This window comes from Microbacterium halophytorum (assembly GCF_002970975.1).
Taxonomy (GTDB): Bacteria; Actinomycetota; Actinomycetes; order Actinomycetales; family Microbacteriaceae; genus Microbacterium; species Microbacterium halophytorum.
The window spans coordinates 170,271-226,296 of record NZ_PNFA01000005.1; the positions used below are offsets into that span (position 1 = coordinate 170,271).

General features: G+C 71.0%; 51 protein-coding genes, 4 tRNA genes and 1 pseudogene (2 of these 56 only partly in view). 15 read left to right on the plus strand and 41 right to left on the minus strand.

What is annotated here, in order from left to right; all coding sequences use genetic code 11:
- From nusG to C0010_RS06350, 3 genes are all read right to left on the minus strand, one after another.
- Positions 1-676: the 5' portion of a transcription termination/antitermination protein NusG gene (nusG, locus tag C0010_RS06340; RefSeq protein WP_105566228.1), read on the minus strand. 290 nt of this gene lie to the left of the window's left edge; only the first 676 of its 966 coding nucleotides appear in the window; its start codon is at positions 674-676; its stop codon lies off the left edge, out of view.
- 35 nt (positions 677-711) lie between these two features.
- The gene (secE, locus tag C0010_RS06345) at positions 712-972 is read right to left on the minus strand and encodes a preprotein translocase subunit SecE (RefSeq protein ID WP_105566229.1); all 261 of its coding nucleotides are present in this window, start codon (positions 970-972) and stop codon (positions 712-714) included.
- Positions 973-1,007: 35 nt separating this feature from the next.
- Positions 1,008-1,080, minus strand: a tRNA-Trp gene (locus C0010_RS06350).
- Positions 1,081-1,274: 194 nt separating this feature from the next.
- Between C0010_RS06350 and C0010_RS06355 the strand changes: the two genes are divergently transcribed.
- A complete protein-coding gene (locus tag C0010_RS06355; protein WP_105566230.1) occupies positions 1,275-2,474 on the plus strand; it encodes a pyridoxal phosphate-dependent aminotransferase in 1,200 nt (399 codons plus the stop codon).
- Between the two features lie 79 nt (positions 2,475-2,553).
- Here the strand turns inward: C0010_RS06355 and C0010_RS06360 are convergent, their stop codons facing one another.
- The 13 genes from C0010_RS06360 to C0010_RS06420 all read right to left on the minus strand — a co-directional run bounded on the left by C0010_RS06360 (position 2,554) and on the right by C0010_RS06420 (position 15,132).
- Positions 2,554-3,684 (minus strand): UDP-N-acetylmuramate dehydrogenase, encoded by a 1,131-nt coding sequence (locus C0010_RS06360; protein WP_105566231.1) that lies wholly within the window; start codon positions 3,682-3,684, stop codon positions 2,554-2,556.
- Positions 3,681-4,091: a MaoC/PaaZ C-terminal domain-containing protein gene (locus tag C0010_RS06365; RefSeq protein WP_105566232.1), complete on the minus strand. Its 411-nt coding sequence runs from the start codon at positions 4,089-4,091 to the stop codon at positions 3,681-3,683. The genes C0010_RS06360 and C0010_RS06365 overlap by 4 nt, the downstream gene beginning before the upstream one ends.
- Positions 4,088-4,534, minus strand: a complete 447-nt coding sequence (locus C0010_RS06370; protein WP_105566233.1) for an FAS1-like dehydratase domain-containing protein — start codon at positions 4,532-4,534, stop codon at positions 4,088-4,090. Before C0010_RS06370 ends, C0010_RS06365 begins: the two co-directional genes overlap by 4 nt.
- A gap of 97 nt (positions 4,535-4,631) precedes the next feature.
- Positions 4,632-5,417, minus strand: a complete 786-nt coding sequence (locus tag C0010_RS06375) for a sulfite exporter TauE/SafE family protein (RefSeq protein WP_232531771.1) — start codon at positions 5,415-5,417, stop codon at positions 4,632-4,634.
- Between the two features lie 72 nt (positions 5,418-5,489).
- Positions 5,490-6,491: a sugar phosphate isomerase/epimerase family protein gene (locus C0010_RS06380; protein ID WP_105566235.1), complete on the minus strand. Its 1,002-nt coding sequence runs from the start codon at positions 6,489-6,491 to the stop codon at positions 5,490-5,492.
- Positions 6,492-6,511: 20 nt separating this feature from the next.
- Complete coding sequence (locus C0010_RS06385) at positions 6,512-7,666, minus strand: Gfo/Idh/MocA family protein (RefSeq protein ID WP_105566236.1); 1,155 nt, start codon at positions 7,664-7,666, stop codon at positions 6,512-6,514.
- The gene (gene idi, locus C0010_RS06390; RefSeq protein ID WP_105566237.1) at positions 7,663-8,211 is read right to left on the minus strand and encodes an isopentenyl-diphosphate Delta-isomerase; all 549 of its coding nucleotides are present in this window, start codon (positions 8,209-8,211) and stop codon (positions 7,663-7,665) included. The genes C0010_RS06385 and idi overlap by 4 nt, the downstream gene beginning before the upstream one ends.
- A complete protein-coding gene (locus C0010_RS06395) occupies positions 8,208-9,617 on the minus strand; it encodes an alkaline phosphatase family protein (RefSeq protein WP_105566238.1) in 1,410 nt (469 codons plus the stop codon). Before C0010_RS06395 ends, idi begins: the two co-directional genes overlap by 4 nt.
- The gene (gene eboE / locus C0010_RS06400; RefSeq protein ID WP_105566239.1) at positions 9,614-10,762 is read right to left on the minus strand and encodes a metabolite traffic protein EboE; all 1,149 of its coding nucleotides are present in this window, start codon (positions 10,760-10,762) and stop codon (positions 9,614-9,616) included. Before eboE ends, C0010_RS06395 begins: the two co-directional genes overlap by 4 nt.
- A 1-nt stretch (position 10,763) precedes the next feature.
- On the minus strand, positions 10,764-11,648 hold the full coding sequence (locus C0010_RS06405) for a TatD family hydrolase (protein ID WP_105566391.1): 885 nt from the start codon (positions 11,646-11,648) through the stop codon (positions 10,764-10,766).
- A 5-nt stretch (positions 11,649-11,653) separates the two neighbouring features.
- Positions 11,654-13,063 carry a TIM barrel protein gene (locus C0010_RS06410; protein ID WP_105566240.1) on the minus strand — a complete coding sequence of 470 codons (1,410 nt, stop codon included), beginning with the start codon at positions 13,061-13,063 and terminating at the stop codon, positions 11,654-11,656.
- Positions 13,060-13,932, minus strand: a complete 873-nt coding sequence (locus C0010_RS06415) for an SCO3242 family prenyltransferase (protein ID WP_105566241.1) — start codon at positions 13,930-13,932, stop codon at positions 13,060-13,062. The genes C0010_RS06410 and C0010_RS06415 overlap by 4 nt, the downstream gene beginning before the upstream one ends.
- Before the next feature lie 147 nt (positions 13,933-14,079).
- A complete protein-coding gene (locus C0010_RS06420; protein ID WP_105566242.1) occupies positions 14,080-15,132 on the minus strand; it encodes a substrate-binding domain-containing protein in 1,053 nt (350 codons plus the stop codon).
- Between the two features lie 254 nt (positions 15,133-15,386).
- Between C0010_RS06420 and C0010_RS06425 the strand changes: the two genes are divergently transcribed.
- From C0010_RS06425 to C0010_RS06435, 3 genes are all read left to right on the plus strand, one after another.
- On the plus strand, positions 15,387-16,907 hold the full coding sequence (locus C0010_RS06425) for a sugar ABC transporter ATP-binding protein (RefSeq protein WP_408631070.1): 1,521 nt from the start codon (positions 15,387-15,389) through the stop codon (positions 16,905-16,907).
- Positions 16,904-17,923: an ABC transporter permease gene (locus C0010_RS06430; protein WP_408631071.1), complete on the plus strand. Its 1,020-nt coding sequence runs from the start codon at positions 16,904-16,906 to the stop codon at positions 17,921-17,923. Before C0010_RS06425 ends, C0010_RS06430 begins: the two co-directional genes overlap by 4 nt.
- A 114-nt stretch (positions 17,924-18,037) precedes the next feature.
- On the plus strand, positions 18,038-19,225 hold the full coding sequence (locus tag C0010_RS06435) for an ROK family transcriptional regulator (protein ID WP_105566243.1): 1,188 nt from the start codon (positions 18,038-18,040) through the stop codon (positions 19,223-19,225).
- 140 nt (positions 19,226-19,365) lie between these two features.
- On the opposite strand, the gene C0010_RS06440 is transcribed toward C0010_RS06435, so the two are convergent.
- The 10 genes from C0010_RS06440 to C0010_RS06485 all read right to left on the minus strand — a co-directional run bounded on the left by C0010_RS06440 (position 19,366) and on the right by C0010_RS06485 (position 29,737).
- Positions 19,366-20,397, minus strand: coding sequence for a sugar phosphate isomerase/epimerase family protein (locus C0010_RS06440; protein ID WP_198410812.1), 1,032 nt, complete (start codon positions 20,395-20,397; stop codon positions 19,366-19,368).
- A 95-nt stretch (positions 20,398-20,492) separates the two neighbouring features.
- Positions 20,493-23,585: a PQQ-dependent sugar dehydrogenase gene (locus C0010_RS06445; RefSeq protein ID WP_232531774.1), complete on the minus strand. Its 3,093-nt coding sequence runs from the start codon at positions 23,583-23,585 to the stop codon at positions 20,493-20,495.
- A gap of 500 nt (positions 23,586-24,085) precedes the next feature.
- Complete coding sequence (locus C0010_RS06450; RefSeq protein ID WP_232531775.1) at positions 24,086-25,231, minus strand: glycoside hydrolase family 3 N-terminal domain-containing protein; 1,146 nt, start codon at positions 25,229-25,231, stop codon at positions 24,086-24,088.
- 140 nt (positions 25,232-25,371) lie between these two features.
- Positions 25,372-25,445, minus strand: a tRNA-Met gene (locus C0010_RS06455).
- 25 nt (positions 25,446-25,470) lie between these two features.
- Positions 25,471-25,542, minus strand: a tRNA-Thr gene (locus tag C0010_RS06460).
- A gap of 103 nt (positions 25,543-25,645) precedes the next feature.
- On the minus strand, positions 25,646-26,842 hold the full coding sequence (locus C0010_RS06465) for a M23 family metallopeptidase (RefSeq protein ID WP_105566244.1): 1,197 nt from the start codon (positions 26,840-26,842) through the stop codon (positions 25,646-25,648).
- Between the two features lie 210 nt (positions 26,843-27,052).
- Entirely contained in the window at positions 27,053-27,856 is an 804-nt protein-coding gene (locus tag C0010_RS06470; protein WP_105566245.1) for an inositol monophosphatase family protein, read from the minus strand.
- 38 nt (positions 27,857-27,894) lie between these two features.
- A complete protein-coding gene (locus C0010_RS06475; RefSeq protein ID WP_105566246.1) occupies positions 27,895-28,914 on the minus strand; it encodes a hypothetical protein in 1,020 nt (339 codons plus the stop codon).
- A 134-nt stretch (positions 28,915-29,048) separates the two neighbouring features.
- A tRNA-Tyr gene (locus tag C0010_RS06480) sits at positions 29,049-29,130 on the minus strand.
- 130 nt (positions 29,131-29,260) lie between these two features.
- A complete protein-coding gene (locus C0010_RS06485; protein ID WP_324998375.1) occupies positions 29,261-29,737 on the minus strand; it encodes an FBP domain-containing protein in 477 nt (158 codons plus the stop codon).
- A gap of 136 nt (positions 29,738-29,873) precedes the next feature.
- On the opposite strand from C0010_RS06485, the gene C0010_RS06490 reads away from it, so the two are divergent.
- Positions 29,874-30,362, plus strand: a complete 489-nt coding sequence (locus C0010_RS06490) for a YajQ family cyclic di-GMP-binding protein (protein ID WP_105566247.1) — start codon at positions 29,874-29,876, stop codon at positions 30,360-30,362.
- A gap of 23 nt (positions 30,363-30,385) precedes the next feature.
- Here the strand turns inward: C0010_RS06490 and C0010_RS06495 are convergent, their stop codons facing one another.
- Positions 30,386-31,216: a tyrosine-type recombinase/integrase gene (locus C0010_RS06495; RefSeq protein WP_232531777.1), complete on the minus strand. Its 831-nt coding sequence runs from the start codon at positions 31,214-31,216 to the stop codon at positions 30,386-30,388.
- Positions 31,217-31,524: 308 nt separating this feature from the next.
- On the opposite strand from C0010_RS06495, the pseudogene C0010_RS06500 reads away from it, so the two are divergent.
- A pseudogene (locus tag C0010_RS06500) lies at positions 31,525-32,768 on the plus strand (IS3 family transposase); the annotation flags it as partial.
- Between the two features lie 343 nt (positions 32,769-33,111).
- Here the strand turns inward: C0010_RS06500 and C0010_RS14925 are convergent.
- From C0010_RS14925 to C0010_RS06510, 3 genes are all read right to left on the minus strand, one after another.
- Positions 33,112-33,369: a hypothetical protein gene (locus tag C0010_RS14925; protein WP_158685346.1), complete on the minus strand. Its 258-nt coding sequence runs from the start codon at positions 33,367-33,369 to the stop codon at positions 33,112-33,114.
- A 238-nt stretch (positions 33,370-33,607) separates the two neighbouring features.
- Entirely contained in the window at positions 33,608-34,024 is a 417-nt protein-coding gene (locus tag C0010_RS06505) for a hypothetical protein (RefSeq protein WP_158685348.1), read from the minus strand.
- Positions 34,025-34,480: 456 nt separating this feature from the next.
- The gene (locus C0010_RS06510) at positions 34,481-35,461 is read right to left on the minus strand and encodes an alpha/beta hydrolase (RefSeq protein WP_105566249.1); all 981 of its coding nucleotides are present in this window, start codon (positions 35,459-35,461) and stop codon (positions 34,481-34,483) included.
- 283 nt (positions 35,462-35,744) lie between these two features.
- On the opposite strand from C0010_RS06510, the gene C0010_RS06515 reads away from it, so the two are divergent.
- The gene (locus tag C0010_RS06515) at positions 35,745-37,310 is read left to right on the plus strand and encodes a DEAD/DEAH box helicase (protein ID WP_105566250.1); all 1,566 of its coding nucleotides are present in this window, start codon (positions 35,745-35,747) and stop codon (positions 37,308-37,310) included.
- A 373-nt stretch (positions 37,311-37,683) separates the two neighbouring features.
- Here C0010_RS06515 and C0010_RS06520 read toward each other — a convergent pair whose 3' ends face one another.
- From C0010_RS06520 to C0010_RS06540, 5 genes are all read right to left on the minus strand, one after another.
- The gene (locus tag C0010_RS06520; protein WP_105566251.1) at positions 37,684-38,820 is read right to left on the minus strand and encodes a calcium:cation antiporter; all 1,137 of its coding nucleotides are present in this window, start codon (positions 38,818-38,820) and stop codon (positions 37,684-37,686) included.
- 156 nt (positions 38,821-38,976) lie between these two features.
- Positions 38,977-40,350, minus strand: coding sequence for an FAD-dependent oxidoreductase (locus tag C0010_RS06525; protein WP_105566252.1), 1,374 nt, complete (start codon positions 40,348-40,350; stop codon positions 38,977-38,979).
- A 41-nt stretch (positions 40,351-40,391) separates the two neighbouring features.
- Positions 40,392-41,441 carry a polyprenyl synthetase family protein gene (locus tag C0010_RS06530; protein ID WP_232531778.1) on the minus strand — a complete coding sequence of 350 codons (1,050 nt, stop codon included), beginning with the start codon at positions 41,439-41,441 and terminating at the stop codon, positions 40,392-40,394.
- A gap of 52 nt (positions 41,442-41,493) precedes the next feature.
- Positions 41,494-42,210, minus strand: a complete 717-nt coding sequence (gene ubiE / locus C0010_RS06535) for a bifunctional demethylmenaquinone methyltransferase/2-methoxy-6-polyprenyl-1,4-benzoquinol methylase UbiE (RefSeq protein WP_105566397.1) — start codon at positions 42,208-42,210, stop codon at positions 41,494-41,496.
- 55 nt (positions 42,211-42,265) lie between these two features.
- Entirely contained in the window at positions 42,266-42,820 is a 555-nt protein-coding gene (locus tag C0010_RS06540; RefSeq protein ID WP_105566254.1) for a DUF402 domain-containing protein, read from the minus strand.
- 240 nt (positions 42,821-43,060) lie between these two features.
- Between C0010_RS06540 and C0010_RS06545 the strand changes: the two genes are divergently transcribed.
- The gene (locus C0010_RS06545) at positions 43,061-44,407 is read left to right on the plus strand and encodes an isochorismate synthase (protein WP_232531780.1); all 1,347 of its coding nucleotides are present in this window, start codon (positions 43,061-43,063) and stop codon (positions 44,405-44,407) included.
- A gap of 241 nt (positions 44,408-44,648) precedes the next feature.
- Here C0010_RS06545 and C0010_RS06550 read toward each other — a convergent pair whose 3' ends face one another.
- Positions 44,649-45,779, minus strand: coding sequence for a glycerate kinase (locus tag C0010_RS06550; protein ID WP_105566255.1), 1,131 nt, complete (start codon positions 45,777-45,779; stop codon positions 44,649-44,651).
- Positions 45,780-45,976: 197 nt separating this feature from the next.
- On the opposite strand from C0010_RS06550, the gene C0010_RS06555 reads away from it, so the two are divergent.
- Together C0010_RS06555 and C0010_RS06560 are read left to right on the plus strand one after the other, a co-directional pair.
- A complete protein-coding gene (locus C0010_RS06555; RefSeq protein ID WP_105566256.1) occupies positions 45,977-46,933 on the plus strand; it encodes an acetylxylan esterase in 957 nt (318 codons plus the stop codon).
- Complete coding sequence (locus tag C0010_RS06560; RefSeq protein WP_232531782.1) at positions 46,930-47,592, plus strand: ThuA domain-containing protein; 663 nt, start codon at positions 46,930-46,932, stop codon at positions 47,590-47,592. The genes C0010_RS06555 and C0010_RS06560 overlap by 4 nt, the downstream gene beginning before the upstream one ends.
- Before the next feature lie 156 nt (positions 47,593-47,748).
- Here the strand turns inward: C0010_RS06560 and C0010_RS06565 are convergent, their stop codons facing one another.
- From C0010_RS06565 to C0010_RS06580, 4 genes are all read right to left on the minus strand, one after another.
- Positions 47,749-48,615: a polyphosphate kinase 2 family protein gene (locus C0010_RS06565; RefSeq protein ID WP_105566399.1), complete on the minus strand. Its 867-nt coding sequence runs from the start codon at positions 48,613-48,615 to the stop codon at positions 47,749-47,751.
- A gap of 117 nt (positions 48,616-48,732) precedes the next feature.
- Entirely contained in the window at positions 48,733-50,691 is a 1,959-nt protein-coding gene (locus C0010_RS06570) for a thiamine pyrophosphate-binding protein (protein WP_174150270.1), read from the minus strand.
- Positions 50,692-50,857: 166 nt separating this feature from the next.
- Positions 50,858-51,319 (minus strand): PLD nuclease N-terminal domain-containing protein, encoded by a 462-nt coding sequence (locus C0010_RS06575; RefSeq protein ID WP_105566259.1) that lies wholly within the window; start codon positions 51,317-51,319, stop codon positions 50,858-50,860.
- A 72-nt stretch (positions 51,320-51,391) separates the two neighbouring features.
- Positions 51,392-52,180 (minus strand): GntR family transcriptional regulator, encoded by a 789-nt coding sequence (locus tag C0010_RS06580; RefSeq protein ID WP_105566260.1) that lies wholly within the window; start codon positions 52,178-52,180, stop codon positions 51,392-51,394.
- A 150-nt stretch (positions 52,181-52,330) separates the two neighbouring features.
- On the opposite strand from C0010_RS06580, the gene C0010_RS06585 reads away from it, so the two are divergent.
- The 5 genes from C0010_RS06585 (at position 52,331) to C0010_RS06605 (ending at position 55,843) form a co-directional block, all read left to right on the plus strand.
- Positions 52,331-53,236 (plus strand): transporter substrate-binding domain-containing protein, encoded by a 906-nt coding sequence (locus tag C0010_RS06585; protein ID WP_105566261.1) that lies wholly within the window; start codon positions 52,331-52,333, stop codon positions 53,234-53,236.
- A 21-nt stretch (positions 53,237-53,257) separates the two neighbouring features.
- Positions 53,258-53,977 (plus strand): ectoine/hydroxyectoine ABC transporter permease subunit EhuC, encoded by a 720-nt coding sequence (gene ehuC / locus C0010_RS06590; protein WP_105566262.1) that lies wholly within the window; start codon positions 53,258-53,260, stop codon positions 53,975-53,977.
- Positions 53,974-54,630: an ectoine/hydroxyectoine ABC transporter permease subunit EhuD gene (ehuD, locus tag C0010_RS06595; RefSeq protein WP_105566263.1), complete on the plus strand. Its 657-nt coding sequence runs from the start codon at positions 53,974-53,976 to the stop codon at positions 54,628-54,630. Before ehuC ends, ehuD begins: the two co-directional genes overlap by 4 nt.
- A 40-nt stretch (positions 54,631-54,670) precedes the next feature.
- A complete protein-coding gene (gene ehuA, locus C0010_RS06600; protein WP_105566400.1) occupies positions 54,671-55,453 on the plus strand; it encodes an ectoine/hydroxyectoine ABC transporter ATP-binding protein EhuA in 783 nt (260 codons plus the stop codon).
- 99 nt (positions 55,454-55,552) lie between these two features.
- Positions 55,553-55,843, plus strand: coding sequence for a DUF4229 domain-containing protein (locus C0010_RS06605; protein ID WP_232531784.1), 291 nt, complete (start codon positions 55,553-55,555; stop codon positions 55,841-55,843).
- A 9-nt stretch (positions 55,844-55,852) separates the two neighbouring features.
- Here the strand turns inward: C0010_RS06605 and C0010_RS06610 are convergent, their stop codons facing one another.
- A protein-coding gene (locus tag C0010_RS06610) for a 1,4-dihydroxy-2-naphthoate polyprenyltransferase (RefSeq protein ID WP_232531785.1) crosses the window boundary here: on the minus strand, positions 55,853-56,026 show its 3' portion. The gene runs 786 nt beyond the window's last position; 174 of the gene's 960 nt are visible here — the last part of the coding sequence; the start codon falls outside the window, past its right edge; the stop codon is at positions 55,853-55,855.

A 56,026-nucleotide genomic window follows, 5' to 3' on the forward strand; every position in this document is an offset into this window, starting at 1 on the left:
CTTCGAAGCGCAGCGGCGTCGGGTTGTGAGCGTTGCCCACGAAGCCGGTAACGCCTGGCGTGTGGCGGACGACCGACCAGGTGTCTTCGTTCAGCTCCATGCGCACGAGCACGTAGCTCGGCACCCGAACGCGGGTGACCATCTTGCGCTGGCCGTTCTTGATCTCGACGACGTCCTCCATCGGGACCTCGACCTGGTAGATGTCGTCCTCGACCTCGAGCGTCGCCTTGCGCTGCTCGATGTTGGCCTTCACCTTGCGCTCGAAGCCGGCGTAGGAGTGGATCACGTACCACTTGCCCTCGAGGGCGCGCAGCTCCGCCTTGAACTCGGCGTACGGGTCCTCGTCGGGCTCGGGCGCTCCGCCCTCCGCCTCGTTCTCCGCCGCGGCGCCGTTCTCGGCCTCGTCGTCGCTCAGGACGTCGGCAGCGGCCTCGACTTCGGCGGTCTCGTCGATGTTCAGGGCGTCGTTCACGATCGCGTCTGCCTCCGGGTCGGTGATGTCGATGTCTTCGTCAGCGGGCTCGCCGCCCTCGATGTGGATCGCACCGGTCTCGGGGGGCTGCGCCGCCAGCTCCTGCTCGGCCAGGACGTTGCCGTCCTGCGCCTCGTCGTCCTCGCTGGACTGCTCCGCGGCCGTCGACAGGTCGACGTCGTCGCGGTGGTTATGGGTCGTCACGTCAGCTCACTTTCGCTCTCGGGGCGTCAGGCAGATCAGCCCGGGATGCCGAACACCCACGTGGTGACCCAGGTGAACAGGCTGTCCAGTCCGAAGACGATCGCCATCATCACGACCACGAAGCCCAGCACGACGGCGGTGAACTTGAAGAGCTCGGAACGGGTCGGGGTGACGACCTTGCGGAGCTCGTCGATGACCTGACGGAAGAAGAGGATCATCCTCTGGAAGAAGTTGGGCTTCTTCTCCGCCTTGCCGTTCGCCGCGACGACATCGCCGCCGGAAGCGTCCCTGACCATTCGTAACCTTTCGTGAGTCAGCTGGCGCTGACGCGCAGGGCGGACAGGAATCGAACCTGCAACCTGCGGTTTTGGAGACCGCTGCTCTGCCAATTGAGCTACCGCCCTAGAGGGCCTAGCGACCCTCGGGGTGCCCCACCATTCTCACACACACCCTCTGACGGGTGCCCCGGAGCGCAGTGGCGCACTGCTCAGCAAGTGTACGTCATGCCCGACGGGCGGCGCGAACCGGGCGCGCCCCGCGCGCGGCGGAACGGCCGCGGCCGATGGCCCGCGAACGGCGCGCGCAGTAGTGTGTGAGCATGACAGAACGCGCCCCGCTCTCCCGCAAGCTGTCCGCGATCGCCGAGTCTGCGACCCTCAAGGTCGACTCCAAGGCGAAGGCACTGAAGGCGGAGGGTCGCCCCGTGATCTCGTACGCCGCGGGCGAGCCCGACTTCGCGACGCCGCAGTTCGTCGTCGACGCCGCCGCTGAGGCCCTGCGCGACCCCGCCAACTTCCGCTACTCCCCCGCGGCGGGCCTGCCCGCGCTGCGCGAGGCGATCGCCGAGAAGACGCGGCGCGACTCGGGGCTCGAGGTCGCACCGAGCCAGGTCATCGTCACGAACGGCGGCAAGCAGGCCGTCTACCAGGCGTTCCAGGCCGTCGTGAACCCGGGCGACGAGGTGCTCCTGCCCGCGCCGTACTGGACGACGTACCCCGAGGCGATCGCCCTCGCCGACGGCACGCCCGTCGAGGTGTTCGCCGGCTCCGACCAGGGCTACAAGGTCACGGTCGAGCAGCTCGAGGCCGCCCGCACCGAGAAGACGGCCGTACTGGTCTTCGTGTCGCCGTCGAACCCGACGGGCGCCGTCTACTCGGAGGAGGAGACCCGCGCGATCGGCGAGTGGGCCCTCGAGCACGGCATCTGGGTCATCACCGACGAGATCTACCAGAACCTCACCTACGAGGGCGTCCGCGCCGTCTCGATCGTCGAGGCCGTTCCGGATGTCGCCGGCCAGACCATCCTCGTCAACGGCGTCGCGAAGACCTACGCGATGACCGGATGGCGCGTGGGCTGGCTGGTCGCTCCCGCCGACGCCGCGAAGGTCGTCGCCAACCTCCAGTCGCACCTGACGAGCAACGTGAACAACATCGCCCAACGCGCGGCGATCGCGGCGATCAGCGGGCCTCAGGACGAAGCGGAGCAGATGCGCCTCGCCTTCGACCGCCGCCGCCGGCTGATGGTCGCCGAGCTGTCGAAGATCGACGGCGTCAGCGTTCCGACGCCGCACGGCGCCTTCTACGTGTATCCCGACGTCACGGGCCTGCTGGGCCGCGAGTGGGGCGGCCGCCGCATCGACACGACGCTCCAGCTGGCCGACTACATCCTCGACGAGGCCGAGGTCGCGGTCGTCCCCGGCGAGGCGTTCGGCCCGAGCGGCTACCTGCGCCTGAGTTACGCGCTCGGCGACGACCAGCTGCTCGAGGGCATCCAGCGCCTCCAGAAGCTCTTCGGCTGACGGCGGGCGGCCCCGCACCCGCACAAGGGCACACCTGAGCGGGCTGCGCGCACGGATGTGGGGGCAGGCTCCGTGCGCCCTACAGGTCGACGCCGACGAAGACTGGTTCTGGCTGCAGTTCGATGCCGAATTCGGCGTGCACGCGGGTCCGCACGAAGCGGGCGAGCTGGGCGACCTCCCACGCGTCCGCTCCCCCGCGGTTCGTGAGGGCGAGCGTGTGCTTGGTCGACAGCGACGCGCGCGAGCGGCCGAGCCGGAAGCCCTTGTGGAGCCCCGCGTTCTCGATTAACCAGGCCGCGCTCACCTTGACGCGGGCATCCGTCACGGGCGCCGGCGGCACGTAGCCGTCGAAGGCCTCGAGCGGGATCACGCGCACGGGTTCGATCTCCGGCTCCATCGGCCAGCGCGGGCAGCCGGCGGGCAGCGCGCGCGCCGCGCTCTCCGACAGGATCGGGTTGTTGAAGAACGAACCTGCGCTGCGGGTGTCGTCGTCGGCCGGGTCCAGCACCATGCCCTTCGAGGCCCGGATGGCGAGCACCGACTCGCGCACACCGGCGAGCGTGACCTCCGCCCCGGCCTGGACGCCGATCGCCTTGGCGATGCGGGCGTCGGTGAGCGGGAAGCCGCCGACGCCGACGCGAGCGAGCTCGAGCGTGATCGAGAGGATCACGGCGCTGCGACGCGGCTCGGAGCCGTAGTGGCGCTTCAGGTCGCTCGTGCGGGGCCCGAGGCCCAGCTCGCCCGCCGAGACGGTGGCGACCTCGCCGGTCGCCTCGTCGATCAGCTCGACCTCGACGAGCGTCTGGTCGATCTCCTGGCCGTATGCGCCGACGTTCTGGATCGGGGCGGCACCCGCCGTGCCGGGGATCCCGCTCATGGCCTCCACCCCGGCGAGACCGTCGCGCACGGCCCACGCGACGAACTCGTCCCAGTTCTGGCCGGCCTCGATCCGCACGCGCTGGTGCCCCTGGGCCGCGCCGTCGACGAGTTCGAAGCCGGTCATGAGCATCCGGATGACGGTGCCGTCGAACGGCTCGTCCCCCGCGAGCAGGTTCGAACCGCCGCCGAGCACGAACCACTCGTCGCCCGTGGCCCAGACGTCCAGGAGCGCCGCGACGGCCTCGTCTCGCGTGCGCGCGCCCACCATACGGGCGGGCGCCGCGCCGACCTGCAGGGTCGTCAGCCGCGCGAGCGGGATCGGCTCGGTCACGCCTGTGCGACCTCCGCGACGGTCGCCTGCGCCTTGGCGAGCACCTTCACGTCGTTGAAGATCACCGTGAGGTCGATGCGCGCGACGCCGTCTTCGACCTTGCCGACCTTCGCCTCGTAGCGCACCTCGGCACCGGCATCCGGGTCGACGACGACGGGCTTCGTGAAGCGCACGCCGTAGTCGAGGATGCGGGCGGGGTCGCCGACGGCGTCCGCGATCACCGACGCGCCGATGCCCATCGTGAGCATGCCGTGGGCGAGGACCCCCGGGAGCCCCACGCGCTCGGCGACGTCGTCGCGGTAGTGGATGGGATTGAAGTCCCCGGATGCCCCCGCGTACCGCACGAGCGACTCGCGCGTGAGGCGCACGGTGCGCTCGGCGACGACCTGACCGACCTCGAAGCTCATCCTGCTGCCCCCACGAGAAGAACGGATGTGGCGGTGACGACGTGCTCCCCCGCGGCGTCGACGATCTCGGCGTCGCTCGTCACCATCGCGTTGCCGCCGACCGAGCGGACGCCGGTGACGCTGAGGGTTGCGGTGAGCTCGTCGCCGGCGACGATGGGGCGCGAGCTGCGGAACTTCTGCTCGGCGTGCACCGTCCGTTCGAGCACGATCCCGGCGCTCTCGTCGCCCAGCAGCTGCTGGAGCGTGAGGTCCTGGATCACCATGGCGAAGGTCGGCGGGGCGACGACATCGGCGTAGCCGGCGGCGCGCGCGGCCTCGACGTCGTGGTGCACAGCGGCCTCCGCGTGCACGGCGCGAGCGAACTCGCGCACCTTCTCCCGCCCCACCAGGTAGGGCGCCGTCGGCGCGAAGACGCGCTCCGTCAGATCGGGGTTCACAGCCACGACCCGAGTCTATCGGCCCGCCCTGATCGCTCTCACATCGCGCGGACGAGGGCTCCGCTCCGCGGGAACGGCGGTGCGGGTGAGCCGGGCCGGCGCCTCAGCGCCGCCCCCGGACGGCGATGACGACCATCTGCACCGTGATGACGGCGAGGAACGCGATGAAGAACCAGTTCGCGACGGCGGGATCGAGCGCCGCGGCGACCAGGGCTCCGAGGGGCGTCGTCACGACCGTCGCCAGCGCGAGGCACATCGCGGCGAGGAGGTCGACGTTCCCGTTGCGGAGGTTGCGGGCTGCGGCCACGATCGTGGTCGGGATCATCATCATGAGCGACGTGCCCTTGGCCACGAGGTCGCTCGTCCCGTAGACGACGATGAGCACAGGGACCACGATCACGCCGCCTCCGACGCCGATCAGGCCGGCGAGCACGCCCGTGACGAGGCCGAGGCCGACGAGCGACGCGCCGACCCAGAAGCCCATGTCGATGCCAACGCCGCGCTCGGGCACGACGAAGACCAGGCTGACCATCACGGCGACGAGGAAGCCGATGAAGATCCAGCGAACGATCCGTTCGCGCAGGACGCGCAGGAAGTGCGCACCGAACGGTGCTCCGACGATGCCGCCGGCGGCGAGCAGGAGGGCGGCGAGCCAGTCGACGTCGCCCTCGATCGCGTACGCGATGACACCGACGGAGGCGGTCACGATGATCGACGCGCCGGACGTCCCGCTCGCCAGCTTCTGGCCGAACGCCGCCAGCATCACCAGCAGCGGAACGATCATGATGCCGCCGCCCACGCCGAACAGCCCGGACATGAAGCCCGAGACGAGCCCGATGCCGATGAACGCGGCGAACATTCCGGGGGAACGTCTCACAGTCTCTGGCACCGGACAACCCTACCCGCACCGCGCGGCGCCGCCCTCCCGAGCACCCGGTGCTCGGGAGGGCGGCGGGGCGGGTCAGCGGTTGCTGAAGGCGGAGTCGAACGCCGCCTGGGGCGGCGTGATCGCGTTCAGCTTCCGGACGAAGCCGATCGCCTCGGCCGCGCCCTGGAGGCGGTCCATGCCCGCATCCTCCCATTCGACGCTCGTGGGGCCGTCGTAGCCGATCGCGTTCAGCGCGCGGAACAGCGGCTCCCACGGAACCTCGCCGTGGCCCGTCGACACGAACGTCCATCCGCGGCGCGGGTCCGCCCACGGCAGGTGCGACCCGAGCACGCCGTTGCGCCCGTCGAGGGCCGTCACCGACTCCTTCACGTGCACGTGGTAGATCTTCTCGGCGAAGTCGAGCACGAAGGGAACCGGGTTCAGCTGCTGCCACATGAAGTGCGACGGGTCGAAGTTGAGCCCGAATCCGGGGCGGTCGCCGATCGCCTCCAGGGTGCGCTTCGCGGTCCAGTAGTCGTACGCGATCTCCGACGGATGCACCTCGAGCGCGAAGCGGACGCCGTTCTCCTCGAACACGTCGATGATCGGGCTCCACCGGTCGGCGAAGTCCTGATACCCCGCCTCGATGACGTCCTCGCCGACGGGCGGGAACATCGCGACGTACTTCCAGATCGACGACCCCGTGAACCCGGTGACGGTCTTCACGCCGAGCTTCGCCGCGAGGCGGGCCGTGTTCTTCAGCTCCTCTGCCGCGCGGCCCCGCACGCCTTCGGGGTCGCCGTCGCCCCACACCTCGGCGGTGAGGATGTCGCGGTGCCGGAAGTCGATGGGGTCGTCGCAGACGGCCTGGCCGGTGAGGTGGTTCGAGATCGCCCAGACCTTCAGGCCGTTCTCCTCGAGGATCGCCTTCCGGTCGGCGATGTACGCGTCGTCGTCCCAGCGGGAGGGGTCGAGGTGGTCGCCGCCGCAGGCGATCTCGAGGCCGTCGTAGCCCCACTCGCCCGCGCGGCGACAGACCTCCTCGAAGGGCATGTCGCCCCACTGGCCGGTGAACAGAGTGACAGGTCGTGCCATGATGTGCTCCTTTGCGATGGTCAGACGGCGACCCAGCGCGAGTCGTCCGCGGAACTGGTCTCGACGGCGTCGAGCACGCGCTGCACCTGCGCGCCCTCGTCGAAGGTCGGGGTGGGCTGGTCGCCGGAGGCGATCGCCTCGACGAGGTCCTTCACCTGGTGACTGAAGCCGTGCTCGTAGCCGAGCATGTGCCCGGCCGGCCACCATCCCGACAGATAGGGGTGGCCGGGCTCCGTCACGACGACCCGGGTGAAGCCCTGGTCGAGGTCGTCGGCGGTGCGGTCGTAGACGTGCAGCTCGTTGAGCGACTCGAGGTCGAAGGCGATCGCGCCCTCCGAGCCCGACACCTCGACCGACAGCTGGTTCTTGCGGCCGGTCGCGAAGCGCGTCGCCTCGAACGAGGCCAGAGCGCCGCCGGAGAGGCGCCCCGTGAAGATCGCCAGGTCGTCGACCGTCACGTCGCCGTACTCGTCGCCGCCGCGGCCCGCGATGCCGACGCGCTCCGTCTCGATGGGCCGACGCTTCGTGATCGTCTCGATCGTTCCCGCGACCTTCTCGACCGTCTGCCCCGTGAGGAACTGGACGAGGTCGACGGCGTGGCCGCCGATGTCGCCGAGCGCCCCCGCACCCGCTTCGTCCTTCTTCAAGCGCCACGACAAGGGCGCGGCCGGGTCGACCAGCCAGTCCTGCCGGTACGCGGCACGCACCTGCCGCACCTCACCGATGCGGCCGGCGGCGATGAGGTCGCGGGCGCGGGTCAGCGCAGGAACGCGCCGGTAGGTGAACCCCAGCATGGCGATGGCGCTCGAGGCCCTGGCCGCCTCCGCCATCCGGTCGGCATCGGCGACCGAGTTCGCCAGCGGCTTCTCGCAGAGCACGTGCTTCCCCGCGGCGAGCGCGGCGATCGCGATCTCGTCGTGCGAATGGCCGGGCGTCACGATGTCGACGACGTCGATGTCGTCCCTGGCGACGACGTCGCGCCAGTCGGTCGCCGCCTCCTGCCAGCCCCACTTCTCGGCGGCGGCAGCGACTGCCTCCTCATTGCGGCCGACGATCACGGCCATCTCGATGTCCTTCGGCAGGTCGAACACGCGCGGCGCCGTGCGCCACGCCTGCGAATGCGCCGCCCCCATGAATCCGTATCCGATGAGTGCGACGCGGAGCTTGTCCGTCATTTTCCTATCCTTTCGCGTGCGCTGAAGATCTGGGGGGACGCGGCCGCCTGCGCGACGAGCCACGGGCTGACGAGCCGCGGTGCGGCCCTGACCGCCGCCGCGAGGTCGGCCGGGTCCATCCACGCGAACTCCGACACCTCCGCGGGGTTCGGGGCGATCGCCGATGCGGCGACGGCGCGGTACACGGGGCAGACCTCGTTCTCGACGATTCCGGATGCATCCGTCGCGCGGTAGCGGAAGTCGGGGTCGACGACCTCGACGTCGCGCACCTCGAAGCCCAGCTCGGCCTGCGCACGCCGCGCGATGGCCTCGGCGTCCGCCTCGCCCGGCGCCGGATGCCCGCAGAACGCGTTGGTCCACACGCCCGGCCACGCGCGCTTCGACAGCGACCGCCGCGTCACGAGGACGCGGCCGACGTCGTCGAACACGTGGCAGGAGAACGCCCGGTGCAGGGGCGTCGTGCCGGTGTGGACGCTCGCCTTCTCCGCCGTGCCGATCTCGCGGCCCGCTTCGTCGAGCAGGACGACGAGCTCCTCCGCGGTCATCGTGCGCCCGCCCGTCCCACGACCGCGCCGTGTGCCTGCCGGAGGAGGTCGTGCACCGCCGTCGCGTCGATGCTGTCGGCCCCGTCGGCGATCAGCGAGGGATCGGAGCAGATGATCAGCGGCGACTCCGCCGCACTGTCGGGCAGGCGGCCGTGAGTCCCCCGCACGTACGACCCGTCGAGCGGGACGGTGCTCATCGCGTAGCGCAGGCCCAGCTTCTTCTTCACCAGGTTCATCCCCGCCTTGGCCTTCGCCCACGGGTCGGCGGGGTTCATGAACAGTTCGGCCGGGTCGTAGCCGGGCTTCTTGTGGATGTCGACCGCCCGCGCGTACTCGGGCGCCCTGGCGTCGTCGAGCCAGAAGTAATAGGTGAACCAGGCGCCGGGCTCGGCCACGGCGACGAGCTCGCCTGCGCGTTCGTGATCGATGCCGTACGCGGCCTGCTGCTCCCTGTCGAGCACCATGTCGACGCCGGGGAGCGACCGGATGACGTCGGCCGTGCGTGCGATGTCGGACGGATCCGAGACGTACACGTGCGCGACCTGGTGGTCGGAGACGGCGAAGGCCCTGGACGCCCACGGGTCGAGCTGCTCCCTGCCCTGCTGCACGTACACCTCGAGCAGGCCCTCCCGCCGCAGCGCGCGATTGATCTGGACCGGGCGATCGGCGCCGGTGATGCCGTACTCGGAGAGCGCGACGACGGTCATGCCCATCCCCTCGGCGTCATCGAGGAGCGGCGCGAGCGCCGCGTCGAGCTCGGCGGCCGCCGCGGCCGACTCCGGCGCGTCCGGCCCGAACTTCTGGTGCGCGTAGTCCAGGTGCGGGAGATAGACCATCGTGAGGTCGTTCTCGTCGTCGCTCCAGCGGTGCGAGAGGAGCCCGCGAGCGCTGGCGATGAGCCATTCGCTCGAGGCGATCGATGCCGTCGGCCCCCAATACTGGAACAGGGGGAACTCGCCGAACGCGCCGACGAGCTGGTCGTGCAGCCACGCGGGCCGCACGTACGCATCCGGGCTCTTGCGGCCGTCGGCGTGGTAGATCGGCCGAGGGGTGACGACGACGTCGGTCGCGGCCCCCATCGCGTACCACCAGCCGACGTTCGCGACGCGGTAATCGCCGTCGCGGCGCATCGTGTCCCAGATCTTGTCCGCCGTCACCAGAGCGTTGTGCTGGCGCCAGAGCAGCGCGTCGCCGAGGCCGCGGAAGTACCACCCGTTGCCCACGATCCCGTGGTCGCGCGGCATGCGCCCCGTCAGGATCGTCGACTGCACGCTGCACGTCACGGCGGGCAGGATCGTGTTCATCCGCGCCTGCCGCCCCCGCTCCGCGACCGCGCGCAGCCGCGGCATCTGCGCGAGCGCGCCCTGCGTGAGCCCGACGACGTCGAGCAGGAGCACCTTCTTCATCGCGCCCCCTCTCCGCTGGCGACGGGCATGTCGACGGGGAGCTCGCGCGCCGCCCAGCGCACCTCGCCCGCGATGCCGTCTGCGAGCGTCGCCGGCTGCATCTCGGCGGGCAGCACCGTCCACGTGTACGTCTCGATGTCGAGGTGCGCTTCCGCGCCGTGCTCGGTCTCGAGCACCGCGGCGACGGCCTCGCGCAGGACATGCTGCGTCGAGGCGAGCGGCGCCGCCGGCGTGAGGTGCAGCGGGATGTGCACGTGCACGCGCCACGGCCGATCGTGCGGCCACTCGTGGTCGGCGAGGACGTCGACGAGGTCGTCGGCGCGCAGCGCCTCCCCCGCGGCCGGATCGGTGCGGACCTGGTGCAGGTAGCGCGCTTCGGCGAACGGGGCGAGCGCCTCGGCCGCGGCGCTAGGGTCGGGGACCTCGAGCGCGGCGGAGGCCTGCACCTTCACGACCCGCACCCCGGCTTCCTCGATCCGCCGCACGGCGGCGGCGGGGTCGGCGTACGACACGGCGAGGTGGCAGGTGTCGAGGCACACGCCGATGCGGCCGTCGGCCGTGAGCTCCGGATGCGCCGCGAGCCAGTCGACGACGTCGTCCACGTCGTCGAGGATGCACCCCGGCTCGGGCTCGACGGCGATCCGCACGCTCCGGCCCGTCTCGCGCTCGATCGCGGCCAGGTGGTCGTGAAGGGACCGCAGGCGGGACGCGGCCGCCGCGTCCCGCTCGGGCGTCCAGCCGTCCCGCCAGCCCAGCGGCAGCGTGGAGATGCTCCCCGACTCCCCTTCGGGCAGGAGGAGGGCGAGCGCGGTCGCGCAGTCCTTCGTGAACTCCAGGCGCTCGTCGCTCGTCCAGTCCGGCGAGTAGACGCCGAGCTTGACGACGTCGTCGTGGAAGCCGCGGTACGGGAAGGCGTTCACGGTGAACAGCTCGAGACCCTCCGCATCGAGCGCCGCCGCGAGCCTCGCCCGCGCGTCGGCGTCCTCGGCGAGCTGAGCGGCCGCGTCGACCGGCAGCCACAGCCCGACGCCGAGGCGCCCCAGGCCGGATGCGCGGCGGGCGGGCCCGGCGTGCTCGTGGAGCTGGGCGATGATCCCGTCGACGTCCTCCGCAGGGTGCGCATTCGTGCAGTACGACAGCCGCATCTCACGCCCCCTTCGCCGCGGGAGCGCCCCGCAGGATCGAGTTCCCGGAGAAGGTCTCGCTCGGCGGCGCCGCCGCGTCGAAACCGGGCACCGGTTCGAGGTTCAGGCGCCCGCTCTGCCCGTAGAAGGCCACGGGGTTGCGCCAGAGCACGCGATCGACGTCGTCCTCCGAGAACCCGGCCGCGAGCATCGCCCTGCCGGTCTTCAGCGTCTTGAGCGGGTCCGAGCGGCCCCAGTCGGCCGCCGAGTTGACGAGCACCCTGTCGAGGCCGATGCGGCCGATGATGTCGACCATGCGCCGTTCGTCCATCTTCGTGTCCGGGTAGATCGAGAAGCCCATCCATGCGCCCGTCTCGCGGACCATGTCGACGGTCATCTCGTTCAGGTGGTCGACGAGCACCGCCTCGGCCGGTACGCCGGACTCGCGCACGACGTCGAGGGTTCGCCGCGTCCCGCTCTCCTTGTCGCGGTGCGGCGTGTGCACCATCACGGGCAGTTGGAACTCGAGCGAGAGCGCGAGGTGCTGCGCGAGGACCTCGTCCTCATCCGGCGTCATCGAGTCGTATCCCGTCTCGCCGATCGCGACCACGCCATCCTTGCGGAGGTAGCGCGGCAGCTCCGTCATCACCTCGCGGCAGCGCGGGTCGTTCGCCTCCTTCGGATTCAGAGCGATGGTGCAGTGGTGCCGGATGCCGAACTGGCTGGCGCGGAACCTCTCCCACCCGATGAGGGCGTCGAAGTAGTCGACGAAGCTCGCCACCGATGTCCGCGGCTGGCCGAGCCAGAACGCGGGCTCGACGAGGGCGCGCACGCCCGCGTCGTACATGGCCTCGTAGTCGTCGGTCGTGCGGGACTGCATGTGGATGTGGGGGTCGAAGATGCGCATGCCGGTCACTTCGCCCCCTCGGCCGCGCCGATCAGGGCGAGGTCGTCGGGGATCGCTCGGCCCGCCGCCCGGCGCTCGGCGGCGAAGCGCTCCGCCATCGCGGCGAGCTCGGCGTCGCGGCGCTCGGCGAGCCCGGCGACCTGCGCGAGCGGTGCCTCCATGAACACGAGCTTCAGCACGCCCTGGCGCCACGCGGCGTCCCCCAGGTGCCGGAGCGCGAACGCGCCCATCGCCGCGCCGACGAGGCGCGGGTCGTTCGTCCGCAGCGCATCGGTGACGATCTCCAACCCCGCGCCGCGCCACGCAACTCCGCCGGCGTCGGCCGCGTCGGACAGCCCCTGCAGCACCGCCAGCCGCTCGTCGGCGTCGCCATGGCGATAGAGCTCGAGGGCCGCCGCGGGGCCGCCCGGATGCTCGGCGAGCTCCCGCACGAGCGCCGCGCGTGCGCGCCGCGCCGGCTCGCCGCGCCCGACGGCGCGGACCGCGTCGGCGAACCGGTCGGCGGCGACAGACGGGTCCGCGGCCACCTCGATGCGCGCCGCCGCCGTCCACGGCTCCTGGTCGGTTTCGCCGAGCCGGCGCATGGCCGCGAGGCTCTCGCGGGCGCGCTGGGGGGCCTCGCCCGTGTGCCGCGGCAGCTCGACGGCGGCGATGCCGGAGAACCCCGTCTCGTCGATCGCGGCGAACGTCGCCGCGAGGTCGAGGTCGCCCTCCCCCAGCGGGAGGTGCTCGTGCCGCCCCTGGGGCATGTCGTCGACGTGCACGTTGAAGAGCAGCTCGCCGGCCGCCCGGATGGCGCCGACGGCGCCTCCCGGTTCGTCGACGGCGATCGCGTGCCCGATGTCGATCGTGACGCCCAGGTTCGCCGGGTCGCCGACCAGCTCGCGCCAGCGCAGCACCTGCGCGACGGTCTCGACGATCATCCCCGGTTCGGGCTCGATCGCGATGCGGACGCCGGCTTCGCGGGCCTTCTCCACGAGCGGGCGCATCCGCTCGGCGAGGCGGCGCCAGCCCTCCTCCTCGCTGACGCCGTCGGGCAGCGCACCGCTCCACGTCGACACGCAGTCGGCGCCGACGATCTCGGCGATCTCGATCGCGCGCTCGACGAGCGCCGTGCGCGGCGTCGCGTCGTCCGACGCGAACGACGGCGAGAAGGGCACGAACGGGTCGAGCAGATACGGCGCGCCCGTCTCGATGGCGATGCGGAAGCCCCGCCGGGAGAGGTCGTCGGCGAGCGCCAGCGCGTCTTCGCGCCAGCTCTCGGCGAAGGGATCGAAGTGCGCGGGGCCGAGCGTGAGGCCGACGGCGCCGTAGCCGGCGGCCTGCATCACGTCGAGCGCGTCCGACAGCGTGTGCTCCGTGAAACCGTTCGTTCCGTATGCGGGCACCCACGCCGATGCGGGGTTGGGGCTCATGTCACATCTCCTTGCTTCTTCCGGGCCGCGACGATGCGGCCGAGAGCGGCGAGCCCTGCGAGCAGCAGGGCACCGCGGGTCGAACCGTGGCCCGCCGCGAACGCCGCCTGCAGCGGGACCATTCCGCGGATGCCGCGCCGCGTCGCGTCGCGGGCGTTGCCCGCCGTCGGCTCCCTCGCCGCGCGCAGGAAGCCGGGGAGCACCGAGCACACGAACGCGCCGGCGCCGATCACCGCACCGGCCGCACCGCGCGGGCGGCCCAGCCGTACGGCGCGGACGACGGCCGTTGCGGCCGCGGCCGTGCTCACGACCGCCGCGAGCACGGCCACGGGGCGCGAGGTGCCGTGCACCTCCCCGCGCGACACCTGCGTCACGGCGAAGGTGTGGCCCGCGATCGCGGCCGCCGGTGCCGCGGCGCCGCGCCAACCGTCGGCCGCCGCTCCCATCGCGACGTCGAGGCCGCGGCAGGCGGCCATCGCGGCCGGCCCCAGCGCCGTCTTCTTCGCGACGAGGTCGTAGAACCACACGCAGGCGACGAGCGGCCGCGCGACGCGCAGGGCGCCCGGCCCGGCCGCGGCGGCCGAGGCGAGCCCGCCCGCGCTGAGCCCAGCCGCCGTCGTGAGCGCCGCCCCCGGCGACACGCGACCGGACGGGATCGGCCGCTCCGGGCGCTCGATCGCGTCGAGCTCCGCGTCGGCGAAGTCGTTCAGCGCCATGCCCGCCGCGTAGAACCCGGCCGACGCGGCGGATGCGGCAGCTCCCTCCGCCCCGATGCGGCCGTCGGCGGCCGTCGCCCCGACGACGCCGTCGCCGAAGACCGTGAGCACGGCGGGCGCCCTGACGAGCTCGAGCAGGTCTCTGACGCGCATCTGAAGTCCTTCCTCCGCGCCGGTGCGGATGCGACGGAGCACCGGCCCCGGCGCGCGGCGCGGCGGGATCGGCTCCGGTCGCGCCCCTGCCACGGGCGCTCGGTAGTGCGGTGGCCCCGCCGATGCCGACGGGGCCACCTGGAGCGATCAGGACTGGAAGGCCTGGTCGTAGTACTCGTCGACGTTGTCGGCGGTCACGACCGGTGCGTCCAGCACGATCCGCCTGGGCACGCCCGCCGAGCTGAGGTCGCTCATCGACTTGCCCTGCGCCAGCAGGCGCGCGAGCTCGATGCCGTCGGCAGCCTGCGTGTACGGGTAGATGATCGTCGCCTCGACGACGCTCTCCGGGTCCCGGATCTCGTCCATCATGTTCTGGCTGCCTGCGCCGCCGACCAGGATGAACTCGTCGCGGCCCGCGTTGTCGATGGCCGCCAGGACGCCGATGCCCTGGTCGTCGTCGTGGTTCCAGATGGCGTCGAAGTGGTCGTTCGCCGCGAGCAGCTTCGTCGTCTCCTCCTCGCCGCCGGCGACGGTGAAGTCCGTCGCGACGCGCGCGTCGACGTCGAGGTCGCATTCGGCGAGCGCTTCCTCGAAGCCCTGCGAGCGGTCCTGCGTCAGCGGCAGCGAGTCGATACCGGCGATCTCACCGATCACGGCGTCCTCGACGCCCTCCATCTGCTCGCAGATGTGCTGGCCGGCCGCCACGCCCATCCCGTAGTTGTCGCCGAGGATCGTGACGCGCGAGGCATCGGGGTCCGAGAACTCGCGGTCGACGTTGACGACGGGGATGCCCGCCGCCATGGCCTCGAGCGCAACGGGCGTGAGCGCCGCGCCGTCGGTCGGCAGCATGACGATGACGTCGACGCCCTCGTTGATGAACTGCTCGACGGCCGCGATCTGCTGGTTGGCGTCGTTCGTCCCCTCCGCCTGGCGGAGTTCGACGTCGTCGAAGCCCTCGGCCGTTTCGATGGCCGCCGAGCTGATGGAACCGAGCCAGCCGTGGTTGACCTCGGGGCCCGACCAGCCGATGACGACCGTGTCGCCCGCTTCCTGGTTCTCCTCGCTGGTGGATCCCTGGCCTGCGGTCGGCTCTTCGCCCTCCGAACCGTCGCTCGTACATCCGGCGAGAAGCCCGATCGCTGCGAGCGACGCGATGCCCGCAAAGACCGCGCTGCGCCTGACCCTGCGTCGTGCCTGCATGATTCCTCCTTGAATGGGTGCAGATAGGCGTCGGGCGTCCTCGCATACAGCGCGTCGCGCCGACAGGGCCGAGGCTAACAGAAGTAACAGCACCGTGTACACCTTTTGCATGACCTATGTAAGAAGTTCGCCGCTCCCCCGATCGCGCGCGGGATTCTGCGGCCGCTTGACCACCGCCGTCCGGGCAGCGCCGAGACCGGACCGTGATCGAGAACCCCCTGGCGCGAAGTTCGGCACCGTGTTATGTTCACTCCGTGATCAAAGCTGACCACCAATCGACATTACTTTCCGTCCGCGGCGTCAAGAAGCGCTTCGGCCCGGTCAAAGCGCTGCGCGGGGTCGACCTCGACGTCGCACCGGGCGAGGTGCACTGCCTTCTGGGCCAGAACGGCGCGGGCAAGTCGACGCTCATCAAGGTGCTCGCGGGCGTTCATGAGCCGGATGCCGGCGAGCTGCTCTGGCACGGCACGCGCGCCGCGGTCGACGGGCCGCAGTCCGCCATCGATCTCGGCATCGCGACGATGTACCAGGAGCTCGACGTCGTGGACGGCCTGACCATCGCGGAGAACATCTTCCTCGGGCACGAGCTCGAGCGCGGCGGCGTGACGAAGCGCAAGGAGCAGACGCAGAAGACGCGCGAGATCCTCGCGCGCCTCGGGCACTCGTCGCTCTCGCCCCATGCGGAGGTCGGCTCCCTGAGCTCGGCCGAGAAGCAGATCGTGAGCATGGCGCGCGCCCTCTCGCACGACATCGAGCTGATCGTGATGGACGAACCATCGGCCGTTCTCGACAAGGAGGAGGTCGACAACCTCTTCCGCGTGGTGCACGAACTCACCTCTCAGGGCATCGCCGTCATCTACATCACGCACCGGCTCGAGGAGATCCGCCGCATCGGCGACCGCATCACGGTCCTGAAGGACGGCGCGTCGATGGCGAGCAACCTGCCCGTCGCCGACACCCCGACGCCCGAGCTCATCAAGCACATGACGGGCCGCGAGGTGAAGAACGTGTTCCCCGACCGGCCCGGCGTTCCCGAGGACGCGCCCGTGCTGCTCGAGGTCGACTCGCTCAGCGCGCCCGGCGACTTCGACGATGTGTCCTTCCGCGTCCGCGCCGGCGAGATCGTCGGCCTCGCCGGCCTCGTCGGGTCAGGGCGCTCCGAGATCGTCGAAGCCGTCTACGGCGCGCGCAAGCCGTCGTCCGGCAGCGTTTCGGTGCGCGGGAAGAGGCTCGCGGCGGGCTCGGTCCCCGCCGCCGTCGCGGCCGGCCTCGGCCTCAGCCCCGAGGAGCGGAAGTCGCAGGGCCTGATCCTCGACCAGCCGATCTACCGGAACGTGACCCTCTCGTCGTTCGCATCGATCGCGAGCTCCGGCCTGCTGAACGAGCGCGAGGAGCGCCGCCTGGCGGACGAGCAGATCGGCGCGCTCGAGCTGCGCCCCGCCGACTCGACGCGCGCCGCCGGCACGCTCTCGGGCGGCAACCAGCAGAAGATCCTGCTGGCGCGCTGGCTCGTCCACGGCAGCAGCATCCTGCTGCTCGACGAGCCGACGCGCGGCGTCGACGTCGGCGCCAGGGCCGAGATCTACGCGCTCATCCGCCGCCTCGCCGACGCGGGCAATGCCATCGTCGTGATCTCCAGCGAGATCGAAGAGGTGCTCGGCCTCGCCGACACCGTGCTCGTCATCGGAGACGGGCGCCTTCTGACCACAGTCGACTCTTCCGAGATCGATGAGCACGGCGTGCTCGATCTCGTCATGAAAGGAACCGCAGCGTGAGCTCGCAGACCCCGGAAACCACGACGACCGTGCAGGCACCGCCGTCTGCGCTGCGCCGGCTGATGTCCGGCGCATTCGGCCGCAACCTCGGCCTGATCGTCGCGCTGCTCCTGATCGTCGTCGTCGGCATCGTCACCGCGCCCGACACGTTCGCGAACGTGAACAATGCGCTGACGATCCTGCGCCAGGCGTCGATCATCGGCGTGATCAGCATCGGTATGACGTTCGTCATCCTCTCGGCGGGGATCGACCTCTCGGTCGGCGCGATCATGGGCCTCGCCTCCGTGACGGCGACGATCGCATCGGTGCAGGATCTCGCCGAATCGACGCACTGGATCGTGATGCTGCTGATCGCCCTCGCCACGGGCGTCGCCGCCGGCCTCATCAACGGGATCGTGATCGCGTACGGCAAGGTGGCGGCTTTCATGGCGACGCTCGCCATGATGGTCGGCGCCCGCGGCCTCGCCGAGATCGTGTCGGACAACCAGACGCTGGTGATCTCGAACCGAGGCTTCACGCAGACGCTGAACGTCGACATCCTGGGCGTCGACATCCTGATCTGGATCTTCGCCCTCGTCGCGTTCGCCGGCTGGTTCATCCTGAACCGCACGACTTTCGGCCGGCGCACCGTCGCGATCGGCGGCAACCCGGAGGCCTCCCGCCTCAGCGGCATCAAGGTGAAGCGGCACACCATGTGGCTGTACGGCATCTCGGGCCTGTGCGCCGGCATCGCCGCCGTCATGATGCTCGCCCGCACGACGGCCGGCACGTCGACGCACGGCACGCTCTACGAGCTCGATGCGATCGCGGCCGTCGTCGTCGGCGGCACGCTGCTCGCGGGTGGCCGCGGCACCATGACCGGCACGATCTTCGGTGTCCTGATCTTCGCGACGCTCTCGAACGTGTTCGTGCAGAACAACCTGTCGTCGTCCGTCCAGGCCGTCGCCAAGGGCATCATCATCGTGGTCGCCGTGCTCATCCAGCAGCGCTTCGCGGCCAGGCCCGGCGGGAAATGACGGGGAGGGACTTCTACCGGGCCGCGGAGGAAGCGGCCAGACCACGAGCGTAAACTCTCACACATTCGGCGGAAGGCCCCGGCCTTCCGCCGAAGCGCTTACCTGGGAGACGAAATGAACGACACGACACCCGGCAGGGGGAACGTCGGCGAGCTGTTCCAGCTGCTGCGCGACGGCGCCCCGAGGACGCGCGCGGAGCTCGCGAAGTCGACGGGGCTCGCCCGTTCCACGATCGCGGCGCGCGTCGACATGCTGATGTCCATGGGGCTCGTCACGCCCGTCGCGGACGGGGTTTCGACGGGCGGCCGGCCTCCGTCGCAGTTCGCCCTGAACCCCGCCGCCCGCCTCGTCGTGGCGGCCGACCTCGGCGCGTCCCACGCGACCGTGGCCATCACCGACCTGACGGGCGCGATCCTCGCGGAGCACCGCGAGAGCATCCCGATCGCCGAGGGGCCCGAACGCGTGCTCACCTGGCTGGTCGACGGTGCGGCGCGCCTGCTCGACGACGTCGGGCGCGGACGGGGCGACGTCGTCGCCGTCGGCATCGGTCTGCCGGGGCCCGTCGAGTTCTCGACCGGCCAGCCCGTGAACCCGCCGATCATGCCGGGATGGGATCGCTTCGACGTCCCCGGCTGGGTGCGCTCGCACTTCGACGCCCCCGTGCTGGTCGACAACGACGTGAACATCTCGGCGCTCGGCGAGCGCGCCGTGGCCTGGCCGGTCAAGGAGCACCTGCTGTTCATCAAGGTCGCCACCGGCATCGGCGCCGGCATCGTATCGGAGGGCGAACTGCAGCGGGGCGCGCAGGGGATCGCCGGTGACATCGGCCACGTCCGGATCGCCCGCGGCGCCGACGTGCCCTGCGCCTGCGGCAACAGCGGCTGCCTCGAAGCCCTCGCATCCGGCCCGGCGCTCGCCAGGGCGCTCCGCGAGCAGGGCATCGAAGCCCGCGACGGGAATGACGTCGTCGACCTCGTCAAGGCGGGCAACCTCGCCGCGATCCAGGCCGTGCGGCAGGCCGGCCGCGACATCGGGGAGATGCTCACGGTCGCCGTCAGTCTGCTCAACCCTTCCGTGATCGTGATCGGGGGCTCGATGGCGCGCGTCGGCGAGCACCTGATCGCCGGGGTCAGGGAGGTCGTCTACACGCGCTCGACGCCGCTCGCGACCGAGCACCTGTCGATCGCCCAGTCGTCCGTCGCTTCGCGCGCCGCGGTCGTCGGCGCGAGCCTCCTCGCCGTGCAGCACGCGCTCTCCCCCGAGGGCGTCGCGGCGTTCATGCGCCAGCCGGCCACCGCGTAGGGCGCGACGGAAGGGCGGCCCCACGGCGGGGCCGCCCTTCCGTCGTCTCGGGCCGCACGCGGCATCCGGCAACCACTCGCGACGAGGCGCCGCCCCCATCGGGAGCGGCGCCTCGCCGGTGCCGTCGGTTCCGGATCCGCTCAGCGCTCGTTGCCGCGCTTGCCGCGCAGGGTCGAGATCGCCTCGTAGCTGCGAGCGGCGTTGCCGAGCGAGTTCAGCTCGTAGCCCGGTTCGGCGACGCTGGCCGCGTTGTCCTGCTCGTACATGCCGTAGCGACGGCCGCGCATCGGCTTGATCGCGCTCAGGAAGCGCTGGTAGGGCAGGTCGCCCGCGCCGAACTCGATGATGTCGTAACCGTTGTCGCTCTCCTCGTTGATCTTGCCGTCCTTGAGGTGCAGCAGGCGGAACCGGCTCGGGTCGGCCAGCACGTAGTCCTCGGGCTCGAAGCCCGGGTATCGGTACTGCCCGACATAGGCCCAGTACACGTCCAGCTCGAACGTCACGTTCGTGCCGGCGAGCTCGTCCCAGAGCAGGTCGTACACGCGCGTGCTCGGGTCGTCGGACGTGAACGCGAACTCGCCGGAGTGGTTGTGGATGTAGAGGCCGAGGCCGGCGGCGCGCGCCTTCTCACCCATCGCGCCCCAGGTCTGAGCCGCCTGCTGCCATTCGGCCTTGGTCGTGCCGCGCGTGATCGGGCCGCCCTGGCCCAGGTACGGCATGCCGAGCGCGAGCGCCTTCTCGATCTCGGCGTCGATGTTGTCGGGCGTGAGGTTCACGTGCGAGCCGACCGCACCCAGGCCGTTGTCGTCGAGCAGGGCCCGGATCTCCGCGATCGAGATGTCGCCGGTGCCCTGGTTGTAGCCCGCGAACTCGATCTCCGAGTAGCCGATGCTGCCGAGCTCCTCGAAAACGGCGCGGAAGCCCTCGGACGCGACCTTGTCGCGCACCGTGAACATCTGGATGCCGATGCGATTCGTCGGCACGAGCCGCTGGCCGCCATGGCCGGCGGCAGAGCCCGGAACACCCGACGGCGGTGCGGCGGATGCCGCCGTGCCGCCGAGGAGCGCGGAACCCGCTCCGACGGCGACGGAGCTGGCGGCGAGCGCCTTCATCATGGTGCGCCGGCTCATGGGCTTGTTCTGGATCGTGGGGTGTGCGTGGTCGTGTGACATCTTCGTCTCCTTCGAGGGATGGCCGGGCCCGGCGCCCGGATCGGGTGGATGGCGGGGGCGGCGCGTTGAAATGCTCGCCGCCCCCGCCCGGCCCGCTAACGGACCTTGAGAACGACGTTCTTGTGGGAGCCCTTCACCCCTTCGCCTCCGTCGTACGTGACGAGCACCCGGTAGGTGCCCGCGTCGAGGCCCGGCAGGCTGACGCTTGCCGCACCGTCGACCAGCTCGGCCGTCAGGGTCTCGACGACCCGGTTGCGGTGCTTGATCTCGAGGCTCACCTCGCCCGGCGCGCCGGCGCCGCTCGCCGTCGCGACCGCGACGTCCAGCTGAGCCTGCTCCCCCGGAGCGACGGTGCGCGCCGCGAACTCCGCGGTGACCTCGGTCTCGGTCTCGGTCACCTCGAGCACGACCTCGTCGGACGACGCGAGGAAGGCCTCGCCGCCGAGGAACTCGACCGTGAGCGCGTGGCTCCCGACCGCGAGGTCGTTCGGCAGCGCGATAACCGCCTCGCCCGCTTCGTCGAGCTCACCGCGGGCGAGCTCGACGTCGCCCTCGGACACGACGACCTCGCCCGCAGGCACGCCGCCCTCGCTCGTGGTCGCCACGTGCACCTCGGCGCCGTCGCCGAACGCGACCGACTCCGCAGAGAGCTCCGCGTTCGTGGTCGTCTCGGCGGGCTCGGGCTCCGGCTCATCCGGAACCTCCGCCACGCCGGCGCCCGTGACCGTGATCACGTCGATCGCGACGCCGTCGGCGCTCGTGACGAACAGGTCGCCCGTGCCCTCGGGTGCATCGAACGCGACCTCCGCGTTCTGCCAGCCCTCGCCGGCGGGAATCACGGCCGTCGCGAACGGCTCCGCGTCCGCCGCGCCCCAGCGCAGCTGGACTTCCCCCTCACCGCGGGCGGCGATGACCGCACCATCGATATTGGTGAAGTTCACGGGGCTGAATTCGAGGTAATCGCCCTCGCCGAGTTCGCCCACGGCGTTTCCGCCGGAGGCGTCGCCGTCGGCAACGGGCTCGGTGCCCTCGATGCCGGCGGCGTGCTCAGCCTCGAGCCCCTTCGGGTTCAGACGGACGGTCGCCTCGCCCTTCGCGGGAGGCAGCCCGTTCGCGCCCTGGTCCTCGTAGTTGACGACGACAGCCCCGTACAGCTCGGCGCCGGCGCCGTGCTCCGGCGAGTTGGCGTCCGTGCGGAACTCACCCTCGCATCCGGTTCCGGAGGACTCCGGATGCGCGTGCTCGTCGTGACCGAGGCCGTAGGTCCATGTGACGTTCTCGCACACGGTCTCCTCGCCGTCCTCGGCGTCGCTCGTCGCGATGCTGAACGGCACGCGGTCGCCCCAGGCGAAGAAACCGCCGTCGGCCGGGAATTCGACCGTGACCTCTGGCGCCTGGTTGCCCACCGAGATGACCTGGCTGGTCGCCGAGAACTTGCCGCCGTCGTCCGTCACGCGAAGGCGTGCCGAGTACGCACCGAGCTCGTCATAGGTGTGCGACGCCGTGACGCCGGTCGCTTCGAACTCCCCGTCGCCGTCGAGGTCCCACTCGTACGTCAGTTCGTCGCCGTCGGGGTCGACGGTCGCGGACGCATCGAAGTCCACCGTCAGCGGCGCCTCGGACGACGACTCCTCGGAGACGGTGAAGCTCGCCTGGGGCGTCTTGTTGTTCGGCGCGTAGTCGATCCGGTACAGGCCGGCGTCGGGGTTGGCGCGGAAGAAGCCATCGCCGTAGTCGAGCATCCACATCGAGCCGTCCGGACCGATCTCGATGTCCATCGGGTTGTCGTGCGGGTGCTGCCCATCGGCGATGAGCTCGGCGTTCGGCAGGAAGTCCTCGATCGCCGTGACCTCGAACGTCTCCCAGTCGACCGTCATGGCCGCGACGTAGTCCTGCGAGAACTCGCCCATGAACGCTTTGCCGTCCCAGTGCTCGGGCAGCGCCGTGTCGGGGTTCTCCGGGTCGTAGTGGTAAACGGGGCCGCCCATGGGCGCCTGGCCGTTGGAGGTGCCGAACTCGACCAGCTCGTCCCACGGCTGGTCGCCGGGGTTGTCGCCGTAGTACACGGTCGCCTCGCGGGCCGCGGGGAGCTCGGTCAGCCCGGTGTTCCAGCGCGAGTCGTTGACGAGGTTCTCCGGGTCGAAGAACTCGCCGGCCGTCTCGGTCTCGAAGTCCCAGTCGTTGTATGCGGCGTTCGGGCCGTGCACGTACGGCCAACCCGAGTTGTGCGGGTCGTCGAGGCCGACGACGTTCCACTCGACGTAGCCCATCGGCCCGCGCACATCGCTCGCCTGCGAGGCATCGGGGCCGTAGTCGCCCCACGAGAGCGAGTTCGTCTCGGGGTCGACCTCGAAGCGGAACGGATTGCGCACGCCCATGACGAAGATCTCGGGGCGGGTGCCCTCCGTGCCCGGCGCGAACAGGTTGCCCTCGGGGATCGTGTACGAGCCGTCGTCCTCGACGTGGATGCGCAGGATCTTGCCGCGCAGGTCGTTCGTGTTGCCCGCACCGCGGCGCGAGTCGAATCCGGGGTTCATCCCCGGGGCGTCGTTGTTGGGCGCGTAGCCGTTGGCACCCGGGGTGCTGGCCGGCGTGTTGTCGCCCGTCGTCAGGTAGAGGTTGCCCTCGCCGTCGAAGTCGATGTCGGCGCCCACGTGGCAGCACTGCCCGCGCTGGGTGCCGATGTCGAGGATCGACTGCTCCGTCGACATGTCGAGCCCGCTGCCCGTCCACTGGAAGCGCGACAGGCGGTTGACGCCCTCCCACATCTCCCAGTAGCTCTCGTCCTCGCCCTCGGGGAGCGTCTCCGGAGCGTTGCCCTCCGGCGTGTCGGCCTCGCCGTCGCCGTCCGCGTCGCGCGGGGCGTACACCGCGTAGACCCAGCCGTTCTCCTCGAAATCGGGGTCGAGGGCGATGCCCTGCATCCCGTCCTCGGAGTTGGCGTAGACGTCGAACTCGTTGACGATCTCCGTCGTGCCGAGCGACGGGTCGTGGAGGCGGACCTCGCCGCCCCGCGCCGTCGTCAGCACGCGCCCGTCGGGCAGGACCGCCATGTCGATCGGCTCGCCGATGTCGCGCGTGATGAGGTTGCGCTCGTAGTTGCCGACGTCGAGCGCCGGCTCCACCGCCTCTGCCGGCGGGTCTTCGTGGCCCTCGTGCGCGACCGCCGGTACGGCGACGGCACTCATGCCTATTGCGACGGCGGCCGTCGTGGCGGCGGTGAGCCACCTTCGCGACCTGCTCCGAGGAGTACGATTCATCGTGACATCTCCCTTGGGGTTGGAATCTTCCTGCTTGGGATGTGTTGATGCGATCGGGTCGTCGCGCCGCTGCAACGGCGCATCCTGGCGGCCCGATCGCCTGCTGTCCCCCGGGCGACCGAGGGAGTCCTTGATCGTTATCCCATCTCACGAACAAAAGTTGTTCGAATACCGAGTGGTATAGACGACGGGCGACGGCTCACGGGCGCGCTAAGGCCCCTCCGCGACGCAGGCGATGTCAGTTCCTCGAACACTCGCGAACCGGGTCACGTGACTCCTCCTGCGACTTCCTCGTCCTGGCAACCGCTTCACCGCGGCTGCCGTCCCTGCCCTGGTCTCGAACGTATTGCTACTTATGCCAGGTGTCAAGCAAAAGATGACGGCGTGTACGCGGAGCATGCATGTTCAGGGCCTTCCCGCGACCCCGCCTACTCCGCGACGCCCAGGCGGAGCGCCATCACGCGCTCCGCGGCCTCCTGCAGGCGCTCATCCGGGATCGTGCCGTCATCGACCGCGGCGGCGATGCCGTCGGCGATCTCGCCGGCGGTCCGAGGCGTGGACGTCGCGATCATCAGCACCATGTCGTTGCCGACCGCGATCGCTTCGACGGCGTTCGCGACCGGGTCGGCGTACCCCGCGTCGCCGGACGAGGCCAGCATGCCGAGGTCGTCGGTGATCGCGACGCCGTCGAAGCCGAGCTCGTCGCGCGCGATGTCGTGCCAGCGGGCGGAGAGGGACGCGGGCGCATCGTCGACCGACGTGTAGGCGAGGTGGCCGAACATCAGCAGCTCGGCGCCGGCGTCGACGCCGGCGGCGAACGGCTCCGCATCGGCCGCGCGCCAGTCGTCCAGCGTCAGATCGGTCGACGGGATGCTCTGGTGCGAGTCGCCGGGGGCCGCGCCATGGCCGGGGAAGTGCTTCACCGTCGAGAGCACGCGACCGCTCTCCCCCGCCACCGCCGCCGCGACGCGCTCGGATGCGGACGCGGGGTCCGTGCCGAGCGCTCGCGGGGCGATGAACGACGAGGCGTCGGCCGGCACGTCGGCGACGATGCCGAAGTTGACGTTCGCGCCGCCCTGGGCCACGAGGTCGGCCCGCCGCGCGAAGGCGGCCTCAGTCTCGCCGGGCGGCGCCTGCTGCAGCGCCTGCGCCGCCGCGGCGTCGTCCCACGGCAGCCGAGACACCGCACCGCCCTCCTGATCGATGGCGATCAGGGGCGGAACGCCCGGATCGACGACGAGCGATGCCGTGACGTCCGCCAGCTCTTCGGGCGTCGCCGGAACGTTCTCGGACATCAGGATGAACCCGCCGTAGCCCTGCGCCATGTAGTCAGCGAGCGCCGCCCGCTCCTGCGTCGCGATCGTGCCCATCACGACGCTTGCGGCGCGCTCGCGCACCGACATGTCGACGACGGCCTGCTCGGCGGGAGTCGGCGTGCGCGTGGGGACCGGCGTCGCTGACGCCGTCTCGCTCGGAGCAGGGCTCGGCGTCGGTCGGGGCGCCGGCTCCGGCGCGCACCCTGCGGCGAGGAGCAGCGCGGCAACCGCGGCGACGGAGACGAGGGTTCGGCGCATGACGCCAGCGTACGGCGCACGCCTCGACGCAGCATGGAGGTGCGGCGCGCGATGTTCAGCGACGACCCGGATCTCTCGAGGGATCCGGCCGTCGCGCACAGAAAAGCCCCGGACGGAACCGGGGCTGATCTGAGTTTCCGTAGCAGGAGCGGGGCTTGAACCCGCGACCTCACGATTATGAGTCGTGCGCTCTCACCAACTGAGCTACCCTGCCGCAGCGGCATCCGAAGGATGCTGCGAGCCCCGAGTCAGGATTGAACTGACGACCCCTTCCTTACCATGGAAGTGCTCTGCCACTGAGCTATCGGGGCGTGTCGCCCATCGGGGCAACCCGAAGAGTCTAACATCACGGCCGAGCTGACTGCGAATCGTCGCGACGTCCGTGCGTGTCGCGCTCCGGGCATCCGTAGACCCTCAGTCGTCGTCGGAGAAGTGCGTGCCGGCGTGCTCCTCGAGCCACGGCTGCGGGTCGAACGTCGCGCCGCCGCGCAGGAGCTCGAAGTGCGTGTGGGCGCCGAAGGAGCGGCCGGTGTTGCCGGTCTGGCCGATGACGTCGCCGACCTCGACCTTGTCGCCCGCCTGCACGCGGAGCGAGCCGTACTCCATGTGCGCGTAGTGGCTCGTGATGGCCTCGCCGTCGATGACGTGGTCGATGTAGACGCTGACGCCGTAGGCGCCGCCCGACTCCGTCGCGACGCGGACGGTGCCGTCGGCGATCGACTGGACGGGGGCGCCCTCGCCCGGGGTGAAGTCGATGCCTTCGTGGAGCCGGCCGGAGCGCATGCCGTAGCCGTAGCTCATGCTGGTGCCGACGGCGAACGGGTACTGGATGTCGGCCGTCGGATCGTTCACGAAGAACGCGTTCGACGTGCGGATGCCCGCGGCGGCGGCGAGGTCGGCGATCTTGACGGTCGAGTAGTCGTCGACGCGATCGAGTTCCGGAGCCTGCGCGTCGTCGGCGGCGACGAACGCCTGGATCTCCTCTTCCTCGCCCGCGGCCGATTCGGCGGCGAGCTCGGCCGAGGCCGTGAGAGTCGCGCCGTCGGCCGTGGCGATCGCGCCGAGCGGGGAGGCCAGGCCCAGCGCGAGCATGCCGATGACGGCCGCGCCGCTCATGGATGCGATCACGGGCGTCACCCAGCGGCGCGCGCGCGAACCGGCGGCGACGGCGTCGCGCGACGGCGTGCGCCTGGCGCGCGACGCCCTGGTCGCGGCCACCGGCGCGGTTCCGGTGAAGTTGAGCGCTTTTGCGGCCGCGGCGAAGGCATCGGCATCCGCGGCGGATTCCGGGTCGGCCTTCGGCACGTCGCCGGCGGCGTCCTCGCGGCTCGCCTCGGCCGATGCCTCGTGCCCGCCGTCGGCGGCGGGCGACGCGACGGCGTCAACGGCCGCTTCTGCGGGCGAGTCGGCCAGGGCGGCGGGTGCGTCCTCGGCGGGCAGAGCTTCCGCTGAGGGCGCCTCGACGGCGGGGGCTTCGGCGGCGGCCGAGCGAGCGGCCTCCCGGAGCTGGCGGCGGGTCAACGGCGCCTTCGCCGTCATCGATGCGCCGCCTTCTGGGTTGCGAGCAGAGCGCCGCAGGGGCTGCTCGAGCTCGTTCGCATCGGAAGGCACAGGCGTACTCAGAGTCTTTCGGTAGGGCGCGGCTCAGGGACCGCACCGAATCGGGGGGATGCTCGCACTCGCCCTCGGGTTGCGGCCGCCGATACTGGATGACCACGGGAAAGTAACGAACTGATAAACGAGAATAGCGGCTCCACCCGGAGATCGCCACTTCGACGGCGGATTCGGACGAGATTGTCCGGAACTCGCCGCTCCCCCGGGCTACGCTGCGGCGCTGTCGGACGCGATCGCCGCGTCGAGGCGGTCGAACACGACGGGCCCCGCCGCGAGGAACATGCCGCGCCCCCACTGGTCGGGCTCGCGCCACCCGGTCATGCCGCCGGCCTCGGTCACGAGCAGCGAGCCCGCAGCCATGTCCCACGGGTTGAGGCCCCGCTCGTAGAACGCGTCGAGGCGGCCCGCCGCAACGTAGGCGAGGTCGATCGCGGCCGACCCCATCCGGCGCAGATCGCGTGCGAGCGGCATCACGCGTCCGACCGTTGCGAGGTCGGACGCGTGCGTGTCCGGGTTGTAGCCGAAGCCCGTCCCGATCAGCGCGCCGGCGCTGACGTCCGTCGTGACCGCGAGCCGCTCGTCGCCGAGCCACGCGCCCTCTCCCTCGGCGGCGGAGAACAGCTCGCCGAGACCGGGAGCGAAGACCGCGCCGGCCTTCACCCGCCACGAACGCGGATCGGTGCCATCGGTGACGGCGATGCTCACCGAGTAGATCGGCACGCCGAATGCGTAGTTCACGGTGCCGTCGATGGGGTCGACGACCCAGGTCAGCCCCGACGACCCGCCCGTGGCATCCGATTCCTCGCCGAGGAAGCCGTCTTCCGGGCGGGCCTCCGCGACCCGGAGCCGGATGAGCGCCTCCACCTCGCGGTCAGCCTCGGTGACGATATCGGCGAGGCTCGACTTGCTCGCCGCGACCGCGACCCCCTCCGCGCGCCGACGCTTGGCGAGCTCCCCCGCCTCCCGCGCGATCTCGCGTGCCAGCAGCTGAAGTTCTTCGGGGTTCGCCATGGGACCACGCTACCCCGGTGCGCGGCCGCCGCGTTCGCCTACGCCGCGCCCCAGAAGCGCGCGCCGGGCGAAGGCACGCCCGTCTGCGCGGCGGCGAAGTCGGGCTCGCCGTTCGGCAGGTACGGCAGCGGCGTGTGCCCATCCGGGAACATCGGCCACGGCTGCCGGCCGTCCTGCGCTGGTTGCGGCACCGCGGGCGCCGGCTGCGCTGCCGCTGCGGGCGGCGCGGGCTGCGCCGCGGCGGGCGGGACGGGCGCCGACTGCTGGGCCGGATGTGCCGCTGCCTGCGGCGGAACGGGCTGAGCGGGAGGCTGCGTCGGGTAGCCGTACGGCTGGGCGCCGTAGGGGGCGCCGCCCTGGGCGTACTGCTGCGGGTAGGGCTGCGGGTAGCCGCCCTGAGCCGGGTACGGCGCCGGCTGCGGCCGCGGAGGCCTCGGTGCGAACAGCGCATTGATCAGCGGCAGGATGAGCGTGCCGACGCTCGCGAGGATGGCGACCGACACGACCACGCGCCAGTACCAGTCGTCGTAGTCGAACAGATGCGGCACCGCCAGGTAGAACGAGAGCATGCCGACGAGTGCCACCAGGAGGGCCGTCGTCACGATCGCGACAGCGCGCGTCATGCCCGTGACGTAGCGGGCGTGCGCCTTCCAGTACAGGCGCTGGTGCAGGAGCGCGAGCTGCAGCAGGCCGACGACGAGGATCAGCTCCCAGACCCGGATCGCCTCCCAGGCGAAGCCCTCATCGGCGCCGCGCGGCACCCAGATCTTGAAGGCGCCGACGATGAGCGCGACGATCCAGGAGACCGTGCTCGCGAGCGCCAGCCAGTCGGGTCGCCTGCTGGCGAGGTTCGCATCGAGCAGCACCGCGCCCGAGAACCCGGACAGCAGCAGGACGGTGAGGAACGCCCGCCCGATCAGGTCGCCCTGGTCGGGCACGAAGACCCAGGCGACGCACACGAGCGCCGCGAGCACGAGCGCCCCGATGGCGATGTAGATCGCACCGCGGACCAGCTTCGACATCCCCTGCGTCGGAGGGTCCCCCATCATCTCGTTCATGCCTCGATCCTGGCATGCGTCCCGGTCATCCGGAACGGGCACCGCCTCCCTGTGGAGCGGATCGACGGCGCGGCTGTGGACAATCGGGAGAGCAGAAGACCCCGGCTCCGTGGAACCGGGGTCTTCATCTTCGGTGGCGGGTGAGGGATTCGAACCCCCGTAGGCAGTGCCAGCTGATTTACAGTCAGCCCCCTTTGGCCGCTCGGGTAACCCGCCGAGTGCGCGCCCGACCGACTTGTTCAGACGACCGGATGCGCGAGAAACCATACTACCCACACACCCGCGTGCGCAGAAATCGGCAGGCCGCACCGTGTTTTCGGGGCGCTCCCCCCCCCGGCTCGGCGCTTCAGGCGCCGAGCACCTGCGCGACGAAGCGGCGCACGCGCTTGGCCGTGTTGTCGATCTTCATGTCGACGCTCGTGCGGTACTCGTTGGGCGCGAGCGGCATCGCGAGGCGCACGTTCTCGTGGCACGACAGATCGGCGCAGATATAGGTGCCGATGCTGTTGCCGTGCACGCCCTCGCCCCCCGCTCGTCGCGCCGTGAAGAGGGCGACCTGGTTCCCCGGTTGCATCGTGCGGCACAGGTTGCAGAACGATTGCCGCACCCCGGACGTCCCGTTGGCACGCCTCAGCACGATCGCCGTCACGTCACCGTCGACCTCGGCCGCGATGTAGCCGCGGCCGCGCGCGTGCGGGTCGGCCCAGGCGAGGAAGTCGGTGTGATCCCATTCAACGAGCGGGAAGTCGTGCGGCAACGACGCGATCCGCAGCTCCTCGTCGGTGGCGTTCGCGAACGCGTCGAACACTTCGTGCTCCGTCATCGCCCGCATCCGCACCCTCCCGATCGGCATCATCCGGACCCCGCCAGTCTAAGAAGCGACGGCCGCCGTGCAACGCGGGCCGCGGTCGGTAGGCTGGCGGGCACAATCATCCGCCCGCACGAAAGGACGCCCCGCCGTGGCCGACAGCTCCTTCGACATCGTCTCGAAAATCGATCACCAGGAAGCCGACAACGCCCTCAACCAGGCGCGCAAGGAGGTCGAGCAGCGTTATGACTTCCGCGGCACGGAGACCTCGATCGCGTGGAGCGGCGAGCAGATCCTGATCAAGGCCAACAGCGAGGACCGCGCAACCGCCGCGCTCGACGTGCTGCAGTCGAAGCTCATCAAGCGCGGCATCTCGCTGAAGAGCCTCGACTCCGGCGAGCCGCAGGCCAGCGGCAAGGAGTACCGCATCGTGTCCTCGCTGAAGGAGGGCATCAGCCAGGAGATCGGCAAGAAGATCACCAAGATCATCCGCGACGAGGGCCCCAAGGGCGTCAAAGCGCAGATCCAGGGCGACGAGGTGCGCGTCTCGAGCAAGAAGCGCGACGACCTGCAGGCCGTCATCGCGCTGCTGAAGGGCCAGGACCTCGACGTCGACCTGCAGTTCACGAACTACCGATGAGGCGTCGCTCTGACCTGGGGTTTCTAACTTCCAGTCCGCACAGAGTCCGCAGAATCGAGCACAGAGCGCGCAAAGTCCGCGGTTGCGGCGCGGATACGGTCCTCGGCAGACGGCCACAAATGCGCGTACGTGTTGAGCGTGATCGACGGTTGCGAATGCCCGAGCGCGCGCTGCACCGTGACGACATCGCACCCTGCCGCGATCAGGTTCGACGCGTACGTGTGCCGCAGCGCGTGAAGCGTGACATCCGCGGGCAACTTCGCGGCCGTTCGAATGCGCCGCCACTGTTCGCCGGCGGTGGAGCGGTTGAACTTGCGTCCGAGCAGGTCGACGATGACGAGATCGTCGCCCCCGTTGTCGGCCAGGTGCGCCGAGAGCGTGCGCAGGAGCTCGTCGGGGACGTAGATGGAGCGTTCCTCGCCGTACTTGGGCGGCACGATCTTCGCGGGCTTGAGCGTCGATCCCTGGACTTGCTGTTCCACGCGGATCGTGCGGCGCAGAAAGTCGACGTCGCGCACGCGCAGGCCTGCCGCTTCGCCGAGTCGGAGCCCGGCAAACGCGCATAGCGCGACGATTGGCTGGAAGCTGTCAGCGGCGTCGAGAGCGGCGCGCAACTGCTTCACGTCGAGCAGGTGCATTGATGCCTCTGCACGGCGCTGACGGGGCGCTGACACGCCTTCCGCGGGACTCGCCGGGATGCGCCGGTCCGCGACGGCGGCGCGGAACGCCATCGACACGTAGTTGAGGCGTGTCTTGATCGTCGACGCCGCCAGTCCCCGCTTCTGCTCGCGCGCGACCCAGGATTGAACGTCGCTCGAGCGGATCGACTTCAGCTGTCGATCCCCCCATGGCACGGACTTGCACGCGGTCTGTGCCGCGTCGAGCGTCCCTTCGGTCCAGGCCTGTCGGTCGCGCCATAGTTCGACCTATCGGGTCCAGGTGATCTTGCCGGCGCGGGGGTCTGCGTACTGGCCGGTGACGATCGCGGCTGTCTGTTCGTCGAGCCAGCGCCGCGCCTCGCGCTTGAGGTCGAAGTGCCGCGCGTGCTCCTTGCCGGCGGCATCATGAACCGCCGCAGGTTTGATGCCGCTTCCTTTCGAGTTGGAAGGATGGCGTCATGCCGAAGAGAATCGATCCCGCAGTCTAGGAGCGGGCTGTCCGTCTGGTGCGCGAGCACCGGTCGGAGTACCCATCGAACGCGCAGGCCGTCGCGGCCGTCGCCCGCCAGGAAAGCGTCGGCGCGGAATCGCTGCGCCGGTGGGTGATCCAAGCCGACATCGACGCGGGCGAGCGCGACGGACAGACCAGTGAAGAGGCTGCGGAGATCAAACGTCTCAAGGCTGAGAACAAGCGACTTCGAGAAGACGTCGCGATCCTGAGAACGGCGACGACTTTCTTCGCGGGGGAGCTCGACCCCCGCAACCGTTGATGAGGGGCTTCATCGACCAGATGAGAGCCGAGGGACACGCAGGCGAGTCGATCATCCGCGTCCTGCGCGAGCAGGGCGTGAAGATCGCTGCGCGCACCTATCGCTCCTGGCAGGCCCGCCTCGTCGCGACACGGACCGTCACTGACGCGATGGTGCACGACGCCGTCCGCGACGTCGCTTGGGTCGAGGTCACCGTTCCGGTCACCGGCGAGGTGCGTCGAAAGCTGACACCGGAAGGCATGTATGGGCGGCGGAAGATGACCGCGCTGATCCGCCGGACCGCTCTCCCCGACGCGTCGTGGGGCGCGGTCGACCGAGCCATGCGAGCGCTCGGCCTGTCCGGTATCACGCGCGCGAAAGCCGTGCGCACGACGATCCCGGCGAAGGACGCAGTGCGCGCCGGCGACCTGTTGAACCGCGACTTCACCGCGCCGCGTCCGGATCCCACGTGGGTGATGGACTTCACGTATGTCCGGACGTGGGCCGGGTTCGTGTATGTCGCGTTCATCCTCGACGTGTTCTCGCAACGCATCGTCGCCTGGCACGCGGCATCGACCAAGCACGCCGAGCTCGTGATGATCCCGCTGCGGATGGCGCTCTGGGAACGCGACCGACAAGGCCACCCCGTCGGCCGGCACCAACTGCGCGCGCATAGCGATGCCGGGTCTCAGTACACGGCGATTTCGTACACAGAGAAGCTCGCGATCGACGGCATCGCGCCCTCGATCGGGAGCGTCGGCGATGCGTTCGATAACGCGCTCATGGAGACGATCAACGGCCTCTACAAGGCCGAATGCATCCGCACCACGGTCTTCCACGATGGCGCGTTCAAGACGCTCGCCGACGTCGAGTACGCAACTGCCGGCTGGGTCGACTGGTACAACCATCGCAGGCTCCACAGTAGCCTCGGCATGGTCGCCCCGGCCGAGTTCGAGGCAACCTACTACGCGGCCCTCGACCGAGAGCCGCTCCCCGCACAGGAACGGCACCGAACCTACGGCGGTTTACTGGAGCGTGGTCGGTCACTGGTGCTCGGGGCAGTACACAGGCTGTCCGGGCTTCGTCGTGATGGTCGCGCGGGTCGGCTTGCCGCATGTGGCACACCGGCGCTGGGGCACTGAACGGCGCTTCGGCATCGGCTCCTCCTTTCTCACAGGAGGCGAACCCTAGGCCCCATCTATCCCCTGTCCGGGGGTTCGACCAACTATTTTCGGCCCGCCCCGAACGGCGGCTGCCGGACAGTCTAGAGTCAACGTGGCTACGCTCCGGTCACCCCCGAAGGAGAGCGCCGGAGCGCAGGTCGCGTCGAGCCGACGCGGTCTACTTGGTGTAGTAGATGTTGGTGCTGTAGTACTTGCCGTGTTTCACGCAACTCGACGACTTCGACAAGATCGTGTATCCCCGCGCGGCTAGCGCGGCCGTCTTCCCGGCCGTCCAGCCGACGCACTGCGACTGAGACGTTGTCGAGTAGGCCGTCCACGACGCCGCTGATGCCGGCCCAGCGATACCCACGACTCCGCCGATGGCAAGACCGAGTGTGAGCGCAGCGGCCGCGAGCTTCTTCCGTGTGTTCCTCATGCTTCGCACGGTACGCCCGACGAGTTCAGCCTCTCAATGGGTAGTACTGCCGTCCTGCCGGGGCAGTTGTCCGTGCTAAGCACGGATGAACGCGCTCCGCTTCCTCCCGGAGGAGGGCGCGGGGCGCGTTCGATAGGGCCAATTCATCGTCTCGTATCGGGTGCGGAGCGTGGTGTCGAGCCAAGGCCGAGCAGTTCAGTGCCTTGCGAACGCACTCTGCTCGCTTGAGTCGCTTTGCCTACGTAGTGTGCGGGTCGTCGAAATCTTCGATGACGGGGTGGATCGTCTTCTGCAGATGGGCCTGCACCCTCTTGATCGCGTCCGCGACTCGTCGCATGTGCATGAGCGAGTCCTCGTCGTCGGAAGACACATCCTGCTCACCGTCCGGGTCGCCGTTGATGAGCGCTTCCGCTGCGTCCTCGCGGACTGCATCAAGGAACGCGTCACGGTAGGCCTTGTCGCGGTCCCTCATCTTCTCGAAACCGTCCGACTTACGACCAGCCTCGCGCATGCGATCGCGGTCTACCGTCGCGACGACCTGGTCGTTCACGAGCACGTCGAACACAGTCCGCGGCTGGATCGAGACATTCAAGCGGGTGCCGACGTGAGCTATGAACTCGTCGGCAGCAGTTTCCTTCACTCGAGCCTTGACCATGAAGCGAGCATGCCACTGATCACGGACACGCGTGCCGCCGGCGGCAACGGCGCATTCACGTCGGTGCGAGCGCGCACCTTGATCCTGCCGCGTCGACGCATAGACTAGCCGCGAGGGCCGGCAGGCAGTTCACTGGGACAGCTGAGCCGGCCTTCACTGTGCCGTCAGCGCCCTTGGCCATCGCCAGAGGGAAGCAGTACGGAGGATGCGCAGAAGGCCGCAGTCAGTGCAGAAGCACAGCTGGGCCGCCTTCTTTTGTGCCCGTCCATCGGTGCAGCGTTCTGGCACGCCAGCGCAAGCGCGAGTCCGCACAGAGTCCGCAAGATTGCCAACCAACGCCTAGAACCCGCCACGAGCGCCACCCACGGATTCCCTGATCAGCAGGCATATACACCGCCCGCCATCAATGCACGCGAACCGGGCGTCCGTTCACGAACTACCGGTAGGAACTGCGCCTCACAGGTACCCGCGCACCCAGCGCGCCATGCGGTCGTACGCCTCGCGGCGGGCCTCGTGGCGCGAGAGGAACACGTCATGCAGCGCGCCGGGGATGCGCTCGATCGCCACCGACGTGCCGAGGTTCAGCGCCGCCCTGGCGACCTCGTCGACCGCGAGAACGGTGTCGGCGGCCGCCAGTTCGTCCGACCACTTCGTCGACATCGAGCTGTGCGTCGACAGCATCACGAGCACGGGCACCTCGATGCCGAGGCCCCTCGCGACCGCCCTGTGGCCGTCGAGCACGGCATCGAGCCAGCCGAGCGAGGGCGGCGGCGCCTTCTCGGGCCGCCACGAGATGTTCGGCTCGGTCGGGTCATCCGGTTCCGACGATTCCTGCTGGGCGCGCCAGTAGAAGCCGAGGTCCATGACGGGCACGACCGGCTCGCGCGGCCGGAACCGCGCGCCGAGCTCGAGCGCGGGTGTCAGCGCCGACCGGCCGAGCCTGCCGAGCTGGAACTCCAGCCATGGCGAGTTCAGGATGATCGCGTCCGCCGCGTCGGGGTTCCTCGACGCCCACAGGCTCAGCACGAGGCCGCCCGTCGAATGCCCCAGGAGCACCAGCCGGCGCCCCGGTCGGCGCTGGATGTGCGCCAGTGCGGCCTCGATCTCCTCGTCGTACGTCCGCAGGTCCCGGATGTACCCGTGGATCTGCCCGTCCCGCAGGCTGCGGCCGTAGCGGCGCAGGTCGAGCGCATAGAACGACGCTCCCCGGTCGGTGAAGAACTTCGCGACGCCCCGTTGGAAGAAGTAGTCGCTCCAGCCGTGCACGTACAGGACGTCGACATCGCGCAGCGTGCGATCGCGGAACAGGCCGTGCGGCAGGCTGCGCACGAGCGTCGCGACGACCTCCTGCGGGCCGTCCGGCTCATCCGGCACCAGCGGAAGCGTCAGCTGCTCGAAACCGCGGCCCAGGACATCCGGGACCCACCCATGCTCCATCCGTTCACCTTAGCGGCGCCGCCATGCCGGAATCCGCGCTTCTCGGCGGGTCTCTGGCGCGTCACCTGTGACCCGGGCGGGGAGGGCGGGTGATGCACAGGCGCCGGATGCTAGGTTGGTGGCACGCGCTCATCTGCGCGTGTCGTCGCGTCTTCTCGAGCGACCGCCTCAGTGCGGCGCCAGCGACTATCGCGGCGAATCGATCCGGCATCCGCCGACGTCGCCACTTCCCGCACCGCCGCGCGCACCGCGCTGTGCCGTGCGAATCCTTCGAAAGAGGACCATGACCTCTGTGTCCACGCAGTCCCCCTCGTTCGCCGATCTCGGCGTTCCCGCTCGCCTCGTCGACGTGCTCGTCGCCGACGGCCGCCCCACCGCCTTCCCGATCCAGGAAGCGACCCTGCCGTCGACCCTCGCGGGCCGCGACGTGCTCGGCCGCGGCAAGACGGGCTCCGGCAAGACCCTCGCGTTCGCCATCCCGATGGTCGCGCGCATCGCCGAGGCCGGCGCCGCCAGGCGCGGCGGCCTCCCCTCCGGCCTGATCCTCGCACCGACGCGCGAGCTCGCCACACAGATCGCCCGCGTCGTCGAGCCGCTCGCCGCCGCCATGGGGCTCAAGACCACTACCGTCTTCGGCGGCGTCTCGCAGCGCCCGCAGGAGCAAGCGCTCCGCGGCGGCGTCGACATCGTCGTCGCGTGCCCCGGCCGCCTCGAAGACCTGATCTCGCAGAAGATCGTCTCGCTCGAGCGCGTCACGGTCACGGTGCTCGACGAGGCCGACCACATGGCCGACCTCGGCTTCCTCCCGGGCGTGACGCGCCTGCTGTCGCAGACGCCGCGCGGCGGTCAGCGCATGTTCTTCTCCGCGACGCTCGACAACGGCATCGACAAGCTCGTGAAGAAGTTCCTCGACGAGCCCGTGCACCACTCGATCGACTCGGCGGAGTCGCCCGTCGCGGCGATGACGCACCACGTCTTCGAGTCGGAGAGCCCCGAGGCGAAGACCGAGCTGGTCCGCACCCTCGCATCGGGAAGTGCGAAGCGCATCCTGTTCACCCGCACCAAGCACCAGGCGAAGAAGCTCGCCAAGCAGCTCACGAAGCAGGGCATCCCGGCCGTCGACCTGCACGGCAACCTCTCGCAGAACGCCCGCGACCGCAACCTCGGCGCGTTCTCGACGGGCGAGGTCAAGGTGCTCGTCGCCACCGACGTGGCCGCGCGAGGGGTGCACGTCGACGGCATCGAGCTCGTCGTGCACGTCGACCCGCCCGCCGAGCACAAGGCGTACCTGCACCGCTCGGGCCGCACCGCGCGCGCCGGCAGCGCCGGTGATGTCGTCACGATCATGCTGCCGTCGCAGCGCCAGGACACGAAGCAGCTCCTGCGCCGCGCGAGCATCCAGGTGACGCCGCAGCAGGTGACCGCCACGAGCCCGACCGTCGCCGCGCTCGTGGGCGACGTCGCCGACTACGTCGCACCCGGCCCCGGCCTGCCCGGCGCGGGCAACCCGCCGGCCGAGCAGCCGGCAGGCACGTCGCAGGGCGCCAACGCGCGCCGCAAGCGCGCCGTGAAGCAGGGCGGCCAGAACGGCCAGGGCTCCGGCCGCAACCAGCGCCGCGGGGGTCGCGGCAACGGCGGCGCGCAGGGTGCCGAGGACGGCCGCGGCTCCCGTCAGGGCGGCCGCGGCGGCCAGGGCGGCCAGCAGTCGTCGGGTCGCCGCCGCACCTCGCAGGGGCACCAGTCGGGCGGCCAGCGCGGCGGCCTGACCTACTCGACGTCCTCCGGCTCGAGTTCGTCCCAGACGGGCGGCGGCCAGCGCCGCAACCGCCGCGCCTCGTCGCAGGGCTGAGCGGCCCCGCAGTCCGCAGAGCGCCCGCCCCGGGTCATCCGGGGCGGGCGCTCTGTGCGTTCTCCACCGGTACCACCGAACACAATGCAGGAACTCCCGCACCTGCGCGGCCGCCGCACCGCGGAATCACGCGGGAGCCACGGCCCCGAGCCGCCGGAGCGACTGCGTTGTGTCATGGCAGCTGGTACCGAGCACACCACAGCGGCTGTGCCCACACGGTCCGAGCGACCGACGACACCGAGCACAACGCAGGAGAACCCGCGCCAGCACCGCCACCGCGCCCGGGATCGCACGGGGGCCATCACCCGGTGCGCGTGGATTGACTGCGATGTGTCCGCCGAACGCGCGACACCGACGCGCCCGGCCCCGCGCGTCAGGCGAACAGCGTCACGGCGTAGACCGCGAACAGCGCCAGGTGGGCGGCGCCGTGCATGGCCGTGACCCGGCGGGCGCCGAAAGTGGCCACCGTGAGCAGCATCGTCAGGCCGAGCAGCAGCAGGTTCGCCGGCGACTCGGCGAGCACGACCGTCTGACCCGTCGCCATGCCGATCAGGAGCACGACGGGGATCGTCGTGCCGACCGACGAGACCAGCGCGCCGTGGCAGAGGTTGCTGACGCGCTGCCCCTCCCCCTGGGCGGCGGCGCGCAGCGTCGTCAGCGTCTCGGGCAGGAACACGATCGCCGCGATCAGCACGCCCGCCAGCGCGACGGGCGCGCCGAGACGCCCCAGCCCGTCGTCGAGCAGCGCGGCCATGTCGTGCGAGAGCAGCACGATGGGAACGGCCGTGGCGAGCAGCACGACGAGCCGTGTGACGACCTCGCGGCGGTGCGTTCGCAGGGTCTCGCCGATCGGCGTGCGGGGCTCGGCCGGTTCCGCTCCTCCGCCCGCATCCGGTTCGCGGAAGTCACCGGCCTGCGGCCCCATCTGCCGGATGAGGAAGAAGGCGTACAGGGCGAGGGTGACGAGGATGATCGGCACCTCTTGGCCCACCGTGAACGCGCCGCCCTCACCGATCACGGCCGGCAGCGCGAACGCGACGCCGACGAGCGGGATCAGCAGCGCGAAGTACGCCGACGTGCCCGCTCGGTTCGTGCGCAGGCCGCCGCGCCGGATGCCGCCGATCAGCAGCGCGAGCCCGATGACGAGGTTCATGATGATCATCGCGACGGCCATCACGGAGTCGCGCGCGATCGTGGTGTGCTCGCCGGGGCCGAGCATCACGGCCGCGATCAGGATGACCTCGATCGCCACGATCGACAGGGTCAGCACGAGTGAGCCGTAGGGGTCGCCCAGCCGGTGCGCGAGCGCCTCGGCCTGCTTGAGCACGCCGAAGGCGCACACGATGATGACGGCGACGATCGCGGCGAGGACCTCGACGAGCGCGGCCGCCGGCACGGGCGGCTCGAGGAGCGGGGCGGCGAGGAGCAACGCCGCGAAGGCGGCCCAGCCGATGATGATCCGGATGGCGTCGGTGCGCGTGACGAAGCGCGTGCGGACGGCGTGGGTCATGATGTCATTCTCCGACCGGGGCCGTCCCCGAGATCACCTGACACGGCCGGGCCGTCCCGACCGGCGCGCGGCAACGCTGCGCTACCTCGACCAGGGTAGCCGGCGAACCTGCGCGGCGCCCGGGCAGGAAACCCCGAGGCAGCCCCGCGCGTCAGCTCACTCGCCGCGGGAGACGCGCACCATCTCCTCTCGCGGCACGACCTTGATGCGCTCACGCCCCTCGGGCTCGCCCAGCGCCATCTCGTGCTGGTCCAGGCGGTGCCAGCCCTCGAGATCGGTCCAGGCGACGCCGCGCGACTCCAACAGCGCGGGGATCGCGTCCTCGCCCGGCTCGACCGGCTGCCACCAGGAGCCCTGGTCGGCCGCGAGGTGCTGCACCGTCTCCATGGCGTCGGACTTGGTGTGCCCGATCAGGCCGACGGGGCCTCGCTTGATCCATCCGGTCGCGTACATCCCAGGCACGATCTCGTTGGATTCCGCCGAGAGCACCTGGCCCTCGTGGTTCGGGATCACGCCGTGGTGCTCGTCGAAGGGCACGCCGTCGAGCGGCGAGCCGAAGTAGCCGACGGCACGATAGAACTGCCCCATCGGGATCTCGCGGATCTCGCCCGTTCCCTCGATGCCGCCGACGCCGTCCGGTCGGGTGCGCTCGTACTTCAGCGACGCCACGCGGCCGTCGGCGTCGGTCGTCAGCTCGATCGGGTTCGCCCAGAAGTGCAGGTGCAGGCGCCGCGAGGCCTCTCCGCCCTCTCCGTTCGCACCGGGGCGCTGGCGCCACGACTGCAGGACGCGGTCGATCACCTTGACCTGCTTGTTCGACGCGATCGCGTCGAGCGAGGCCTGGTCGTAGTCGAAGTCCTCGTCGTACACGACCATGTCGACGTCGCGGAGCTCGCCGAGCTCGCGCAGCTCGAGCGGCGTGAACTTGACCTGCGCGGGGCCTCGGCGTCCGAACACGTGCACGTCGGTGACGGGCGAGCCCTCGAGCACCTCGTAGACGTTCTGGGGCACCTCGGTCGGCAGCAGGTCGACGGCGTGCTTCGCCAGGATGCGCGAGATGTCGAGCGCGACGTTGCCGTTGCCGACGACGCCGACGCTCGCGGAGTCGAGCTCCCAGGTGCGGGGCACATCCGGATGCCCGTCGAACCAGCTCACGAAGTCGGCCGCGCCGAACGAGCCCTTGCCGTCGATGCCGGGGATGTCGAGCGACGCGTCGCGCACCGCGCCCGTCGAGAAGATGACGGCGTTGTAGTGGTGCTTCAGGTCGTCGAGCGTGATGTCGGTGCCGAAGTGCACATTGCCGAAGATCCGGATATCGCCGCGGTCGAGCACGCCGCGCAGGGCCGTGATGACGCCCTTGATGCGCGGGTGGTCGGGCGCGACGCCGTAGCGGACGAGACCGTACGGCGCAGGCAGGTGCTCGAAGAGGTCGATCGAGACGTCGAACGAGCGCTCCATCTTGAGCAGGATGTCCGCGGCGTAGATGCCGGCGGGGCCCGCTCCGACGATGGCCAGCCTGAGCTTGGTCATGGGTGTCCTCTCGTGTGCGACGCCGCCCGTGGCGGCGCAGATCAGTTGCTGCGGTCGACGAGCGTGCCTGCGAAGCGCGTCAGCGCCTCCCGCACGCCGCCGCGCGGCAGCGGTGCCAGGGCCGCCGCCGCGGCGTCCGACCATTCCAGCGCGAGCTCCCGAGTGCGAGCTGTGACGGCGTGGTCGCGCAGCGCGGCGATGCCGTCGTCGAGCGTCTCGGGTGCGGCGCCGTCGGCGATCAGCGCCGCGCCTTCGTCGATGCGGGCCTTGAGCGCCGGGTCGGCTTCGGCGAGCAGCAGGTACGGCATCGTCGGCACGCCAGCGCGCAGGTCGGTACCGGGCACCTTGCCCGTCGTCGCCGCGTCGGCCGACAGGTCGATCACGTCGTCCATCAGCTGGAACGCGACGCCGACCTTCTCGCCGAAGACGCGCAGCGGCTCGTGGAAGCGCTCGTCGGCGCCGGAGAACAGCGCGCCGGCGTGCGCCGATGCCGCGATCAGCGAGCCCGTCTTGTCGCTGAGCACCTGCAGGTAGAACTCGATCGGGTCGTCGCCCTCGCCCGCACCGACGGTCTCGTGCATCTGCCCGAGCACGAGGCGCTCGAAGGTCTCGGACTGCAGCTTCATCGCGTCGGTGCCGAGCTCGGCCATCAGCACGCTCGCGCGCGAGAACAGCACGTCGCCCGTGAGGATCGCGACGGAGTTCCCCCACACGGCGTGCGCGCTGGGCACCCCGCGGCGGCGGTCCGCCTCGTCCATGACGTCGTCGTGGTAGAGCGATCCGAGGTGCGTCAGCTCGAGCGCGCGGGCGGCGGTGACGACCTGCTCGGTCGCTCCGTCGCCGAGCTGAGCGGACAGCATTGCGAGCATCGGGCGCACGCGCTTGCCGCCCGCCTCGTACAGATAGCGCGCCGTCGCGTCGACGAGCCGGTCGGTCGATCGCAGGTCGTCGGCGAGCCCGGCCTCGACGCGCTCGAGGCCCTCCTCGACCTTGCCGACGAGTCGGCGCGCGCCGGGAGTGGCGAAAACGCGGTCGTTGAGACCGAAGCGGCTCGCCAGGCGCGAGCCAGAAGTCTGGGGGCCCGAAGTCACCATGCCAGCCTACAATCCGCCGCGGCGCCCGCGCTCCGCACGGCGAGGTCGCTCACGCCCGCTTCGTCCCTCGGTGCAGCGCCACCATCCCGAAGGTCAGGTTGCGGTATGCGACGTCCGTCCATCCGGCTTCGCGGAGCCATCCGGCCAGCGTCGCCTGGTCCGGCCACGCCGCGATCGACTCGTTCAGGTAGTCGTAGGCGTCGCCGTTCGAGCCGACCGTGCGCGCCACGACGGGCAGCACACGGGCGTTGTAGAAGCGGTAGAAGCCCCGGACGAAGCGGTTCGGCGGAGTCGAGAACTCGTTGATGACGAGGCGCCCACCCGGCTTGGTCACGCGCAGGAACTCGGAGAGCGCACGCCGGGGGTCGCTGACGTTGCGCAGGCCGTACGACATCGTGACGGCGTCGAACTCGGCGTCGCCGAACGGCAGATCCATGGCGTCGGCGTGCACGAAGGAGATGTTCCGGATGTCGCCGTGGCGACGCTGTCCCTCGGCCAGCATCCCCGGCGAGAAGTCGGCCGCGACGACCTCGGCGCCCCGGCGCGCGAGCGATGCGGACGACTTGGCCGTACCCGCCGCGATGTCTAGGATCCGTTCGCCCGGCTGCGGCGCGACGGCTCGCGTCGTGGCGCGGCGCCATGCCCCGTCGAGGCCCACCGTCATCGCGATATTCGCGGCGTCGTAGCGGGCCGCGACCTGGTCGAACATGCCGCTGACGCGCCCAGGGTCTTTGCCGAGGTCAGCTCGGTTCGGTTCCGCGTTCATCGCCACGACACTATCGGGATCAGCTGGGAGCGCCCATCCGGATGCACGGGCCGCATCAGAGGTGGGTGTGCGACTTCGGCAGCTCGCGCAGCTCGTCGAGCCGGCGCAGCCAGCCGTCGGGCACGGCCTCGTCGAACGGCGGCTCGTGGGCGCCGACGCGCTCCTTCAGTTCGCGCGTCGTGCGCTCGAGCTCGGCCATCACATCGGCGGGGTACCCGTAGAGCTCGCTGTGCTCGGCCCACTCGTCCTCGTCGTCGATGAAGAGAGTGCCGTCGACCCGGCGCACCACGTCCAGATCCATGTCGATCGCGGTCGGGGTGCCGTCGCGCCAGCTGACATCCCACGCGATGTCGATGTAGATGCGCGTGCGCTGCGGCGGAGCGTTCACGGTGAGCACGTGGTCGGTGCGACCCGCTGGCATCAACGACACGCTCGGCGCCGTGAGCAGCATGTCGCGGCCGGGGCGGAACGAGCGCCAGCCGACCCGCTGGCCCAACCACTGGCCCCACTCGTCGCTGCCCAGGTACACGCACTCGTGCTCCCAGTGCTTCGAGCCGTCCCACTTCCGCCAGTGGAAGGCGACCTTGGTTCCGGGCTCGGGCAGAGACATACACCGAGCCTACGCGGTCCGACCGATCTCCCCGGGCAGGTGGCACCCGGAGGCGGCACCGCAGGCCGCGCGGGTCGCGGCCGCGAGGAGATTCAGCAGCATCGAGGAGGAATCGGGCTGATTCGTCCTCGATGCTGCCGTTCCTCCTCGGAATTGCGCGTGTGCCTCGTGCTCCGCACGGTCACCGCGCGCGTGCGCACCCGAGTGGGCACTCCCAGGGGCCGCGCCTAGTCTGGAGGGGTGACGACTGATGAGCGCCTCTCCCTGCCGCGCCTCGTCGCGACGACGCGCGAGATCCCCGCTTCCGCCGACCCGCTGCTGTTCGCCTCCGCAGGCGACCCGCTCGCGTGGATCCGCCGCGGCGACGGAATCGTCGGCGCCGGGCCCGAGCTGCTGCGCCTCGACATCGGCGAGGACGGCCGGATGGAGGCGCTCGCAGACATCTGGCACGCGATCGTGCAGGCCACCGAGGTCGACGATGAGGTGGGCCTGCCGGGCACGGGGCTCGTCGGGTTCGGCGCGTTCGCCTTCGACGAGTCGTCGGCGTCGCCCAGCACGCTCATCGTGCCGTCGGTGGTGCTCGGCCGCCGCGGCGGCAGGAACTGGATGACCAGGATCACCCGCGAGGGCGCGGAAGCGCCCGTGATCGGCGAGGCGGGCTACGGCGCGCAGTGGTCGGCGACGCTCGGGCCGGGCGAGATGGATCCGGCGGCGCACGGCGACGCGGTGCGCCGCGTGCTCGACCGCCTCGCCGCGGGCGAGGCGGAGAAGGTCGTCATCGCCCGCGACATCGTCGGCACCGTGCCCGCGCACGCCGACCTGCGCCGCCTCGTGCACGAGCTCGCCCAGAACTACCCCGACACGTGGACGTTCGCGGTCGACGGCATCGTCGGGGCGAGCCCCGAGACGCTCGTGACCGTCTCGGGCGGGACCGTCACGGCCCGCGTGCTCGCCGGCACCGTCGCCCGCGGCGCCGACGCCGACGAGGACACGGCGCTCTCGGTCGGCCTCGCCACGAGCGAGAAGAACATCGGCGAGCACGCCTTCGCCGTCGCGAGCGTGCTCGACGCGCTGCGCCCCGTCACGAAGGAGCTCGCGGCACCCGACTCGCCCTCGCTGCTGCGGCTGCCGAACCTCTGGCATCTCTCGACCGATGTCACGGGCACCCTGTCGAACGGCGCCAGCGCTCTCAGCCTCGTGCGCGCGCTGCACCCGACCGCGGCCGTCGGCGGCACGCCCCGCGAGGCGGCCATGCGGATCATCCGGGAGACGGAGCCGTTCGACCGCGGCCGCTATGCCGGCCCCGTCGGCTGGATCGACGGCAACGGCGACGGCGAGTGGGCGATCGCGCTGCGCTGCGCGCAGTTCGACCCATCGCCCGTGAGCAAGGATCCGGATGCCGCCGAGTACGGCGACGAGGGCGAGTCCGGCGACGACATGCCGCCGACCGACGGGACGATCGACCCGGCGGCGACGCGCCGCGTCACGGCGCACGCCGGCGGCGGCATCGTTGCGGGCAGCCTGCCCGAGGCCGAGCTCGACGAGACCCGCGTGAAGTTCCGCCCGATCGTCGACGCCCTGGCTTAGGCGCGCCCACCCGCACGGCGGGTGCCGAACCGCGGCATAATCCCCGAACCGCGGCATAATCGAGCCGATTATGCCGCGGCTGGGCGATTGTGCAGTGCCTCGGAGCGCGACGAGGCACCGCGCAGGGCGGCGCCGCTGCACTGCGGTGCCCGACGCCGCGGCGCCACCCCACCGCGGCAGAATCCCCGAGCCAGGGCAGAATCGCGCGGTTCATGCCGCGCCTCGCCGTTTGGGCCGCGGCTCAGAGCCCGCGCGCGGCCTCCGTGAGCCAGCGCACGGTCTCGCCCATCGCCGCCTCGGGCGAGCCCGCCAGGTCGCTCAGGCTCGCCGCGCTCGCGAACGCGCCGGTGTCGGCGTCCGGCGCGATGCGGCCCGCCACGAGCGCGACCGGCACACCCGCCTCGCGCGCGAACGCCGAGACAAGGGAGGGCACCTTGCCCGCCGCGGACTGGCCGTCGAACGACCCCTCCCCCGTGATGACGAGGTCGGCGCCCGCGATCGCCTCGCGCAGGCCGATCAGTTCGGCGACGCGCTCGGCGCCCGAGGCCAGCTCGGCGCCCCACGCGATCAGGCCGTAGCCGGTGCCGCCCGCGGCGCCGGCGCCCGGCTCGTCCGGGTCGGCAGCGCGCGCCGTCGCGACTGCGGCCGCGTCGCCGTCGAGCCCGCGCATCCGCGCCACGAGGTTCGCCAGGCCGGCGTCGGCGCGGGCGACGTCGTCGACGCCCTTCTGCGGGCCGAAGACCGCGGCCGCGCCGCGCGCACCCAGCAGCGGGTTCGTGACGTCGGTGAGCACCTGCACCCCGGCATCCGGGAGCTTCCTGAGGCGTTCGAGGTCGATGCGCGTGATGTCGGCGAGGCCCTCGGCGCCGGGCGCAACGGTCATGTCGAAGTCGTCGGTGAAGCGCGCCCCGAGCGCCGTCAGCATCCCGACCCCTCCGTCGGTCGACGAGCTCGACCCGATGCCGAGGACGAGGCGCGAGACGCCGTGGTCGAGGGCCTTCGCGATCGCCTGGCCGAAGCCGAGCGTCGAGGCCGTCCAGGGGCGGAGGTCGTCGCCGAGCAGCTCGATCCCGGATGTCGCGCCCAGCTCTACGACGCCGGTCCCCTGCGGCGCGTCGTCGGTCGGCGGCAGCCACAGCCACGCGGCGTCGACGGGGAAGATGGCCGGCCCCGTGACCCGCACCGCCGTGCGGCGCGCACCGGGCACTGCCTGCTCGACGGCGTCGAGCGTACCCTCGCCGCCGTCTGCCATCGGCATCCGGACGATCTCGGCGTCGCCCAGCCCCGCGGCGAGCGCGTCAACCACGGCCGCGGCCGAGGCCGTGCCCTTGAAGCTGTCGGGGGCGATGACGATTCGGCGCGGAGAGGTCATGGCTCCATCCTGCCGCACGGCGGGTCGCCGGCCCGACCCGACGAGCGCGGCGTCGCCCGCCACGGCGCCCGGGCGCCCGCTCTCAACGTCGCGGGCGCCCTCGCGTCAGCTCGCTCGTTCCGGCATCGGGTGGTCGCGCGTGACCGTTCGTGTCCGCTTGCGCGCGGCGGGCGCGCCCGAGCTGGCAGAATCCGAGCATGGCCCAGTTCGACATGCCGATCGACCAGCTCCGCACCTACCTGCCCGAGAGGGAGGAACCGGACGACTTCGACGCGTTCTGGCGCGACACCCTCGCCGAGGCGCGCGATCTCGCGGCGGCCCCGGAGTTCTCGCCCGTCGACGTGGGGCTGAAGAATCTGCTCGTCGACGACGTCAGCTTCTCGGGCTTCGGCGGCCACCGCATCCGGGGCTGGCTCGTGCGGCCGCGCGGGGAGGTCCGCGGCACGGTCGTGCATTTCATCGGTTACAGCGGCGGCCGCGGCGTGCCCGAGCACTGGACGCTGCTGCCCAGCGCGGGGTACGCCGTCTTCGTCATGGACAGCCGCGGGCAGGGCACAGGAGACCGCCCCGGCGCGACCACCGACCCCGTCGGCAGCGCCCCGCAGATCGCCGGCCGGATGTCGGCGGGCATCGAGGACCCGCGCGACTACTACTACCGACGCCTGTTCACCGACGCCGCGCTCGCCGTCGACGCGGCGCGCGCACACGATTCGACCGACCGCGTCGCCGTCGCGGGCGCGAGCCAGGGCGGCGGCATCGCGATCGCGGCCGCGGCGCTCGGCGACGGGCTCGCGGGCGCCGCCGTCGATGTGCCGTTCCTGAGCCACTACCGCCGCGCGCTCCGGATCACCGACCAGAACCCGTACAACGAGCTGGCCCGCTACCTGCAGACCCGGCGGGGCGAGGAGGAGGACGTCTTCCGGGTGCTCAGCTACTTCGACGGCGTCAACTTCGCCGCCCGTGCGACAGCGCCGGCGCTGTACTCCGTCGGTCTCTACGACGCCGTCTGCCCGCCGTCGACCGTGTACGCGCAGTTCAACCACTATGCGGGCGGCGACAAGCGCATCGAGGTGTACCCGTACAACGGCCACGAGGGCGGCCAATGGACGCAGCAGCGCGCGCAACTGGCGTTCTTCGGCGAGGTGTTCGCGTGAGCGCGCGGGCGGTCATCGCGTCGGGCTCCGGCCGCTACGCCGACCCGTGGCACCCGTTCGATGAGACGAGCGCCGCGATCGCCGGCGTGCTCCGAGAGGTGGGCTTCGACGCCGAGGTGAACGCGGACGTCGACGACGCGCTCGCCTCGCTCGACGGCGCCGACCTGCTCGTCGTGAACGCGGGAGACCCCTGGCGCGGCGATGACGAGACCGCCGCTGCGCCCGCCGCCTCGCTCGCCGGCCTGCGCTCCGCGCTCGACCGCGGCATCGGCGTCCTCGCGACGCATACCGCGGTCGCGTCGCTGCGCGACTACCCGGAGTGGGCGGCCGCCGTCGGCGCGATCTGGATGCCGGGGCTGAGCTACCACCCGCCGCGCGGCGACACGGCCGTGCGCGTCGAGGACGCGCCGGAGCTCGGCGGGCTGTCCGGGTTCGACGTCGACGACGAGCGGTACACGCGCCTGCAGCAGATCGGCGACCGCCGCGTCGTCGCGTGGCACGCGGGCGACGGGTCGCCCGAACCCGCGGCGTGGCTGCGCGAGTTCGGCCCCTCCCGCGTCGCGGTCGACGTGCTCGGCCACGACGGCCGCTCGTACGAGGCGGCGGGCCACCGCGCGCTCGTAGCCGCACTGGCACGCTGGGCCGCCCGCGCGAACTGACGCCCACGGCAGACACGCACCCGCGCGTCTTCACCACCCGCCCCGGGGCGCCGCGCGCCCCCGAGGAGAACCTGCAACTTCGAGGACGAAGCTGCCGAATTCCTCCTCGAACCCGCCGGACCTCCTCGATCCCGCGCGCCGAGCCGCGCCCCACGCTCAGCGCGTCGCGGCGAGGCGCACCTTCTCGGCTTCGACGTCGAAGTCGGCCAGCGGCCACTGCGGATCGATGCCCGCGAGCGCGTCGAGGAGCAGCTGCTGCACCGCGAGCCGCGCGTACCACTTGCGGTCGGCGGGCACGACGTGCCACGGGGCGTCCGGGGTCGACGTGCGCTGGATCGCGGTCTGATAGGCGTCCTGGTACGCCGACCAGTGCTTGCGCTCCGCCACATCGCCCGCGTTGTACTTCCAATGCTTGTCCGGCCGCTCGAGCCGCTCGGCGAGGCGCTCCCCCTGTTCATCGTACGAGATGTGCAGCATCACCTTGATGATGCGGGTCCCGGATGCCGCGAGCCTGCTCTCGAACTCGTTGATCGCGTCGTAGCGCCGCTCGAGCTCGTCCGGGCCGGCGAGCGCGCGCACCCGCCCGATCAGCACGTCCTCGTAGTGGGACCGATCGAAGACGCCGATCATGCCGGCGCCCGGCACGCGCCTGGCGATGCGCCAGAGGAAGTCGTGCTCGAGCTCCTCCTCGGTCGGTGCCTTGAACGAGGCGAGCTCGACGCCCTGGGGGTCGACGCCGCCGACCACGTGGCGCACGATGCCGCCCTTTCCGGCCGTGTCCATCCCCTGCAGCACGAGCAGCACGCGGTCGCTCGTCTCGCCGGCGCGGCTCTCCGCGAACAGGCGCTCCTGCAGCTCGCTCAGCGGCCCCAGCCCCGCGGCGAGATCGCGCTCGCCGTCCTTCTTGCCTCCGACGTACCCCGGCGTCGATCGAGGGTCGACGCGCTTGATGAGGAAGTCGGGGCCCGCGCGCAGCGCTTCTCCCGCGTCGACGGTCCAACGGTCCCGGTTGATCGCGATCATGCCCTCATCCTGCCGGATGTGCGCGAGGGCTTCCGCGCGCGCGACCAGGACGACGCGTCGGCGGGTCGCGCGCTGCCGGAGCACCCGGATGCTCCGCGCGCGCTCGGCGGGCGAGCATCAGCGCGCGAGCGGCACCTCGACGAGGTGGGGGCCGTGCGGCGGCGCCGCCAGCGCGTCGCGCAGCTCCGCCTCGGTCCCGGCGCGGGTGTGCGCCCAGCCGTAGGCGGCCGCGAGGCTCGCGAGGTCGGCGGACTGCGGCGTGTACTGCACGCGGTCCATCGCGGCGCGGCCCGCGACGGCGGCGACCTCGAGGCCGTCGAAGATCGTGCCGCCGCCGTCGTTGCCGACGATGACCTGGATGCGCGGCGGGCGCTCTGCATCCGGCAGCAGCATCGACCCGGCGTCGTGCAGGAACGCGAGGTCGCCGAGGAGCACGCGGGTCACGGGCGCGGGCGGCACCGCAGGTGCGGGCGCGCCCGGCTGATCCTGGCTCGCGAGCGCGATGCCGATGCCCGTCGCGATCGTGCCGTCGATGCCGGCGAGGCCGCGGTTCGCGTGCACTCGCACGTCGCGAGGCGGCAGCGTGTCGTCGGCGACGCGCACGAGGCGGCTCGAGCCGAACATCAGCCGGTCATCCGGGCCGCTCGCCTCCCATACGGCGGCGACGAGCGCCTCGCGATCGAGCGCGTCGGGGCCCCGACCGGCGTCGGCGGCTGCACGGGAGCCCGCCGCTGCCACGCCGTCGCTCCCACCAGCCGTGCGATCCGCGCCGGACAGGGCATCGGTCGGCGCGACGTTCTGCACCTGTGACGGCGCGGGCGCACCGGCGGTGTGCGTCTCGGACCACCGCTCCCATGCCGCGAGCCAGGCGTCGTTCGCGTCGCGGAGCGGCGGCTCGACGCCCCACATCGCATCGCGCGTCGCGCCGTTCAGGTTCAGGCGCTCACCGCCCGAGGGCACCGCCACGACGTCGACGTCGGCGCGCGACAGCAGCGCCGTCTCCTCACGGTTCAGCGTCGGGTGACCGAACACGACGACGCGCTCGATGCGACCACCGAGCTCCGGATCTCGCAGGGCGAAGCGGTAGCGCGGCACCGCGTCGGCCGTCGTGCGCGCGCCGCTGACGATCTCGGCGAGCAGAGGCCAGCCCGCGGCGCGCGCGGCCTCGACCGCGGCGGGGCCGGCATCCGCACCCGCCAGCACGACGGTGCGGGGGCCGCGCCCGAGCACCAGCGGCCCGGGCCGCGCAGGGCGCAGCTGGTCGTCGCCCGCGGTTGCGTCCCCCGCCGGCGGCCCGCTGCCGGCGGGGCCGAACGGCTCGTCGCCGAGCGAGTCCGTGCCCGCGGCGAGACCGTCGGCGCGCGACGCCGCAGCGCCGACACGCAGCGACGCGTCCGCTCCTCCCCGGCCGGCGGCGCCGCTGCGCACCCCGAAACCAGCGGGCAGCGCGCCCGCGAGCGGCTCGCGGAACGGCAGGTTCAGCTGCGCGGGGCCCGGTGCGGCGCGATGCACCCGCACCTCGTGCTGCGGCCGTTCCGGTGAGCCGGCGGGGGCGGTGCCGGTCCACCAGATCTGAACGCCCCTGGCCCCGCCAACAGCACCGCGGAACGCCTCCGCCGCGAGCATCCGGAACTCATCGGCCTCATCCGGCCCGCCCTCCGGCGTCGGCGCGTCGGCCGAGAAGCGCAGCGACCCTCCGAACATGCCGACCTGGTCGGTCGTCTGATTCGCGCCGATGCCGCGCAGCTCGGGCGGGCGATCGGCCGTGAGCAGAAGCAGCGGCACACCCGCGTGATGCGCCTCGAGCACGGCGGGCAGGTAGTTGGCCGGGGCCGTCCCCGACGTGCACACGAGGGCGGCCGGCACGCCGGTCTCCCGCCCGATGCCGAGGGCCGTGAACGCGGCGGAGCGCTCGTCGGTGCGCACGTGCATCCGGATGCGGCCGAGCCGCTCGAGCTCCGCCGCCGCGAGCGCGAGGGCCTGCGAACGCGAGCCGGGGCTCACGACGATGTGGCGGAGCCCCCGCGACACGAGCTCGGCGAGCACGGCGCACGCGGCCCCCGTCGCCGGGCTCACCGCGGCCGAGTAGGCCGTCGCGGTGCGCGCCCGGGCCGCACCGCCGGCGGCGTCCGACCCCGCCGCCGTTTCATCGGCAGCACCTTCGACCGGCGTCACGCCCGGCTCCCGTGCGTCCCGTCGGATGTGCCTCGTTCACGAGCACCTGTGGGCGCGCGCACGGGGGTCACGCCTGCGCGTCCGGATGCCCGCCCGTGCCGTTGCTCCGGCCACCGGTGCCCTTGTCATCCGGCTCATCTGCATCCGGGCTCTCGTCGTCGCGGCTCGGCGATCTCTCGTCGCCGTGGGCCGCGTCGTCGGCGCCCTGCTCCGCTTCTTCCTCGTCGAGCTTGCGCAGCTCCTCCTCGAGCTGGCGGATGCGGTCGTCCGCCTCCTTCTGGGCGGTCTCACTGAGGAACGACGGGTCATCGTCGGGGGCGTTCGGCACGCGGAACGAGCCAGTGGCGCCGCGGGAGCGGCCGATGGTCCACCAGAGGATGCCGCCGATCACGGGAACGCAGGTGATCAGGATCCACACGCCCTTCGGCGCACCGCGATGGCGGGTCGCGGGCTGCACGGCGCAGTCGATGATGCTGATCACCGTGAAGACCACGGCGGCCACCGCGCCGATGAGGAGGAGTCGTGCCATACCTTCCAGACTACGCCGAGCCCGTATGCACCAGCCGCACGTTCGGCACGAGCGGAACGACGCGGCCGCGGATCAGGCCGGCGGGGCGTCGATGCGCGGGAAGACGGGTTTCTCGTCGAAGTCCGACTCGACGGTCTCGGCGGAGTCGTCCTTGCCCGTCAGGCGCGCGACCGCGTCTTCGAACTGCCGCGAGAGCGCGTCGGCCGCCCCCTCGCCGTCGCCCTCGCCGATCGCATCGATGAGCTCGCGGTAGGTCGGCGACACCGAGCGGCGCACCTGGAAGCCGTCCGACATGCTCAGCGTTGCGATGCGGGTCTCCGCGAGGAGCGTGTCGATGCGATCCGACAGGTGCGCGCTGCCGACGAGGCGCACGAGCTCGCGGTGGAACGCGATGTCGGCATCACCGATCGGCACGGCGTCGTCGCCCTCGCTCACGGCCGCCAACCGCGCCAGGGCGGCCTCGAGCTCGGCCGTCTGCACGCGGTCCGGCTGCTGCGCGAGGCGGCGTGCGGCATGTCCTTCGAGAGCGAGCCGCGCCTCGTAGAGGTCGGCGACCTCGTCAGGCCCGATGCGGCGCACGCGCATGCCGCGGCCGGGGTATGACACGAGCAGGCCCTCCTGCACGAGGCGCTGCGCGGCCTCGCGCAACGGGCCGCGGCTCACCCCCAGCTGCGCCGCGATCTCGACCTCTCCGATCGGACCGCCGACGGGCAGGGCGCCCGTCAGAATCGCCTTGCGCAGCTCCGCGGCGACGAGGTGGACCGTCGAGGTGCGCTCCAGGGCCACGACGGCGCGCTGGGCGCCGTTGATCGAGGGCTTCGCCACGACGTCACCCCTCCTGTCCGGCAGCAGTTCTCGCATGCAACAATTCTCGCATCCACCCGATTGTGTCGGATTGTTTACAAGAAGACAATCGGATTGCTTTGAATTCGACACTGTGAGAGTCTGGGCCGCGTCCCGTTACGGCGCGTGCCACGAGTTCGCGTCGAAGATCACGAAAGAGGAATCACGATGATCCGACGCACCAAGACAACCGCGAGCCTCGCCGGCGTCGGCGTGCTCGCGCTCGGACTCGCCGCCTGTTCGGGCGGCGGCGACGGCTCCGGCGAAGAGGCCGGCAGCACCCTCGAGCAGCTGCAGGAAGAGGGCACCATCACGCTCGCGATCAACGGCGAGCAGCCCTACTCGTGGGTCGGCGACGACGGCGAGCCGACCGGCGGCACGATCGCCATCCACGAGGAGATCTTCAGCAACCTCGGCATCGACAACATCGAGGTGGAGCAGGTCGAGTGGGACAACCTCATCCCCGGCCTGAACGCCGGCCGGTGGGACGTCGTCAGCGCCGGCATGTCGATCCTGCCCGAGCGCTGCGAGCAGGCCGCCTTCAGCGACCCCGAGATCATGTACACCACGACGCTCGCGGTCCCGACCGGCAACCCGAACGGGCTGAGCGACCTCGACTCGGTGCTCGCCAGCGACGGTGACATCGCCCTCGCCGTGCAGACGGGTGCGATCGAGGAGGGGTACATCGAACAGCTCGGCGGCTACGACAACGTCGTTCCCGTCGACAGCGCCGCCAACGGCCTCGAGACCGTCGCATCCGGCCGCGCCGACGCCTTCGCCCTGACGGCGGTGTCGCTGAACTGGATGACGGAGAGCATGGAAGACCTCGAGACCACCGAGGCCTTCGTGCAGGAGATCGACGGCGTGAAGCAGGTCGGCGCCGGCGCGACGGTGTTCCGCGCCGACGACACGGAGCTGCTCGAGGCCTACAACGAGGAGCTCGCGAAGATCACGGGCGACGAGTCGGCCTACCTCGGCCTCGTCGAGGAATTCGGCTTCACGGCTGAGAACCTGCCTCCCGAGAACGTCACGACCGAGAAGCTCTGCGCGGGCGACCTCGAGGACCTCCAGTAAGCGGAGGCCGGAGCACCTCACGTGTCAGACAATATCGACGCGCTCGTCAGGGCGCTGCCACGACTGTTCGACGGGCTGCTGATCACCCTCGAACTCTCGATCGGCGGCGCCCTGCTTGCGATCGTCATCGCCATCACCCTCGGGCTCCTCGCCCGCTTCAAGAACGTCTGGGTGCGCGGCGCGGCCCGTACCGTCATCGAGTTCTTCCGCGGAACGTCTCTGCTGGTGCAGCTGTTCTTCCTGTTCTTCGTGCTGCCGCTGCCGCCGATGAACGTCGAGCTCCCCGCCGTCCTCGTCGGCATCCTCGGGCTCGGCCTCAACTACGGCGCATACGGCGCCGAGGTCGTCCGCGGGTCGATCAACTCCGTGCCGAAGGGCCAGTGGGAGGCCACCACCGCACTGTCGATGAGCAAGGCACAGAGGATGCGGCGGGTCATCTTCCCGCAGGCGTGGGCGCTCATGATCCCCTCGCTGAACAACCTGCTGATCCAGCTCATCAAGGGCACGGCGGTCGTGTATCTGATCACGATCGTCGACCTGACCGCCGAGTTCAACAACCTGCGGCAGGCGACGGGTGACGTCTTCTTCACCTACACGCTCGCGCTCATCGTCTACTTCGGCATCGCGTACGCGTTCTCGGGCCTGATGACGCTGCTCGAACGCCGCGCCAAGCGCCGGCTCGGGGTGGGCGTGCGTCCCGCACCCGTGGCCCCGGATGAGAAGAAGGAGCCGGCAGCATGATCGACGAGTCCCTGTGGAACTGGGAGCACGTCTTCGCCGCGCTCCCGGACATGCTCTGGACCTTCCTGAGCGTCACCCTGCTGGTCACGATCGTCGGCAGCGCGATCGCGGCGGCGCTCGGCCTCGGCCTCGAGCTGCTGCGCCGCAGCGTGCCGGTGCCGGTCGAGAAGGTCATCACGTTCCTGATGAACTTCATCCGGATGACCCCGTTGGTCGTGCAGCTGCTGTTCATCTACTTCGCGTTCGTCCAGATCGACCCCATGGTCATCGGCATCGTCGTCTTCGGCGTGCACTACGCCACGTTCATGGCCGAGGTGTACCGCGCGGGCATCGACTCCGTCGCTCCGGGTCAGTGGGAGGCGACGACGGCGCTGTCGATGTCGCGCCGCCGCACCTGGACCGCCGTGATCGTGCCGCAGGCGGTGCGCGCCACGGCACCCGCGCTCGGCAACTACGTGATCTCGATGTTCAAGGAGACGCCGTTCCTCGCGACGATCACGGTCATCGACATGCTGGGCTCGGCGCAGGCCTACGGCGGCTCGCACTTCCGCTACATCGAAGTGATCACCGTGGCGGGTCTGCTGTTCCTGGCCGCCAGTTACCCGACTTCGCTCCTCGTGACCCGATTGGAGAAGCGCCTTGCCTACACCTGATGAGACGCACAAGGACCCCGTCCCGACGCACACCGGTGCGATCGAGCTCGCCGACGGCGACGTACCGGCCATCCGGTTCGACCGCGTCACGAAGCGCTTCGGCGACCACACGGTGCTCGACCAGCTCGACTTCGTCGTGCGCAAGGGCGACCGCGTGACGCTGATCGGCCCCTCCGGGTCGGGGAAGACGACGATCCTCCGCCTTGTGATGACGCTGGAGGAGCTGACCGACGGGTACATCTTCGTCGACGGCCAGGCGCTCACGCACGAACTGCGCGGCGGCAAGAGGGTCGCTCTGAAGGAGAAGCACCGCAACGAGATGCGCAAGCGCATCGGCATGGTGTTCCAGCAGTTCAACCTGTTCCCGAACATGACGGTGCTGGAGAACATCATCGAGGCGCCCGTGCACGTGCTCGGCCAGTCGAAGGACGAGGCGAAGAAGCACGCGCACGAGCTGCTCGAGCAGGTGGGCCTGCCCGACAAGGCCGACGCCCACCCGTCCTCGCTCTCGGGCGGTCAGCAGCAGCGCGTCGCGATCGCCCGCGCCCTCGCGATGGAGCCGGAGATCCTCCTCCTCGACGAGGTCACGAGCGCGCTCGACCCCGAGGTCGTCGGCGAGGTGCTGAACATCCTGCGCGAGGTCGCGCGCACGACCGACGTGACGATGCTGATCGTCACGCACGAGATGCAGTTCGCCCGCGACGTGTCGAACCGCGTGCTCATGTTCGACAAGGGCCGCATCGTCGAGGAGGGCGCCCCCGACGAGTTCTTCGCGAACCCGCAGGAGCAGCGCACGAGGGACTTCCTCTCCGCCGTTCTCTGAGCCCGATCCCCTTCCGATGCCCGCGGCGCCGTCCGGCGCCGCGGGCATCGCGCGTTCGAGCGCCGGGAATGCACAGGCGCGATGCCTAGCATGGGTGGCGTGAAGTTCGCCCTCTACGCCGTCGCCCGCCTCGCCTTCTTCCTCGTGCCGTTCGGGCTGATGATGCTGATGCCGGTGTTCCAGAACCTCTGGTGGCTCGCCGCGATCTTCGCCGCCCTCATCGGCCTGAGCCTGTCGATCATCCTCCTGCGCAAGCCGCTGACGGACGTGACGACCGGCATGGCCGCGCGCCGCGAGGCCCGCACGGCGAAGGGCCGCATCGAGCGCGAGCGCGACGAGGAGGACGCCCTCGAGGACGCCGCGAACGACGAGGCCCGCGGCGACCGGTAGCGCCCCGGCTCAGGCGACGTACGCCCAGGCGAGGATCGCGCCGAACACGAGCGAACCGATCGACGTGAGCGCGAGCGCCGGCACGAGCTCGCCCGGCTTGCGGTACGTCCACACGATCAGGAGCGCGGGGCCGAGCAGCAGCAGCGACAGCAGCACGAGCCACGCCATCGGGTAGGCGATGTA

What these genes read in the sequence shown, in the direction of transcription:
- C0010_RS06585 (WP_105566261.1), top strand. Translation starts at nt 52,331, where the DNA reads ATGATCCGACGCACCAAGACAACCGCGAGCCTCGCCGGCGTCGGCGTG.
- eboE (WP_105566239.1), bottom strand. Translation starts at nt 10,762, where the DNA reads ATGCGGCTGTCGTACTGCACGAATGCGCACCCTGCGGAGGACGTCGAC.
- C0010_RS06475 (WP_105566246.1), bottom strand. Translation starts at nt 28,914, where the DNA reads ATGAACGAGATGATGGGGGACCCTCCGACGCAGGGGATGTCGAAGCTG.
- C0010_RS06405 (WP_105566391.1), bottom strand. Translation starts at nt 11,648, where the DNA reads ATGCGCATCTTCGACCCCCACATCCACATGCAGTCCCGCACGACCGAC.
- C0010_RS06505 (WP_158685348.1), bottom strand. Translation starts at nt 34,024, where the DNA reads ATGGTCAAGGCTCGAGTGAAGGAAACTGCTGCCGACGAGTTCATAGCT.
- C0010_RS06515 (WP_105566250.1), top strand. Translation starts at nt 35,745, where the DNA reads ATGACCTCTGTGTCCACGCAGTCCCCCTCGTTCGCCGATCTCGGCGTT.
- C0010_RS06450 (WP_232531775.1), bottom strand. Translation starts at nt 25,231, where the DNA reads ATGCGCCGAACCCTCGTCTCCGTCGCCGCGGTTGCCGCGCTGCTCCTC.
- ubiE (WP_105566397.1), bottom strand. Translation starts at nt 42,210, where the DNA reads ATGAACGCGGAACCGAACCGAGCTGACCTCGGCAAAGACCCTGGGCGC.
- C0010_RS06485 (WP_324998375.1), bottom strand. Translation starts at nt 29,737, where the DNA reads ATGACGGAGCACGAAGTGTTCGACGCGTTCGCGAACGCCACCGACGAG.
- C0010_RS06395 (WP_105566238.1), bottom strand. Translation starts at nt 9,617, where the DNA reads ATGAAGAAGGTGCTCCTGCTCGACGTCGTCGGGCTCACGCAGGGCGCG.
- C0010_RS06365 (WP_105566232.1), bottom strand. Translation starts at nt 4,091, where the DNA reads ATGAGCTTCGAGGTCGGTCAGGTCGTCGCCGAGCGCACCGTGCGCCTC.
- C0010_RS06575 (WP_105566259.1), bottom strand. Translation starts at nt 51,319, where the DNA reads ATGGCACGACTCCTCCTCATCGGCGCGGTGGCCGCCGTGGTCTTCACG.
- C0010_RS06565 (WP_105566399.1), bottom strand. Translation starts at nt 48,615, where the DNA reads ATGATCGCGATCAACCGGGACCGTTGGACCGTCGACGCGGGAGAAGCG.
- C0010_RS06555 (WP_105566256.1), top strand. Translation starts at nt 45,977, where the DNA reads ATGGCCCAGTTCGACATGCCGATCGACCAGCTCCGCACCTACCTGCCC.
- C0010_RS06440 (WP_198410812.1), bottom strand. Translation starts at nt 20,397, where the DNA reads ATGTCACACGACCACGCACACCCCACGATCCAGAACAAGCCCATGAGC.
- C0010_RS06445 (WP_232531774.1), bottom strand. Translation starts at nt 23,585, where the DNA reads ATGAGTGCCGTCGCCGTACCGGCGGTCGCGCACGAGGGCCACGAAGAC.
- C0010_RS06410 (WP_105566240.1), bottom strand. Translation starts at nt 13,063, where the DNA reads ATGAGCCCCAACCCCGCATCGGCGTGGGTGCCCGCATACGGAACGAAC.
- C0010_RS06355 (WP_105566230.1), top strand. Translation starts at nt 1,275, where the DNA reads ATGACAGAACGCGCCCCGCTCTCCCGCAAGCTGTCCGCGATCGCCGAG.
- C0010_RS06520 (WP_105566251.1), bottom strand. Translation starts at nt 38,820, where the DNA reads ATGACCCACGCCGTCCGCACGCGCTTCGTCACGCGCACCGACGCCATC.
- C0010_RS06525 (WP_105566252.1), bottom strand. Translation starts at nt 40,350, where the DNA reads ATGACCAAGCTCAGGCTGGCCATCGTCGGAGCGGGCCCCGCCGGCATC.
- C0010_RS06550 (WP_105566255.1), bottom strand. Translation starts at nt 45,779, where the DNA reads ATGACCTCTCCGCGCCGAATCGTCATCGCCCCCGACAGCTTCAAGGGC.
- C0010_RS06580 (WP_105566260.1), bottom strand. Translation starts at nt 52,180, where the DNA reads ATGCGAGAACTGCTGCCGGACAGGAGGGGTGACGTCGTGGCGAAGCCC.
- C0010_RS06435 (WP_105566243.1), top strand. Translation starts at nt 18,038, where the DNA reads ATGAACGACACGACACCCGGCAGGGGGAACGTCGGCGAGCTGTTCCAG.
- C0010_RS06380 (WP_105566235.1), bottom strand. Translation starts at nt 6,491, where the DNA reads ATGGCACGACCTGTCACTCTGTTCACCGGCCAGTGGGGCGACATGCCC.
- idi (WP_105566237.1), bottom strand. Translation starts at nt 8,211, where the DNA reads ATGACCGCGGAGGAGCTCGTCGTCCTGCTCGACGAAGCGGGCCGCGAG.
- secE (WP_105566229.1), bottom strand. Translation starts at nt 972, where the DNA reads ATGGTCAGGGACGCTTCCGGCGGCGATGTCGTCGCGGCGAACGGCAAG.
- ehuD (WP_105566263.1), top strand. Translation starts at nt 53,974, where the DNA reads ATGATCGACGAGTCCCTGTGGAACTGGGAGCACGTCTTCGCCGCGCTC.
- C0010_RS06415 (WP_105566241.1), bottom strand. Translation starts at nt 13,932, where the DNA reads ATGCGCGTCAGAGACCTGCTCGAGCTCGTCAGGGCGCCCGCCGTGCTC.
- C0010_RS06540 (WP_105566254.1), bottom strand. Translation starts at nt 42,820, where the DNA reads ATGTCTCTGCCCGAGCCCGGAACCAAGGTCGCCTTCCACTGGCGGAAG.
- C0010_RS06420 (WP_105566242.1), bottom strand. Translation starts at nt 15,132, where the DNA reads ATGCAGGCACGACGCAGGGTCAGGCGCAGCGCGGTCTTTGCGGGCATC.
- C0010_RS06385 (WP_105566236.1), bottom strand. Translation starts at nt 7,666, where the DNA reads ATGACGGACAAGCTCCGCGTCGCACTCATCGGATACGGATTCATGGGG.
- C0010_RS06510 (WP_105566249.1), bottom strand. Translation starts at nt 35,461, where the DNA reads ATGGAGCATGGGTGGGTCCCGGATGTCCTGGGCCGCGGTTTCGAGCAG.
- C0010_RS06470 (WP_105566245.1), bottom strand. Translation starts at nt 27,856, where the DNA reads ATGGCGAACCCCGAAGAACTTCAGCTGCTGGCACGCGAGATCGCGCGG.
- C0010_RS14925 (WP_158685346.1), bottom strand. Translation starts at nt 33,369, where the DNA reads ATGAGGAACACACGGAAGAAGCTCGCGGCCGCTGCGCTCACACTCGGT.